At 66.6% G+C, this 55,881-nt stretch carries 52 protein-coding genes and 2 tRNA genes (2 of these 54 only partly in view); 22 read left to right on the top strand and 32 right to left on the bottom strand.

All coding sequences use genetic code 11. The features are described 5' to 3' along the window. The 7 genes from QX124_RS18965 to QX124_RS18935 form a co-directional block, all read left to right on the top strand. Positions 1 to 445, top strand: the 3' portion of a protein-coding gene (locus QX124_RS18965; RefSeq protein ID WP_315740445.1) for a succinate dehydrogenase iron-sulfur subunit. The gene continues 338 nt to the left of window position 1, outside the view; only the last 445 of its 783 coding nucleotides appear in the window; its start codon lies beyond the left edge, outside the window; the stop codon is at positions 443 to 445. Positions 446 to 566: 121 nt separating this feature from the next. Further along, positions 567 to 2,717 carry an ATP-binding protein gene (locus QX124_RS18960; RefSeq protein ID WP_315797951.1) on the top strand — a complete coding sequence of 717 codons (2,151 nt, stop codon included), beginning with the start codon at positions 567 to 569 and terminating at the stop codon, positions 2,715 to 2,717. 64 nt (positions 2,718 to 2,781) lie between these two features. Beyond that, positions 2,782 to 4,737, top strand: coding sequence for an ABC transporter ATP-binding protein/permease (locus QX124_RS18955; RefSeq protein ID WP_315797950.1), 1,956 nt, complete (start codon positions 2,782 to 2,784; stop codon positions 4,735 to 4,737). A gap of 117 nt (positions 4,738 to 4,854) precedes the next feature. Continuing rightward, positions 4,855 to 5,682 carry an FkbM family methyltransferase gene (locus tag QX124_RS18950; RefSeq protein WP_315797949.1) on the top strand — a complete coding sequence of 276 codons (828 nt, stop codon included), beginning with the start codon at positions 4,855 to 4,857 and terminating at the stop codon, positions 5,680 to 5,682. A gap of 86 nt (positions 5,683 to 5,768) precedes the next feature. After that, positions 5,769 to 6,254 (top strand): pyridoxamine 5'-phosphate oxidase family protein, encoded by a 486-nt coding sequence (locus QX124_RS18945; protein ID WP_315778180.1) that lies wholly within the window; start codon positions 5,769 to 5,771, stop codon positions 6,252 to 6,254. Next, a complete protein-coding gene (locus QX124_RS18940; protein ID WP_315758646.1) occupies positions 6,254 to 6,472 on the top strand; it encodes a hypothetical protein in 219 nt (72 codons plus the stop codon). Before QX124_RS18945 ends, QX124_RS18940 begins: the two co-directional genes overlap by 1 nt. A 244-nt stretch (positions 6,473 to 6,716) precedes the next feature. Then, complete coding sequence (locus QX124_RS18935) at positions 6,717 to 8,819, top strand: OmpA family protein (RefSeq protein WP_315797948.1); 2,103 nt, start codon at positions 6,717 to 6,719, stop codon at positions 8,817 to 8,819. Between the two features lie 244 nt (positions 8,820 to 9,063). Here the strand turns inward: QX124_RS18935 and argG are convergent, their stop codons facing one another. From argG to QX124_RS18910, 5 genes are all read right to left on the bottom strand, one after another. Beyond that, positions 9,064 to 10,401, bottom strand: coding sequence for an argininosuccinate synthase (argG, locus tag QX124_RS18930; RefSeq protein WP_315740452.1), 1,338 nt, complete (start codon positions 10,399 to 10,401; stop codon positions 9,064 to 9,066). Positions 10,402 to 10,513: 112 nt separating this feature from the next. Continuing rightward, positions 10,514 to 11,293: a phosphatase PAP2 family protein gene (locus QX124_RS18925; protein WP_315740453.1), complete on the bottom strand. Its 780-nt coding sequence runs from the start codon at positions 11,291 to 11,293 to the stop codon at positions 10,514 to 10,516. A 46-nt stretch (positions 11,294 to 11,339) separates the two neighbouring features. Beyond that, positions 11,340 to 11,825: a hypothetical protein gene (locus QX124_RS18920; RefSeq protein ID WP_315740454.1), complete on the bottom strand. Its 486-nt coding sequence runs from the start codon at positions 11,823 to 11,825 to the stop codon at positions 11,340 to 11,342. Between the two features lie 157 nt (positions 11,826 to 11,982). Continuing rightward, a complete protein-coding gene (gene rlmN, locus QX124_RS18915) occupies positions 11,983 to 13,194 on the bottom strand; it encodes a 23S rRNA (adenine(2503)-C(2))-methyltransferase RlmN (RefSeq protein ID WP_315740455.1) in 1,212 nt (403 codons plus the stop codon). A 115-nt stretch (positions 13,195 to 13,309) separates the two neighbouring features. After that, the gene (locus tag QX124_RS18910) at positions 13,310 to 13,921 is read right to left on the bottom strand and encodes an invasion associated locus B family protein (protein ID WP_315797947.1); all 612 of its coding nucleotides are present in this window, start codon (positions 13,919 to 13,921) and stop codon (positions 13,310 to 13,312) included. Positions 13,922 to 14,184: 263 nt separating this feature from the next. On the opposite strand from QX124_RS18910, the gene QX124_RS18905 reads away from it, so the two are divergent. From QX124_RS18905 to QX124_RS18895, 3 genes are all read left to right on the top strand, one after another. After that, positions 14,185 to 15,159 (top strand): NADPH:quinone oxidoreductase family protein, encoded by a 975-nt coding sequence (locus tag QX124_RS18905; protein WP_315797946.1) that lies wholly within the window; start codon positions 14,185 to 14,187, stop codon positions 15,157 to 15,159. 515 nt (positions 15,160 to 15,674) lie between these two features. After that, positions 15,675 to 16,682 carry a hypothetical protein gene (locus QX124_RS18900; RefSeq protein ID WP_315740458.1) on the top strand — a complete coding sequence of 336 codons (1,008 nt, stop codon included), beginning with the start codon at positions 15,675 to 15,677 and terminating at the stop codon, positions 16,680 to 16,682. A gap of 149 nt (positions 16,683 to 16,831) precedes the next feature. Beyond that, positions 16,832 to 18,010, top strand: a complete 1,179-nt coding sequence (locus QX124_RS18895; RefSeq protein ID WP_315740459.1) for a TAXI family TRAP transporter solute-binding subunit — start codon at positions 16,832 to 16,834, stop codon at positions 18,008 to 18,010. Positions 18,011 to 18,139: 129 nt separating this feature from the next. Here the strand turns inward: QX124_RS18895 and QX124_RS18890 are convergent, their stop codons facing one another. Together QX124_RS18890 and QX124_RS18885 are read right to left on the bottom strand one after the other, a co-directional pair. Then, the gene (locus tag QX124_RS18890) at positions 18,140 to 18,553 is read right to left on the bottom strand and encodes a YkvA family protein (protein ID WP_315740460.1); all 414 of its coding nucleotides are present in this window, start codon (positions 18,551 to 18,553) and stop codon (positions 18,140 to 18,142) included. Positions 18,554 to 18,658: 105 nt separating this feature from the next. Further along, positions 18,659 to 19,078 carry a 4a-hydroxytetrahydrobiopterin dehydratase gene (locus QX124_RS18885; RefSeq protein ID WP_315740461.1) on the bottom strand — a complete coding sequence of 140 codons (420 nt, stop codon included), beginning with the start codon at positions 19,076 to 19,078 and terminating at the stop codon, positions 18,659 to 18,661. Positions 19,079 to 19,338: 260 nt separating this feature from the next. Here QX124_RS18885 and QX124_RS18880 point away from each other — a divergent pair, with 260 nt between their 5' ends. Both QX124_RS18880 and QX124_RS18875 read left to right on the top strand, forming a co-directional pair. After that, complete coding sequence (locus tag QX124_RS18880) at positions 19,339 to 20,685, top strand: TAXI family TRAP transporter solute-binding subunit (protein ID WP_315785772.1); 1,347 nt, start codon at positions 19,339 to 19,341, stop codon at positions 20,683 to 20,685. Positions 20,686 to 20,824: 139 nt separating this feature from the next. Next, positions 20,825 to 22,396 carry an alkaline phosphatase D family protein gene (locus QX124_RS18875; RefSeq protein WP_315797945.1) on the top strand — a complete coding sequence of 524 codons (1,572 nt, stop codon included), beginning with the start codon at positions 20,825 to 20,827 and terminating at the stop codon, positions 22,394 to 22,396. A 45-nt stretch (positions 22,397 to 22,441) separates the two neighbouring features. On the opposite strand, the gene QX124_RS18870 is transcribed toward QX124_RS18875, so the two are convergent. Beyond that, entirely contained in the window at positions 22,442 to 22,816 is a 375-nt protein-coding gene (locus QX124_RS18870) for a response regulator (protein WP_315797944.1), read from the bottom strand. A gap of 168 nt (positions 22,817 to 22,984) precedes the next feature. On the opposite strand from QX124_RS18870, the gene QX124_RS18865 reads away from it, so the two are divergent. The 3 genes from QX124_RS18865 (at position 22,985) to QX124_RS18855 (ending at position 27,340) form a co-directional block, all read left to right on the top strand. Then, positions 22,985 to 23,746 carry a Crp/Fnr family transcriptional regulator gene (locus QX124_RS18865; protein ID WP_315740465.1) on the top strand — a complete coding sequence of 254 codons (762 nt, stop codon included), beginning with the start codon at positions 22,985 to 22,987 and terminating at the stop codon, positions 23,744 to 23,746. 396 nt (positions 23,747 to 24,142) lie between these two features. After that, a complete protein-coding gene (typA, locus tag QX124_RS18860) occupies positions 24,143 to 25,969 on the top strand; it encodes a translational GTPase TypA (RefSeq protein ID WP_315740466.1) in 1,827 nt (608 codons plus the stop codon). Between the two features lie 126 nt (positions 25,970 to 26,095). Further along, positions 26,096 to 27,340, top strand: a complete 1,245-nt coding sequence (locus QX124_RS18855) for an NAD(P)/FAD-dependent oxidoreductase (protein ID WP_315797943.1) — start codon at positions 26,096 to 26,098, stop codon at positions 27,338 to 27,340. A gap of 99 nt (positions 27,341 to 27,439) precedes the next feature. Here QX124_RS18855 and QX124_RS18850 read toward each other — a convergent pair whose 3' ends face one another. The 6 genes from QX124_RS18850 to QX124_RS18825 all read right to left on the bottom strand — a co-directional run bounded on the left by QX124_RS18850 (position 27,440) and on the right by QX124_RS18825 (position 32,667). Continuing rightward, entirely contained in the window at positions 27,440 to 28,324 is an 885-nt protein-coding gene (locus tag QX124_RS18850; protein WP_315797942.1) for a LysR family transcriptional regulator, read from the bottom strand. A gap of 7 nt (positions 28,325 to 28,331) precedes the next feature. After that, entirely contained in the window at positions 28,332 to 29,402 is a 1,071-nt protein-coding gene (locus QX124_RS18845) for a YeiH family protein (RefSeq protein ID WP_409997712.1), read from the bottom strand. A 136-nt stretch (positions 29,403 to 29,538) separates the two neighbouring features. Beyond that, positions 29,539 to 29,949 (bottom strand): thiol-disulfide oxidoreductase DCC family protein, encoded by a 411-nt coding sequence (locus tag QX124_RS18840; protein ID WP_315778191.1) that lies wholly within the window; start codon positions 29,947 to 29,949, stop codon positions 29,539 to 29,541. Next, the gene (locus QX124_RS18835; RefSeq protein WP_315797941.1) at positions 29,949 to 31,277 is read right to left on the bottom strand and encodes an SDR family oxidoreductase; all 1,329 of its coding nucleotides are present in this window, start codon (positions 31,275 to 31,277) and stop codon (positions 29,949 to 29,951) included. The genes QX124_RS18840 and QX124_RS18835 overlap by 1 nt, the downstream gene beginning before the upstream one ends. Positions 31,278 to 31,287: 10 nt before the next feature. Further along, a complete protein-coding gene (locus QX124_RS18830; protein WP_315797940.1) occupies positions 31,288 to 31,755 on the bottom strand; it encodes a DUF2269 domain-containing protein in 468 nt (155 codons plus the stop codon). Between the two features lie 9 nt (positions 31,756 to 31,764). After that, positions 31,765 to 32,667, bottom strand: a complete 903-nt coding sequence (locus QX124_RS18825) for an alpha/beta hydrolase family protein (protein ID WP_315797939.1) — start codon at positions 32,665 to 32,667, stop codon at positions 31,765 to 31,767. Between the two features lie 240 nt (positions 32,668 to 32,907). Here QX124_RS18825 and QX124_RS18820 point away from each other — a divergent pair, with 240 nt between their 5' ends. Together QX124_RS18820 and ppa are read left to right on the top strand one after the other, a co-directional pair. Then, a complete protein-coding gene (locus QX124_RS18820; protein ID WP_006611902.1) occupies positions 32,908 to 33,417 on the top strand; it encodes a GNAT family N-acetyltransferase in 510 nt (169 codons plus the stop codon). 187 nt (positions 33,418 to 33,604) lie between these two features. Beyond that, positions 33,605 to 34,141 (top strand): inorganic diphosphatase, encoded by a 537-nt coding sequence (gene ppa / locus QX124_RS18815; RefSeq protein ID WP_011923519.1) that lies wholly within the window; start codon positions 33,605 to 33,607, stop codon positions 34,139 to 34,141. Positions 34,142 to 34,202: 61 nt separating this feature from the next. Here ppa and folD read toward each other — a convergent pair whose 3' ends face one another. From folD to QX124_RS18800, 3 genes are all read right to left on the bottom strand, one after another. Beyond that, positions 34,203 to 35,087, bottom strand: a complete 885-nt coding sequence (gene folD / locus QX124_RS18810; protein WP_315797938.1) for a bifunctional methylenetetrahydrofolate dehydrogenase/methenyltetrahydrofolate cyclohydrolase FolD — start codon at positions 35,085 to 35,087, stop codon at positions 34,203 to 34,205. 258 nt (positions 35,088 to 35,345) lie between these two features. After that, on the bottom strand, positions 35,346 to 35,684 hold the full coding sequence (locus QX124_RS18805) for a DUF167 domain-containing protein (protein ID WP_315797937.1): 339 nt from the start codon (positions 35,682 to 35,684) through the stop codon (positions 35,346 to 35,348). 93 nt (positions 35,685 to 35,777) lie between these two features. Further along, positions 35,778 to 36,068, bottom strand: coding sequence for a YggT family protein (locus tag QX124_RS18800; protein WP_315740475.1), 291 nt, complete (start codon positions 36,066 to 36,068; stop codon positions 35,778 to 35,780). A gap of 181 nt (positions 36,069 to 36,249) precedes the next feature. Here QX124_RS18800 and QX124_RS18795 point away from each other — a divergent pair. Further along, positions 36,250 to 36,325: transfer RNA gene (locus tag QX124_RS18795), tRNA-Ala, on the top strand. A 138-nt stretch (positions 36,326 to 36,463) separates the two neighbouring features. On the opposite strand, the gene QX124_RS18790 is transcribed toward QX124_RS18795, so the two are convergent. From QX124_RS18790 to QX124_RS18765, 6 genes are all read right to left on the bottom strand, one after another. Continuing rightward, on the bottom strand, positions 36,464 to 37,270 hold the full coding sequence (locus QX124_RS18790; protein WP_315778196.1) for a glutamine amidotransferase: 807 nt from the start codon (positions 37,268 to 37,270) through the stop codon (positions 36,464 to 36,466). 80 nt (positions 37,271 to 37,350) lie between these two features. Further along, a complete protein-coding gene (locus QX124_RS18785; RefSeq protein ID WP_315797936.1) occupies positions 37,351 to 38,130 on the bottom strand; it encodes an SDR family oxidoreductase in 780 nt (259 codons plus the stop codon). 217 nt (positions 38,131 to 38,347) lie between these two features. Further along, complete coding sequence (locus QX124_RS18780; protein ID WP_315797935.1) at positions 38,348 to 38,815, bottom strand: TerB family tellurite resistance protein; 468 nt, start codon at positions 38,813 to 38,815, stop codon at positions 38,348 to 38,350. 125 nt (positions 38,816 to 38,940) lie between these two features. Beyond that, positions 38,941 to 40,350, bottom strand: coding sequence for an adenylate/guanylate cyclase domain-containing protein (locus QX124_RS18775; RefSeq protein ID WP_315740479.1), 1,410 nt, complete (start codon positions 40,348 to 40,350; stop codon positions 38,941 to 38,943). Between the two features lie 69 nt (positions 40,351 to 40,419). Further along, positions 40,420 to 41,811, bottom strand: a complete 1,392-nt coding sequence (locus tag QX124_RS18770) for a cytochrome P450 (protein ID WP_315797934.1) — start codon at positions 41,809 to 41,811, stop codon at positions 40,420 to 40,422. Between the two features lie 199 nt (positions 41,812 to 42,010). Next, positions 42,011 to 43,384, bottom strand: a complete 1,374-nt coding sequence (locus QX124_RS18765) for a hydrolase (RefSeq protein WP_315797933.1) — start codon at positions 43,382 to 43,384, stop codon at positions 42,011 to 42,013. A gap of 166 nt (positions 43,385 to 43,550) precedes the next feature. Between QX124_RS18765 and QX124_RS18760 the strand changes: the two genes are divergently transcribed. Next, positions 43,551 to 45,233: an MFS transporter gene (locus QX124_RS18760; protein WP_315797932.1), complete on the top strand. Its 1,683-nt coding sequence runs from the start codon at positions 43,551 to 43,553 to the stop codon at positions 45,231 to 45,233. A 75-nt stretch (positions 45,234 to 45,308) separates the two neighbouring features. Here the strand turns inward: QX124_RS18760 and QX124_RS18755 are convergent, their stop codons facing one another. Both QX124_RS18755 and QX124_RS18750 read right to left on the bottom strand, forming a co-directional pair. Then, positions 45,309 to 46,310, bottom strand: coding sequence for an NADP-dependent oxidoreductase (locus QX124_RS18755; RefSeq protein ID WP_315797931.1), 1,002 nt, complete (start codon positions 46,308 to 46,310; stop codon positions 45,309 to 45,311). A 136-nt stretch (positions 46,311 to 46,446) separates the two neighbouring features. Beyond that, on the bottom strand, positions 46,447 to 47,037 hold the full coding sequence (locus tag QX124_RS18750; RefSeq protein ID WP_315740483.1) for a TetR/AcrR family transcriptional regulator: 591 nt from the start codon (positions 47,035 to 47,037) through the stop codon (positions 46,447 to 46,449). 105 nt (positions 47,038 to 47,142) lie between these two features. Here QX124_RS18750 and QX124_RS18745 point away from each other — a divergent pair, with 105 nt between their 5' ends. Then, entirely contained in the window at positions 47,143 to 47,949 is an 807-nt protein-coding gene (locus tag QX124_RS18745; RefSeq protein WP_315778204.1) for an oxidoreductase, read from the top strand. A 74-nt stretch (positions 47,950 to 48,023) separates the two neighbouring features. Here the strand turns inward: QX124_RS18745 and QX124_RS18740 are convergent, their stop codons facing one another. Further along, entirely contained in the window at positions 48,024 to 48,239 is a 216-nt protein-coding gene (locus QX124_RS18740) for a hypothetical protein (protein ID WP_315797930.1), read from the bottom strand. Between the two features lie 115 nt (positions 48,240 to 48,354). Next, a complete protein-coding gene (locus QX124_RS18735) occupies positions 48,355 to 48,642 on the bottom strand; it encodes a hypothetical protein (protein WP_315740486.1) in 288 nt (95 codons plus the stop codon). A gap of 321 nt (positions 48,643 to 48,963) precedes the next feature. Between QX124_RS18735 and QX124_RS18730 the strand changes: the two genes are divergently transcribed. Then, positions 48,964 to 50,010 (top strand): polysaccharide deacetylase family protein, encoded by a 1,047-nt coding sequence (locus QX124_RS18730; protein WP_315740487.1) that lies wholly within the window; start codon positions 48,964 to 48,966, stop codon positions 50,008 to 50,010. Positions 50,011 to 50,089: 79 nt separating this feature from the next. On the opposite strand, the gene QX124_RS18725 is transcribed toward QX124_RS18730, so the two are convergent. Beyond that, positions 50,090 to 50,506: a hypothetical protein gene (locus QX124_RS18725; RefSeq protein WP_315797929.1), complete on the bottom strand. Its 417-nt coding sequence runs from the start codon at positions 50,504 to 50,506 to the stop codon at positions 50,090 to 50,092. A gap of 431 nt (positions 50,507 to 50,937) precedes the next feature. On the opposite strand from QX124_RS18725, the gene QX124_RS18720 reads away from it, so the two are divergent. Beyond that, positions 50,938 to 51,516 carry a hypothetical protein gene (locus QX124_RS18720; RefSeq protein WP_315797928.1) on the top strand — a complete coding sequence of 193 codons (579 nt, stop codon included), beginning with the start codon at positions 50,938 to 50,940 and terminating at the stop codon, positions 51,514 to 51,516. A 17-nt stretch (positions 51,517 to 51,533) separates the two neighbouring features. Here the strand turns inward: QX124_RS18720 and QX124_RS18715 are convergent, their stop codons facing one another. From QX124_RS18715 to QX124_RS18700, 4 genes are all read right to left on the bottom strand, one after another. Beyond that, complete coding sequence (locus tag QX124_RS18715; protein ID WP_315797927.1) at positions 51,534 to 52,937, bottom strand: GSCFA domain-containing protein; 1,404 nt, start codon at positions 52,935 to 52,937, stop codon at positions 51,534 to 51,536. A gap of 380 nt (positions 52,938 to 53,317) precedes the next feature. Then, positions 53,318 to 53,393: transfer RNA gene (locus QX124_RS18710), tRNA-Thr, on the bottom strand. A gap of 147 nt (positions 53,394 to 53,540) precedes the next feature. After that, positions 53,541 to 55,436 carry a heme biosynthesis protein HemY gene (locus QX124_RS18705; protein ID WP_315797926.1) on the bottom strand — a complete coding sequence of 632 codons (1,896 nt, stop codon included), beginning with the start codon at positions 55,434 to 55,436 and terminating at the stop codon, positions 53,541 to 53,543. A 7-nt stretch (positions 55,437 to 55,443) separates the two neighbouring features. Then, positions 55,444 to 55,881: the 3' portion of a hypothetical protein gene (locus tag QX124_RS18700; RefSeq protein WP_315797925.1), read on the bottom strand. 864 nt of this gene lie beyond the right edge of the window; only the last 438 of its 1,302 coding nucleotides appear in the window; the start codon falls outside the window, past its right edge — the gene reads right to left on this strand; its stop codon occupies positions 55,444 to 55,446.

The raw sequence follows: 55,881 nt of genomic DNA, 5'->3' as shown, positions 1-55,881 counted from the left end.
GATCAACCCGCTGCCGCACCAGCCTGTCGTGAAGGACCTGGTGCCGGACCTCACCAATTTCTACGCGCAATATGCCTCGATCGAGCCCTGGCTGAAGACGACCTCGCCGACGCCGCAGAAGGAATGGCGGCAGAGCCACGAGGATCGCGAGAAGCTCGACGGCCTCTACGAGTGCATCCTGTGCGCCTGTTGCTCGACCTCGTGCCCGAGCTACTGGTGGAACAGCGAGCGCTATCTCGGTCCGGCGGCGCTGCTGCAGGCCAACCGCTGGGTCAAGGACAGCCGCGACGAGGCGACCGGCGAGCGGCTCGACAACCTCGAGGATCCGTTCCGGCTGTATCGCTGCCACACCATCATGAACTGCGCCAAGGCCTGCCCGAAGGGGCTCAACCCGGCCGAGGCGATCGCGGAGCTGAAGCTCAAGCTGGTCGAGCGGCAGATCTAGCCGGGCCGACCACTTTCGATCTGACCTTCCGCGCCCGAAACTGGTGCAAGTTCCGGGCGCGGCTAGTTTGTAGCTGCCGTCGATTGCGTTAAGCTCGTGGCCCTTTGAAGCCGGAGCGACCGTGCAGACCGCACAACGCAAATCGCTGACGATGCTGCGCTGGATGATGGTCGCGTCCCTCGCGCTTCCCGTCGCGCTGTTCGTGATCGCGGCCTACGTATCCCACGGCACGACATATGAGGAGGCCGATCGCGAGATCCGCCGCTCGCTCGAAATCGTCCACGAGCACGCGCTGAAGGTGTTCGAGACCATCGAACGCAGCCTCTCGGAGATCGACGAGGTCGTCCGCGACCTGTCGGATGCCGATATCAAGGCGCGCGAGCAGGTGCTGCATGCCCGGTTGCGGCAATTATCGGATGCGCTGCCGCAGTTGAAGTCCGCCTGGGTGTTCGATGCCAATGGCCGGCCGCTGGTCAACAGCATGATCTATCCGGCGCCGGACATGACGTTCCTCGACCGCGACTACTTCAGTGCCCACGTCAAGGACAGCATCGGCACCTTCATCGGCGCGCAGTTGACGCCGCGGCCGCCCTATCAGGGCGCGCCGTTCTTCAGCATCAGCCGCCGCCGCCAGAGCGACGACGGCAGCTTCACCGGCATCATCCAGGCTTCCGTGCTTCCGGATTATTTCGAGCACTTCTATGCCCGGATCGGCCGGGCGCCCGGCAGCTACTTCGCGCTGCGCCGCTTCGATGGCCTCATTCTGGCGCGCTTCCCGGCCGGCGGGAGAAGCGCGGCCGCGGGCCCCAGCGACGTCCCCGCCGGGGCCGCAGATACGGAGCAGCTCGTCACCGAGATCTCGCCGGTCGATGGCGTTGAGCGTCTCGTCGGCTATCAGCGGCTCGGTGGCTATCCCGTCTACGTCTCGGCAGGGCTGGCGACGTCGACCATCCGCAACCGCTGGCTCGGTACGATCGGCCGGCACCTCATCTTCGGCATCCCGGCAACCGCGCTGCTCATCGTCTTCCTGGCCCTTGCCCGGCGGCGGACCGAGCGCCTGCATGTCGAGGCCGCCCGCCGCCTCGAAGCCGAGGATGCGCTCAAGCACGGTCAGCGCATGGAGGCGCTGGGACAACTGACCGGCGGCGTCGCGCATGACTTCAACAATCTGCTGACCGTGATCCGGGCCTCGGCCGATCTGTTGCGCCGGCCGAATCTGGCTGATGAGCGGCGGCAGCGCTATATCGATGCGATCTCGGATACGGTGGCGCGCGCATCGAAGCTCACGTCGCAGCTCCTCGCGTTCGCCCGGCGCCAGACGCTGAAGCCGGAGGTCTTCGACATCGGCCGCAGCGTCGTCGCCCTGCGCGACATGACCAAGACCCTGGTCGGGTCGCGCGTCGAGGTCGTGGTCTCCGTTCCCGACGAGCCGTGCTACGTTAATTCCGACGCCGGCCAGTTCGAGACGGCACTGATCAACCTGGCCGTCAATGCCCGCGATGCGATGGCCGGCCAGGGACGTCTCAGCATCACCGTCGCCCCAGCAGCGGCGCTGCCGACGCCGTCGGCGCCGCACGACCGTCCGCCGCTGGGCTATGTCGCCATCACTGTCCAGGACACCGGCGTCGGCATCCCGTCGGAGCATTTCGGACGCATCTTCGAGCCATTCTTTACGACCAAGACCATCGGCCAGGGCACCGGCCTCGGTCTCTCGCAAGTGTTTGGCTTCGCCAAGCAGTCCGGCGGCGAAATCGGGGTCACAAGCGAAAAGGGTCGCGGCGCGACGTTCACGCTCTATCTGCCGCGCGTCGCTCCAGCCCAAGTGCAGCGTGGCGAGGACGGCAGCCATGCGGAGCCGATCGGCGGTCGAGGCATGTCGGTGCTGGTGGTCGAGGACAACATCGACGTCGGCAGATCGGCGACCGAAGCGCTGGCCGAGCTCGGCTATCGCACCACGCTGGTCGACAACGCCAGAGACGCGCTGGAGGAGCTTATCGGCGGCACCAGCCGGTTCGACGTCGTCTTCACCGATGTCGTGATGCCCGGCATGACCGGGCTGGAGCTTGCCGAGGAAATCAGGCGGCTCGAGCTCAACGTGCCGGTCGTGCTGGCGAGCGGTTACAGCCATGTGCTGGTGCAGCAGGGCACGCACGGCTTCGAGCTGCTGCGCAAGCCCTATTCGATCGAGGAACTGTCGCGTGTGCTGCACAAGGTCGTTCCCGTGCCGCTGTATCGCGCCCCACCGATGGCGCCGAACACGCAGGTGCCCTGAAAGCGGCGCGAATTGCGCGGGAACCCGGGTGGGAACCTTCTGGTTGCGTTGCTGTTATCGCGGAATGGGACAGGTTCAGGACATCGCGCGGCCGGGGGGACAGGCGCCCGAGAAGGCGCCGATCATCGAGATCGCCGCTGAGAATGGCACCCAGGTCGAGCCGCCGCCGCCCGAATTGGTGGAGCCCGATCCGGAGCTGTCGCCCGAAGAGGCCGAGCAACTGCGCAAGCGCTATCTGCTGACCCGGTTCTGGATCAGCGCCCGCGGCTATTGGGGCAAGAGCGGCGACGGTCTGGCGTGGGCGTTCACGCTCGGCCTACTGTTCCTGATCGTTGCGACTGTCGGATTTCAGTACGGCATCAACGTCTGGAATCGGTCGATCTTCGATGCGATCGAGAAACGCGATTCGGCGACCGTCTTTCATCTCACCGCGATCTTCTTCCCGCTTGCGATCGGCAGCGTCATTCTCGGCGTCGCCCAGGTCTATGCGCGCATGGCGATCCAGCGGCGCTGGCGCGCGTGGCTGACCAACAGCGTCATCACCCGCTGGCTGGCCAGCGGGCGCTACTATCAGCTCAATCTCGTCAGCGGCGACCACAAGAATCCGGAATACCGGATCGCCGAGGACCTGCGCATCGCGACCGATTCGCCGGTCGACTTCATCGCCGGCGTGACCTCGGCGCTGCTGTCGGCTGCGACCTTCATCGTCGTGCTCTGGACCATCGGCGGCGCGCTGACGCTGCATCTCGGCGCCACCGAGCTCACCATTCCCGGCTTTCTGGTCATCGCCGCGATCGCCTACGCCGCCATCGCCTCGGGCTCGATCATGACGATCGGCCGCCGCTTCGTGCAGGTCTCCGAGGACAAGAACCAGGCCGAGGCCGATTTCCGCTACACCCTGACCCGCGTCCGCGAAAACGGCGAGAGCATCGCCCTGCTCGGCGGCGAGACCGAAGAGCGCGCCGGCATCGACCGGACGTTCGGCAACGTGCTGCAGCAATGGGCGCGGCTCGCCGGCCAGCACGTGCGCACCACCCTGGTGTCGCAGGGCTCCAGCCTCATCGCTCCTGTCGTGCCGCTGCTGCTGTGCGCGCCGAAATTTCTCGACGGCAGCATGACGCTCGGGCAGGTGATGCAGGCGGCGAGCGCGTTCACGATCGTGCAGACCGCGTTCGGCTGGCTGGTCGACAACTATCCGCGGCTCGCGGATTGGAATGCCTGTGCCCGCCGCATCGCCTCGCTGATGATGTCGCTCGATGCGCTGGAGCGTGCGGAGAGAGGCGACGGCATCGGCCGCATCAAGCGCGGCGAGACCTCCGGCGACGCGATGCTCAGCCTGAATGATCTGCAGGTGACCCTCGACGACGGCACCGCCGTGGTCGGCGAGACCGAGGTCGTGGTCGATCCCGGCGAGCGCCTGCTCGTCGCGGGCGAATCCGGCACCGGCAAGAGCACGCTCGTGCGCGCCATCGCCGGGCTGTGGCCGTGGGGCGGCGGCAGCATCAACTTCCACCCCGACCGCAAGCTGTTCATGCTGCCGCAGCGGCCCTACGTGCCATCGGGCACCCTGCGCCGGGCCGTCGCCTATCCCGGGGCTGCCGAGGATTGGAGCGTGGCGCAGGTCGGCGAAGCCCTGCACAAGGTCGGTCTCGACCATCTCAAGGACAAGATCGAGGAGGACGCGCCCTGGGATCAGACGCTCTCCGGCGGCGAGAAGCAGCGTCTCGCCTTCGCGCGCCTGCTGCTGCACAGCCCCGACATCGTCGTGCTCGATGAAGCCACCTCCGCGCTCGATGAGAAGAGCCAGGACCGGATGATGGAGATCGTGACGAGCGAGCTGCCGAAGGCCACCATCGTCAGCGTGGCGCATCGTGCCGAGCTGGAGGCCTTCCACAGCCGCAAGATCGTGCTCGAGCGGCGCAAGGGCGGCGCCAAGCTCGTCAGCGACATTGATCTCATTCCGCGCAAGGGACGGCGTCGCCTGATCGGCCGCTTCCTGCGTCAGCGCAAGGCGGCCTGAGCGGCTCGGTGTTGCCTCAGCGCGGTCCTGGTGACGACACAATGCGGCCACGCCGCCTGCATTGGAGATTGCGGCGAAACCGGCTATCACACGTCGCCCTCAGCCCAGGACGCGACCTTGACGCCCGACAACGATCCTTCTCCGCCCTCCTTTGGTGCCTTCGCTCCGAATGCCGCTCAGGCGCTGGTGATCCGCATGGCGCACGGCTCCGGGCTGAAGCGCGGCGCGTTCCGGCCGATGTTGACGCGTGTCGTCAACATGCTCGGAGCAGGCCCTGTCGACGTCGGCTATCAGGGCGCCAATTTCCGCTTCTACCATCAGGTCAGTGCGACCGAGCGCGGTGCACTGTTCAATCCCGACTACAATCGCGAGGAGCTGGATTTCCTGCGCAGCCACGTTCTGCCGGGCGGCGTGGTGGTGGATGTCGGCGCCAATGTCGGAACGTTCGCCTTGCCGCTTGCCCGTCACGTCGGGTCGGGCGGTCTCGTGATCGCAGTGGAGCCGCATCCGGTCACGCATGCGCGGCTGAGCTTCAATCGCGATGCGTCCGCGCTGTCCCAGGTCAGGCTCGTCGCGGCGGCGGCAGGCGAGAGCGACGGCGAGGTGATGATCGAGACCGATGGCGACAATCTCGGCGCCAGCCACATCGTGACCGGAGAGGCGGGTGCTGAAGCATTCAAGGTCCCGTCGTTGCGGCTGCAGACCATCCTCGAACAGGCCGGAGCGACCAGGGTCGATGCGCTGAAGATCGACGTGGAAGGCTTCGAGGACCGTGTGCTGACCTGCTTCTTCCGTGACGCGCCTGCCGCGTTGTGGCCGCGTGCCGTCGTCATCGAACACCTGTCGCGCGAGGAATGGCAGAACGATTGTCTCGCCGACATGCTCGGTCGCGGCTACCGCGAATGCGGCCGCACGCGCAGCAACACGCTGTTGCTGCGCGGCTGAATCGGCATTCTGTCGCCGTCCCCAATACGTCCGGAACATCGGCGCCCCACGCGGCGTTGTCGTCCCTGACATTGAGGGAGCCGGCCATGAGCAACGACGACGCGCGCGACCAGGGTCGCGTTTGGGACCTGATGAAGAAGATCGGCTTCGCGATGCTGGTCACCCGCGACGGTGACAGGCTGCGGGCACGGCCGATGAGCGCCTATCTCGCGCGCGACGAGAACATGATCTACTTTCTCACTGACGCGCGGCATCACAAGGACGAGGAGATCGCGCGCTCGCCCGAGGTCAACCTGTCGTTCGCAGACGTCGGCAGCCAGAAATACGTGTCGCTGACGGGCACCGCGGCCATTTCCAACGATCGCGGCAAGATCCGAGAGCTGTTCTCGACGCCGGCCAAGGCCTGGTGGGACAGCGCCGAGGATCCGAACATCCGCCTCTTGAAGATCACGCCTGACGACGCCGAGTTCTGGGACTCGCCCGGCACCATCGTGCGCTACGTCAAGATGGCGGCGGCCGCCGTCAGCGGCACGCGTCCCGACCTCGGCGACCATCGAAAGGTTGCGATGTGATGCCGATCGAACCGCCAGAGATTCCGCCGGCGACGCCGGGCCGCCCGGTCGAACCGCCGCCGGAGGATCCGGTCGGCAATCCGCAGCCCGACATTCCGCCGCCGGTGTACGAACCCGATGCGCCGGCGCCCCCGCGCGAGCTGCCCGGGCAGACGCCAGACGAGATCCCCGGCCGAGGGCCACTCGGCCCGACCACGCCCAATCCGGCCACGGATTGACCGCGATTGAGTGGTCATGATGATCGCCTGCGAAGGGGCTGGCCGTGCGCCGGTCCCGCATTTCGGCGATTGGGCCAAGCCCTTGAAAATCAAGACTGAATGAAACCTGAATGGCGGCCCTGCGGGGGTGGTTTCGCGTCGAAATAAATCCGCCTGCGGATTTGAACTGCGCCACAATCCGGCCTAACGCATACTCGTTGATCTCTCCGTGCTTGAAAAAGATCGTTCCGGGAAAACAAGACACATGAGCAAACTTCGCGTCCTGCTGCTGGCGACGACTGCGCTGTCGGCGATGCAACTAATGAGCTCCGGCTCCCGCGCGCAGAGCGCGCCGATGATCATGGCGCAGGGTCCAGGCGGCCCCGGCGGCGAGGTCGGCCCGGACGGTCGGCCCAAGCAACCGCCGCATGGTCAACCGCCAGGCCCGCCGCAGCGGCCGGGTGGCCCGCCGCCGGCCGCTGCACCGCCCCACCAGGCACCGCCTGCAGCTCCGCCGCCACCCGCGGCGGCTCCGCCTCGCCCTGCTCCCCCGCCGCCTCCCCCGGCAGCGGCGCCGCGGCCCGCGCCTCCGCCACCTCCCCCGCCGCCACCGCGTGCGGAGCCACCGCGCCCCGCACCCCCGCCGCCGCGCGCAGAGCCGCCTGCGGCTCCTCCGCCGCGTCCGACACCGCCGCCGCCCCCGGCCGCTGCGCCTCCGGCGCATCCGCCGGCTCCGCCGCCCGTGGTGCGCGAGCCTCCGCGTCCGGCGCCTCCGCCTGCTCCGCCGCCGCCCGCTGCGGCACCATCACGGCCGACGCCGCCTTCGCCGCCCGTGGTTGCTCCGCCTCCGCCCCCAGCTCCGCCTCCAAGTGCCGCGCCGACTCAGCGGCCTGGAACGCCGCCGCCCCCGGCTGGCGCGACGCCGCCCCATTCGCCGCCGGCCGCAAGCCCGTCGCCGCAGCCCTCCGCCGCGCCGACTCCCGCTCCGGGTGGACCGGCGCCGGGAGGCCGGCCGGGCGCTGGTGGCCCGCCGCCTGGCTCCCCGCAAGGCGGGCCCCCGCCGCGGGGGGCTCCCACCGCGCCGGCCGGTACGGTCGCGCCTGCTCCGGGAACCCCGCCGGCGCCACCCGCGCCTGCGGCCACCCAGACGCCGTCGCAGCAAGGCACGCCGTCCGGCAGCCCGACGCCCGGCGGACGTCCGGGAACGCCTCCAGGCGCTCCGGGTGCGCCGCCTCCAGCGGCAGGTCCCGGTGCTGCTGGACCGGGGCCGGGACCCGCCGGCGCGCCGCAGGCCGGTCCGGGCGCCGTGCCGCCCGCCGGACCCCCGGCCATGTCCAATCGGCCGCCGCCGCAGGTCACGGCGCCCATCCCGGCGCCGCCACCGCCGACGGCACAGCAGCTCACGCCGATCGCGCCGGGCGCGCCGATGGCTGGGCCGCAGCGGCTGGACGATTTCCGCGGCCAGCGCCGCGAGGTCCAGGAGGGCGGTCGCACGCTGATCTACGAGCCGGGACGCGTCATCGTGCGCGATCCGAGCGGCCAGTCCTTCGTGCGTCACGACGAGCTCGAGCGCTTCCGCTACGGCGCGCGTGACATCCGCGTGCAGCGGGAGGATCGCGGCGAGATGCGCACGGTGGTGATCCGCCCCGACGGCAGCCAGATCATCACGGTCACGGCCGCCGACGGCCGGCTGCTGCGCCGCATCCGCCGCGATATCGGCGGCCGCGAGATCATCATCATCGACAACGCCTATCGCGATCCCGCCGCGGTCGGCGGCTTCTATGTCGACCTGCCGCCGCCGGAGATCCGCATCCCCTACAACCGCTACATCGTCGACGCCGAGGAGGCGCCGCCGGATGTCATCTACGACACGCTGATCGCGCCACCGGTGGAGCGCGTCCAGCGCCGCTACTCGCTGGACGAGGTCCGCTACTCCCCGTCGGTGCGCCAGCTGATGCCGTCGATCGATCTCAACACGATCACCTTCGAAACCGGATCGTGGGAGATCGGTCCCGACCAGGTGGCGAAGCTGCAGGTCATCGCCGACGGCCTCAACCAGGCGATCCAGCGCAACCCGCGCGAGGTCTTCCTGATCGAAGGCCACACCGACGCGGTCGGCAACGAGACCGACAATTTGTCGCTCTCCGATCGCCGAGCCGAATCGGTCGCCACGCTGATGACGCAGCAGTTTGGCGTCCCCGCGGAGAATCTGACCTCGCAGGGCTATGGCGAGCAGTATCTGAAGGAGCAGACGCAGGGGCCGAGCCGCATCAACCGGCGCGTCACGGTCCGCCGCATCACGCCGCTGCTCAATGGCGGCCAGGCCGCGCTGCCGCCGCCGCCTCCGGGCGTGGCACCGCCGCGCTGAGGTTGCGTCCGATCTGAAAATGAAAATGGCCGGGAGCGATCCCGGCCATTTTTGTAAGTGGCAATCCGTTTCGTCCTGTTCGGTGTCGTCCCCGCGAACGCGGGGACCCATACTCACAGGATCCAGTTTTGCGACGGCTGGAGCCGCAGCCGGCTCTCACCATGTCAGTCGGTGGATACGGGTCCCTGCGTTCGCAGGGACGACAGCGGTGGAGACGGCGCGGATTGCGCTCGACAGCTCCAACTCAGCTCTTGTCGTGGCCGAGCTGGAAGATCTCCGCGCCTTCCGATCCCGACAGCAGGCCCGTATCCGAATAGAGCTTCAGCTTGGTGCGGGTGTCGGTGATGTCGAGATTGCGCATCGTCAGCTGGCCGATGCGGTCGGCAGGCGTGAAGGCGGCGTCCTCGACCTTCTCCATGCTCAGCCGCTCCGGCTGGTAGGTCAGGTTTGGGCTCTCGGTGTTGAGGATCGAGTAGTCGTTGCCGCGGCGCAGCTCCAGGGTCACCTCACCGGTGACGGCGCGCGCTACCCAGCGCTGCGCGGTCTCGCGCAGCATCAGGGCCTGCGAATCGAACCAGCGGCCCTGATAGAGCAGGCGACCGAGGCGCATGCCGCTGATGCGGTACTGCTCGATCGTATCCTCGTTGTGGATGCCGGTGACGAGCCGCTCATAGGCGATGTGCAGCAGCGCCATGCCCGGCGCCTCGTAGATGCCGCGGCTCTTGGCCTCGATGATGCGGTTCTCGATCTGGTCGCTCATGCCGAGACCATGACGGCCGCCGATCGCGTTGGCCTCCAGGAACAGCGCCACGGGATCGCTGAAGGTCTGACCGTTCAGCGCGACCGGCTGACCCTCCTCGAAGCGGACCACGACCGTCTCCGGCTTCACGGCGCAATCCTCGCGCCAGAACGGCACGCCCATGATCGGATTGACGATGCGGATGCCGCTGCTGAGGCTCTCGAGATCCTTGGCCTCGTGGGTGGCGCCGAGGAGATTGCTGTCCGTCGAATACGCCTTCTCGGCGCTCATCTTGTAATTGAAGCCGTTGGCGGTCAGGAACGCCGACATCTCGGCGCGGCCCCCGAGCTCGTCGATAAACTGCTGGTCGAGCCAGGGCTTGTAGATCTTGAGATTGGGATTGGTGAGCAGGCCGTAGCGGTAGAACCGCTCGATATCGTTGCCCTTGTAAGTCGAGCCGTCGCCCCAGATGTTGACGCCGTCCTCCTTCATCGCGGCGACCAGCATGGTGCCGGTGACGGCGCGGCCGAGCGGCGTGGTGTTGAAATAGGTGATGCCGCCGGTCGAGATGTGGAAGGCGCCCGACTGAATCGCGGCGATGCCCTCATGCACCAGCTGAGTGCGGCAATCCACGAGGCGCGCCTTCTCGGCCCCGAAGCCCACCGCCTTGCGCGGGATCTCGTCGTAGTCGGACTCATCGGGCTGCCCGAGATTGGCCGTGTAGGCAAAGCAGCGCGCGCCCTTCTGCTTCATCCAGAGCAGCGCGGCGCTGGTGTCGAGGCCGCCGGAAAAGGCGATGCCGACTTTCTCGCCCTTGGGCAGGCTTTTCAGGATTGTGGTCATGGGAGAGTCCAACCGTGTTTGTGGCTGCGCCGTTCAGAAATTCGGGCGCGAATAACAGATTTTGCGTTGCTGGGCACGCCTTTAATGGCGACTGAGCGTGACCGGCCCGCGCTCAGGCCGCGGGGCTGGTATCCGCCGTACGGCGGCCGAACAGCCGGCGCATCAGGCGGAAGCCCGGCCAGGCGAAGCGGGTCAGGGCGGCGTCGATGCCGGCGTCGGTGAGGCGGGTGGACGGCCAGCGGTAGATGTAGCCGTGCAGCAGCCAGATCACGATGAAGGTGACGAGGCCGGCGGCGGCGATGTCGGTGAGGAAGTGGCCGCCGAAGGCCATCCGCAACACCGAGGTGGCGAGGCCGAACAGGACAGCGGCGCCGTAGGCGACGGGCCGGATCGCCGGCGGCGTCAGCGCGGCCGGCGCCAGGGTCCAGAATGCGGTGGCACCCTCACCGGAGAAGAACGAGCAGTTGCGGCCGCAGCCGCCGCGCGGATCCCACCACGGCACGAACTGCATGTCGCCGCCGAACTCGGCCACGACAACCGGGCGCGGCCGGCCCCAATAGGATTTGAAGGTGAAATTGGTGAGCACGCCGGCCGAGAGCGACAAGGTCAGCAGCAGGAACGCCATGGTGCGGCCCTTCACCAGCAGGGGCCGGTCGGGACGGATGAGCTTCACCACCAGCGCAACGATGGACGGCAGCGCGATGCCCCAGGCGAGCCACATCGCGGCATCGCGCGCGAACGCGGCATAGCCGTCGAGCTTCAAGGGGAAGCTGCGCGTGCGCGGATCGTAGAACAGCGCGGCCAGCTTGAGATCGAGCTCGGGATAGACGCCGAACAGCACGCCGATGACGAGCGCGAGCGACAATGCGATGAAGAGGCCGGTCCGGTTCATGACGCGCGGTTTAGCGAAAGCAGGTGGCGATGGAAAGGCCGGCGGCTCAACGTGGCGATCCCGACGGCAATGGTGGCGGTGGCGGCAGACGCGGCGGCGGCTCGCGCCAGCGGCCGGCGTTGCGCCCGGCAATCAGCCAATAGACCAGTCCGCCGACGATGCCGGCGCCGGTCAGGATCTCGAGATGGCGGCGCACGATGCCTTCGAAGCGGAAGGTCTCGGGATCGAACGGGACGAGACCGAGATAGCAGGCTGCGCCGACCACCCCGCCGCCGATCGCATAAGCAACCACGCTGCGGATCGAGAACGCCTCGGTGATCAGTGAGATCAGCAGCGCCGGGATCAGCGCGAAGCCCGACACGAAGATGAAGCCGAAGCCGATGATGACCTCGAACGCGCCCTGATCGATCGGGCCGTTGCCAAGATCGGCGAACTCCGGAAACAGGATCGCGGTCACGACGATCAGCCCCGCGAGGAAGCACGCGCCGAGAAAGGCGAAAGCGATCACGAAGAGACGGCCAATCAGCGCCATGGCTTTAGACCCGTGTTACCCAAGCGAGGCCCCGCTTTCTTCGCCCGTCATGGCCCGGCTTGAGCCGGCCATCCATCATTCAGTCGATGAATTGATGGGTGGCCGGGTCAAGCCCGGGCATGACGATCTTGTTCGGAGATGCAGCCGCGATCAATCATCAATCCGTCATCGCCATCGCGCGCAGTGCCTGACGCTCCCGCGCGGACAACTTCTCCGTCTCCGACTTCAATTGGCCGCAGGCGGCGAGGATGTCGCGGCCGCGCGGCGTGCGCACCGGCGAGGAGTAGCCGGCGTTGAAGACGTATTCGGAGAACTTCTCGATCTGCTCCCAGTCCGAGCACTCATAGGCCGAGCCGGGCCAGGGATTGAACGGGATCAAATTGATCTTGGCCGGGATGCCCTTGAGCAGCTTGACCAGCAGCCTGGCGTCATCGAGCGAATCGTTGACGCCCTTGAGCATCACATATTCGAAGGTGATGCGCCGCGCGTTGGAGGCGCCCGGGTAGTCGCGGCAGGCCTGCAGCAGCTCTTGGATCGGATATTTGCGATTCAGCGGCACCAGTTCGTTGCGCAGCTCGTCGCGCACGGCGTGCAGCGAGATCGCCAGCATCACGCCGATCTCCTCGCCGGCGCGCTTGATGTTCGGCACCACGCCCGAGGTCGACAGCGTGATCCGGCGGCGGGAGATGCCGATGCCCTCGTTGTCCGAGACGATCAGCAGCGCGTCGCGCACCGCATCGAAATTGTACAGCGGCTCGCCCATCCCCATCATGACGATGTTGGTGATCAGCCGGTTGCCGAGCGGGGTCTCGCGGTCGGCCCAGTCGTTCAACCGGTCGCGCGCCACCATGACCTGGCCCACGATCTCGCCCGCCGTGAGGTTGCGGACCAGCCGCTGCGTACCGGTATGGCAGAACGCGCAGTTCAGCGTGCAGCCGACCTGCGACGAGACGCACAAGGTGCCGCGATCGGTCTCGGGGATGTAGACGCACTCGACCTCGTGGGCCTTCTGCAGATCGTCGCCGCTCGGCAGCCGCAGCAACCATTTGCGGGTGCCGTCGTTGGAAATCTGTTCGGCCACGACCTCGGGACGGTCGACCGTGAAACGTTCGGAAAGCGCGGTGCGCGTGTCCTTCGACACGGATGTCATCTCGTCGAACGACCTGGCGCCGCGGAAATAGATCCAGTGCCATAGTTGCTGCACCCGCATCTTCTGCTGGCGCTCGGGCACGCCGATGTCGCCGAGCCTGGCCGCCAGCTCTGCACGCGACAGGCCGATCAGCGAAGGCTTCGCCGGCGGGACGTAGGTTTCGAGCGGCGTCTTTTCGAGGGGCGCGGACGAATCGCGCAGCCCGGCAGTCGTTGCCATGTCGATGGGCCCAAAGTGCTGCCCGGCCGCGGCGGCCGAAGGCTTTCAGCGGGCATATATAACGATCCGGCCGGCAAATGCGACCCGCCCGGCGAGCGGTATCGGCGGCTGCCGTCTACCGGCGGCAATCCTGCGCGATGCGGTCGAGCGCCTGGGCCAGGCCCTTCAGTGAGAACACGTCGGTGGTTTCCGTGCCCTTGACCGAGACGCCCTTGACCACCGCCTCGGGCGCCTTGCGCATGGCATCGACCATCCGCTCTTCCTCGGCGGCGTTCTTGATCCAGAGCCCGTCGCCCTGGGTATACATGGCATAGGAGGCGCCGCCGACCTCCACCGCGGCGTCGGATCCGGGCTTCAGCGCATAGCCGATCATGATCGAGACCTCGTTGAAGACCTTCTCGGAGGGCCGAGTCGACACGAAGGCATAGGCAGGATCGCGCGGACGGTTGGGCGGATTGGTCTTGGAAGATGTCGGCTTGGCCAGCGCGAAGCAAACCTTCTTGCCGCCGGGCATCGCGGTATAGGCGCCCCAGCCGCCGAACTGTCCGATCAGCGTCGGTTCCGCCCCGCCGATATTCGGGACGGCTGGCTTCGGTTCCGATTTCGGTGCCGCCTTCGATTGCGGAGCGGCGGCCCTCGGCGCAGCGCTCTGTGCCGCAGCGAGGCTCGGTGGTCCGAACAGCAGCACGCTGCCGACCAGCGTTGTCAACAATCGCCCGAACAACATGATACGTTGAGTTCCCCCGCGACTTCGTTCCACCAATATTGTGACTGGAAAATGGCCCGGAATCGCTGATCCTTGGTCGAGATGGATAGCGGCTAAACGCTTCGCTTGCAAAGGCCGCAGACCTGGATTGTCCGGCGCTCCGCGTCCTTGGGCCGGCGCCGCGCACATGCCGCGGCCTCATGATGATTGTGGCGCGGCGGCAAATCCGGCATGACGTTCCCAAAGCCGGACCTCGATCCGGCACCAACGACCAAGGAGCGCCAATGAAAGCCATTCTCTGCTCGCAATTCTGCCAGCCCGACGATCTCGTCCTCACCGAGGTGCCCGATCCGGTGGCCGGTCCCGGCGAGGCTGTGATTGCGATCAAGGCGGCGGCGCTGAACTTCTTCGACATCCTGATGATCCAGGGCAAGTACCAGATCAAGCCGCCGTTCCCGTTCTCGCCGGGTGCGGAGGTCGCGGGTATCATCGAAAGCGTTGGCGATGGCGTCACCGACCTGAAGGTCGGCGACCGCGTCGTCGCCTCCTGCGGCCATAACGGCGCGCGCGAGAAGATCGCGCTGCCAGCAGCGTCGATCGTCAAGATCCCGGACAATCTCGATTTCGACCGCGCCGCCGGCATCATCATCATCTACGGCACTGCGCTGCATGCGCTGGAGGATCGCGCCAGTCCGAAGCCGGGCGAGACCTTGGCCGTGCTCGGCGCGGCCGGCGGCACCGGCCTTGCGGCGTGCGAGCTGGGCAAGCTGATGGGGTTGAAGGTCATCGCCTGTGCCTCTTCGGACGAGAAGCTCGAATTCGCCAGGCAGCACGGCGCGGCGCTGACGCTGAACTACGCCAAGGAGGATCTCAAGGAGGGGCTGCGGCGGCTCACCGACGGCAAGGGCGCCGACATCATCTTCGATCCCGTCGGTGGTGCCTACGCCGAGGCGGCGCTGCGTTCCATCGCCTGGGAGGGCCGCTTCCTGGTGATCGGCTTCGCCGCCGGCGACATCCCGAAAATGCCGCTGAACCTCGCGCTGCTGAAGGGCTGTGATATCCGCGGCGTGTTCTGGGGCGCCTGGACCCGACTCAACCCCGCCAAGAACCGCGCCAACCTTGAAAAGCTCGTGCGGTGGACCGCAGAGGGCAAGCTGTCGTCGCATGTCGACCGCACCTTCCCGCTGGCGCAGACCGCCGATGCCTTGAAGGTGCTCGCCGGCCGCCAGGCGATGGGCAAGGTGATCCTGCACCCCTGAGGACGTGCGATGAAGGCGCCCGGGGTGCGTATCCCCGGGGGAGCCTCGCCCTGATCCGCGCAACCAAACCGAGCAGAGCCCTGCCTGCTCTGCGGACGGATTGCTCGAGCCGGCCCGAGGTCGCTGTGACATCCTCGCGCTGCGAGGCGCCCCAAATTTGTTCTGCGGGCTGCCGCGCCGGCGTCACGGATTCGCAACCGGAAGCAGAAAATCCGAAAACGAGCGTTTCTTGGTTAACGCAACCGAATCACATTGTGGCATGGTAAATTGTAGGGCTTGGCTGTTGTTATTTCGACGTTTCTGGATTTGGTGCGGTGCGATGTCGCACTCGCGTTGCCACAATCAGATCAAAATATTTCCAGAATCATGCCGGCTCTCGTCCACTTTTAGTCGGATTCAATTAGTCAATTAGTTGTCGGCAGTGGGGTGCCTCTGGCAATCGTGACGTGTCTCGAGCTTCTGACGGGCTTGGGACCAAAAGTATGTTGCGTGAAGTTGAGATGGGGATGAAGGCCATGGCTGAGCGGACGACGCGCGGGCGTTTCAACAACAGAACTCCTTCGGAGCCTGACTTCAGGCCTTTCCCCGATGAACTCCCTCAGGAGCGCCCACCGAACTATCGTTTCGGCCGGTCGACCCAGGACAACTATCCAAACGACGAATCGATGCCGATGTTCCTCTCTGAGTATGAGAGCGGCAATCAGATCGACAGCACGCATTTCGAGGACCAGTGGCCGGTGCGGACCCGCCGCGTGTCGGTCTCGTCCCGGATTCTTCTCGCCGTGGTGGCTGCGGCCGGCGTCGCGGTGCTCTTCGCGCTTGTCACCTCGGATGCGACGCGCGACCTGATCGCCAGTGCCAAGGCTTCCATCATCGGCGCCACGCCGGATCCGACGGCCCCGCCGCAGGCCACCAACACGCAGCTCACCGCGCGCGACATGCAGCTGAACGAGCCGGCGCGACTGCCGCCCGAGCCGCCGGCTGCGGCGGCGCCGGTGCAGACGGCAGCCGTGGCACCGACGCGTGACGACATCGCCAACGCCTACCAGACAGCGCTGCAGAATCGTAGCGTGACGCAGCCCGCGCCGGTTGCAGCACCACCGAGCTTCGCCACGGCACCATCCGCGCCGGCCCCGAGCGCGATGGAGCCATCCTCGATCAATTCGCCGGGCGCCGGATCGGCAATCGTCGCGCCCGGCCTCGGCGCCGTGACCGCCGCTCCGCCGCCCGCGCAGGTCCGCCGGCTCGATCCCGATGAGCTCGCGGGCATCATGAAACGCGCCAAGAGCCTGCTGGCCGCGGGCGACATCCCGCCGGCGCGACTGCTGCTGGAGCGCGCCGCCGAGGCGCAAGAACCGGCCGCGGCGCTGATGCTTGCGCAGACCTACGATCCGCACGTGCTGGGAACGAAGGACATCCGCAACATCAATGCCGATCCGGCTGCGGCGCGCAACTGGTACCGCCGCGCCGCCCAGCTCGGCTCGACCGAAGCGCAGCGCAGGCTCGATCAGTTGCAGAACTGAACGCTCGTGACGGCAGCGATGCCGCCCCGTTTCATTTTTTTGTTTCACGCGTGATTTTCGAGTCCGTTCATGGGCGACGCCAGGTGAGACTTGGTGCTGCCCGCGTTCCGGCTCGTAAACATGTGCCAACCTTACATCGAGGGGGACAGATGCGACGTGTTGTTGGAGCGGCCGTAGCCGCAATGATGATGATTGCGTGCGGCTTTGCTGCCCACGCCGAGGAAGGCGAGTTCGACCCCGCCAAGGTGAGCGACAGCCTCAAGGCGATCTTCCAGTTCGGCTCGGTGCAGACCAAGCAGGCGCTGAACGCCAACACGGTGACGCTCATCACCGGCACCATCGGCGGCACCTATGTGCAGTTCGGCGCTGATCTGGCCTCGCTGCTCGATGACGGCAACAATCTGCGCGTCTTGCCGATCGTCGGCCGCGGCTCGGTGCAGAGCGTGGCCGACATCCTGTTCCTGCAGGGTGTCGATCTCGGCATCGTCCGAGCCGACACGCTCGACTATCTCGAGCGCAAGGGCTTCGCCAAGGACATCAAGCGGCAGTTCACCTACGTCACCAAGCTCTACAACGAGGAGATGCAGGTCATCGCGCCACGCGCGGTGCGCACGCTGCGTGACCTCGAAGGCCGCCGGGTCAGCGTCGACCTGCCGAATGGCGGTACCTTCGTCACGGCGCTGACGGTGTTCGAGCGGTTGGGCCTGCGCGCCAACTTCGCCTATATCGAGCAGCGCATCGCGATGGAGAAGCTGAAGCGCGGCGAGCTCGATGCCGTCATCGTGGTCGGCGGCAAGCCCTACAAGTCGGTCAGCACCTTCGTCAACGACGGCCGCTTCCATCTCGTCAACGTCGATTACGATCGACCGCTGCAGACCGACTACCTGCCGGCGACCCTGACCGCGAAGGACTATCCGAACCTGATCGCCGAGGGCGAGAAGGTCGACACGATCGCGGTGCCGGCCGTGCTCGCCGCCTATAATTGGGCGCCGAACACCGACCGCTATCGCAAGCTCGCGACCTTCGTCGATGCCTTCTTCACCAAATTCCCGGCATTCCAGAATCCGCCGTTCCATCCGAAGTGGAAGGAGGTCTCGCTGTCGGCGCCGCTGGCCGGCTGGCAGCGGCTGCCGTCCGCGAGCAAATGGCTGGAGAGCCATGCCATGGAAGGCGCACAGCGCGACCGCTTCGATGACTTCCTGAAGCAGAGCAGCGCCGGCAGGGCGATGCCGAGCGAGGCCGACCGCGAGGCGCTGTTCAAGCAGTACCAGGCCTGGGAGGCCGAGAAGACCGGCAGCGCCCGCGCCCAGGCGCGCGGCCAGCGCTGAGATCGTAGCGTTCAACGAGGTCCCATCAGGAGAAAAGCCCCGCGGACGCGGGGCTTTTTGCTGTTGCTTGCCTTTGTGCCGTTCCGAGGCGCTGACTGCGGGAACCCGGCTTGCCGGCCCGAGCCGCCGTCAGCCGATATTCTCGCCGTCCTTCGCGACGTCAGCGTTCTTGTCTGCCGCCAGCCGCGCGAGTACGGCGCGGGCCGCGGCATGATGGTCGGGCGTGATGTTCGAGGCGACCATGCGGATGGCGGTGGCGAGCACCGCCGCGTCGTCGGTGAAGCCGAGGATGGGCAACACGTCAGGCATGAAGTCGAACGGCACGACGAAGTAGGCGATGGCGCCGAGCAGGGCGACCTGGACGTGCCGCGGTGTCTCCTTGTCGAAGGCGCAGTAATACGCCGCAAGCAGCTCCTCGGCGAACGGCAACCGCGCGACAACCGTCTTGAACTTGATCCAGAAGCGGCGGCGAAGGGTCTCGCGATCCCGGGCCAGCCGCTCCGCGGGCTCGAAGCCAACGTTGTAGTCGGTCGCATCCGACATGATGTCCGATCTCCGGTTCCAGACGGCGCTGGAGGCGCGGTCCTCGCCCTCGGATGTGGTGATGGCGACGCCGGCCGCAAGGCGCGTGCCGTCGTCGCCAAGGCCTCAGCCGCGCATCGTCGCGGCGATCGCATTCATCGCCTTGGCGAGCTCGATGTCGCGCATGGTCACGCCGCCTGCGTCATGGGTCGTGAGGACCACCTCGACGGTGCGGTAGACGTTGCGCCACTCGGGATGATGGTCGTGCTTCTCGGCGACCAGCGCGACCCGGGTCATGAAGCCGAACGCTTCGTTGAAGTTCTTGAACGTGAAGGTGCGGGCGATGGCCTCACGGCCCTCCAGCTCGGACCAGTCGGGAAGCTCCCGCAGGGCGGTGGCGCGTGCCTCCGCCGACAATCGTTGCGGCATCTCGATCTCCTCTTGTGGTGCAATCGACCGGACACGTGGCAGCGTCCGGGCGATTGCGGGGCTACCTCCGGCTGGATCGCGCCGGTGTCCGGTTGCCAAGACTAGCCGAAAACGCATCCCGATCAGAGCCTTGTCACAGGCGCCATGCCGGGAGGGGCTCGGAACTGTCCCGATCCTGCGGTAACTGGTGCGATGGTAACCATGACGCAGATGTCACCCCGGGCGGACAAGAAATTTGCTACAGTTCAGCTCTATCGAAGGACGACGTGGCCAGACGAAGCCGCCTGTGGCATCGCCCGGGCCTGGGACCACCGGAGGACGGGAATCTGGTAGATACTCAGACCACGCCAGCGCAGCGCTCACGGATGCGCCCTGCCGTGTTCATCGTCATCGCCGGGATCCTCGCGGTCGTCGGCGCTTTGACGGGTGCCTACTATTTTGCGATGCGTCCCGTGGTGCTCAAGATCGCGGTCGGTCCGCCCAACAGCGACGACCTGAAGGTCGTCCAGGCCTTGACCCAGGCCTTTTCCCAGTCGCACGCCTCCGTCAGGCTGCGGCCGGTTCCGACCGAGGGCGCCGCCGAGAGCGCGCAGGCGCTGGCCGCCGCCAAGGTGGATCTTGCGATCGTGCGGGGCGACCTGGAGGTCCCAAAGAACGCACAGGCGGTAGCGACGCTGCGCAAGAACGTCGTCGTCCTCTGGGTGCCCTCGTCCGGCAAGGGCAAGAGCCGCAAGGGTGGCGCCAAGATCACGAAGATCTCGCAGCTCGCGGGCCACAAAGTCGGCATCATCGGCCGGACGCCGGCGAACGCGAACCTGCTGAAGGTCATCCTGCGCCAATATGGCGTCGACCCCGGCAAGGTCGAGATCGTCCAATTCCCGATCACCGAGGCCGCCGAAGCGGTCCGAAGCCAGAGGGCCGATGTCTATCTGGCGGCCGGTCCCATCAACAGCAAGATCACGGCGGATGCGATCGCCGCCGCCACCAAGGAGGGCGGCCCCCCCACCTTCCTGGCCATCGATTCCGCCGGAGCCATCGCACAGAACCATCCCGAATACGAGGCCACCGAGATTCCGGCCGGCGCGTTCGGCGGGGCGCCCGATCGCCCTGAAGATGAAGTGAAGACGATCAGCTTCAATCACCACATCGTGGCACGCAAGGGCCTCGCCGAATCGGCGGTCTCGACGTTCACGCATCAGCTGTTCTCGGTGCGCCAGCAGCTGATGTCGGAATTTCCGCTTGCCGCCAAGATCGAGACGCCGGACACCGACAAGGACGCCGCGATCCCCGTCCATCCCGGCGCGGCGGCCTTCGTCGACGGCGAGGAGAAGACCTTCCTCGACCGCTACAGCGACTACATCTGGTGGAGCCTGATGGCGCTTTCGGCGATGGGCTCGGCCGGCGCGTGGTTCGCCGGCTATCTCAAGCGCGACGAACGCACCATCAACACCTCGCTGCGCGATCGTCTGCTGGAGATGATCACGATCGCGCGCAAGTGCGATTCGACCGAGGAGCTCGATCAGCTCCAGGCCGAGGCCGACGAGATCTTGCGCAACACGCTGACCTGCTTCGAGGACGGCGCGATCGAGCACGCGGCGTTGACCGCGTTCAACATCGCGCTCGAGCAGTTCCACAACGCGGTCGCCGATCGCAAGCTCATCCTGATGAGCATGCCCGCCAATCTGCAGCGAACCGGCGCGCAGTTGCGTGCCGCCGGCACCTGAGGTCTGCCACGCTCCCCTTGCGGCGGTGTCGCGCACTGCCCAAGACGCCGCGTGTAATTCCAGCGTCATCAATCTTTTCTAGGTCTGCCGGGCCGTGGCTCGCGCCTGCTCCCGCGCGCGATCCGACCAGGAGATCCGCATGACGCTTCGCATTCCTCGACCGCGCCCAGCCCTGTCCCGCCGCCGCTTCCTGTCGACAGCCGCCGCAGCCGGCGTCACGACGCTGGCGATGCCCTATCTGAGCCGCGCCGCCGACCGGCCGCAGATCACGCATGGCGTGCAGTCCGGCGACGTTGGCATGGATGGCGGCGTGGTCTGGGCGCGTGCCGACCGGCCGTCGCAGATGCTGGTCGAGGTGGCGACCACCGAGTCGTTCAAGGACGCGCGTACGCTGCCTCCGGTCGCCGCACTTCCGGAAAGCGACTTCACGGCCAAGATGCTGATCGACGGTCTGCCCAGCGGCCAGGACATCTTCTACCGCGTCAAGTTTCGCGACCTTTCACATGTCGCGGTCGAAAGCGAGGCCGCGCTTGGCCGCTTCCGCACCGCGCCCGGCAACAAGCGCGACGTCTCGTTCGTCTGGGGCGGCGACGTGGCGGGGCAGGGCTGGGGCATCAACCCCGACGATGGCGGCATGTTCACCTTCTCGACGATGAAGAAGCACCGCCCGGACTTCTTCCTGCATTCCGGCGACACCATCTATGCCGATGGCCCGATCAAGTCCGAGGTGAAGCTGCCGGACAACAAGGTGTGGAAGAACCTCACCGTGGAAGAGAAGGCGAAGGTCGCCGAAACGCTCGACGAGTTCCGTGCCGCTCACAAATACAATTTCCTCGACGAGAACGTCCGCGCCTTCAATGCCGAAGTGCCGATCTTCGTGCAGTGGGACGATCATGAGGTCACCAACAACTGGTCGGCCTCCAAGGAGCTGCCGGCCAGCTACAAGGAGCGCAACATCCAGCTGCTCGCGGCCCGCGCGGCGCGCGCCTTCCACGAGATGTATCCCATGCGCGAGAGCATCATCGAGCCGGGGCGCGTCTATCGCACCATCAATTACGGCCCGCTTCTCGACGTGTTCGTGCTCGACGAGCGCAGCTACCGCGGCGCCAACGGTCCCAATCTCGAGGACAAATATGGTCCGGCGTCCTACTTCATCGGGCCGGAGCAGATGCGCTGGCTGAAGCAGGCGCTGCTCAATTCGCGCGCGACCTGGAAGGTGATCGCCTCCGACATGCCGCTCAGCATCATCGTCTATGACGACGCAGCCAACAAGAAGGGCTCGGAAGCCATCGCCCAGGGTGACGGCCCGGCGCGCGGCCGCGAGCTCGAGATTGCCGAGATCCTGCGCTTCATCAAGACGGCGCCGATCCAGAACACGGTGTGGCTGACGGCGGACGTGCACTACGCGGCCGCGCATTATTACGATCCGAACAAGGCGCAGTTTCAGGACTTCGAGCCATTCTGGGAGTTCGTCTCCGGTCCGCTGCATGCCGGCACGTTCGGTCCGAACGAGCTCGACAACACCTTCGGCCCCGAGGTGCGGTTCATCAAGGCGCCCGGCCTCGACAAGCAGAATCTGCCGCCGTCGGCCGGCATGCAGTTCTTCGGCCACGTCAAGATCGAAGGCGCCACGGGCCAGATGACCGTGACCCTGCGGGATCGCGCCGACGTCGCGCTGTGGTCGACCACGCTCGATCCGAAGCTGGGCTGAGGTCTCGTTGTCCGGCGGCAAGACGATCGCGTGCTGCGACGGCAACTAATCGCGTCGCCGCAGCACCGCCTCCAGCGCGTCGGTCGGGCAAGGCTTCGGCAGCCGTGGCCGGTCGGCGAAAGCGGCCGGCACGCGGTCGGCGCCATAGCCGGTGGAGAAGGCGAAGGGAATGCCGAGCGCCGTCAGCCGCTCGGCAATCGCAAAGCTCTTTTCGCGGACCAGGCCGACATCGAGCAATGCGAATTGCGGGGTGCGCTCCGCGATCATGGCGAGCGCGGTCGCGACGTCGGCTGCGATCCTGATGTCGGGAACGCCGAGGTCGGTAATCGTGTCTTCCAATCCGAGCGCAATGATGGGGTCGTCTTCGACGACCAGCACATGTTGATAAAGCTCGGGCACGCCTGATTGCGAGCTGGTCATGGGATCTGCGGGTTCCAGGATGAGGGATGGGCGCCGCAGCCGGCGTCTCCTCTTGAGTGCGCTGGCGGGTTCCTGGAACCAAGGCAGCATATCAGAGTTCCTGTGTCGGTGCACTTGTGAACACAAGGAGCACGAATCACGCACATGCGTTGCGCGCAGGGGATGACGATGCTGAGCCAGGGTGTAACCACGCTGAACCGGGAGCGGCCCCACAACAACCTGCTGCTGCGGCTGAGTCCGGCCGACTACGCGCTGATCTCGCCATATCTGGTGGAGGACGAGGCAACGCCGAACGATCTGCTCTACAATCCCGGGGACGACGTGCAGATCGTGCATTTTCCCTGTGGGCCGGCGCTCACGTCCTATCTCGTCCCCAATGAGGACGGCCGCGACGTCGAGACCATCCTGGTCGGCCGCGAGGGCGCCGTCGGCGGCATCGTCAGCGAGGGCTTCCTGCCGGCCTATACGCGGATCGTCGTCAAGTTCGGCGGCCCGTTTGCACGGCTGCCACTGTCCCGCCTGGCGGCCGCCAAGCTGCAATCCAAGACGCTCCGCAACGTGTTCGCGCGCTACGCCGATTGCATGCTGGCGCAGATGTTCCAGTCGACCGCCTGCAACGCGATTCATTCGATCGAGCAGCGGACGGCGAAGTGGATCGTGGCCGCGATGGACCGCACCGACGGCGAGCCGATCGTGCCGCTGACGCATGAGCAGCTGGCGACGCTGCTCGGCGTCGGCCGCAGCTATGTCAGCCGGGTCGTCCAGACCTTCCGAGCCGAGGGCATTCTCGAAACCCGCCGCGGCGCCTTCATGGTGCGCGACTTCGACGCGCTGAAGCGCCGCTCCTGCCTGTGCAACGAAGCCGTGAAGACCCATTTCGAGGAGGTCCTGCGCGGCGTCTATCCGACCGAGCAGGCTGCGACGGGCTGAGCCCGCAGGCGTTTTTTACTTTCCGCGCATAGGCGCAGCCGACGGCTGTCAGTGCTGGTCCTCGTGGGATTGCCGGTCGGAGTGGTTGGTCTCGTCTTCTACCGCGCCGCCCGGAAGCGTGCGGTCGCGGAGGCGTTAGCCAGCCGCTCGGAAACCGCTCCTCGTTCCTGAAAGCAGTCATTGTTTTTTGGCATTTTCTGCCTATATTGCGCCGCAACGCGTGAGGTCTGCCCGGTCGATTGGCCGGGCTTCCTATTTGGGGCTGCCGGCCCCTGCCGCCGAACGAGTTTCGCGAGCGCGCGTCGTAAAGCTAACAGCTTGATTCGACTATAACAAAGCGCGCGCCCCGCCGGGGACAGAGCACGGGCTCTTGAGAAAGCTTAGAAGACACCGACCATGAATCTTCGCAACATCGCCATCATCGCCCACGTCGACCACGGCAAGACCACCCTGGTTGACCGTCTCCTGCAGCAGTCGGGTACCTTCCGCGAGAACCAGAAGGTTGCCGAGCGCGCCATGGACTCGAACGACCTGGAGCGCGAGCGCGGCATCACCATCCTGGCCAAGGCCGCCTCGGTGCAGTGGAAGGACACCCGCATCAACATCGTCGACACCCCCGGCCACGCCGATTTCGGCGGCGAGGTCGAGCGCATCCTGAACATGGTGGACGGCGCCCTGGTGCTGGTCGACGCCGCCGAGGGCCCGCTGCCGCAGACCAAGTTCGTGGTCTCCAAGGCGCTCAAGGTCGGCCTCAAGCCGATCGTCGTCATCAACAAGGTCGACCGTCCCGACGCCCGTCCGACCGAGGTCATCAACGAGGTGTTCGACCTGTTCGCCGCACTCGACGCGTCCGAGGAGCAGCTCGACTTCCCGATCCTGTACGGGTCGGCCAAGCAGGGTTGGATGGCCGAGAGCCCGGAAGGTCCGAAGGACGCCGGGATGCAGCCGCTGTTCGACCTGGTGCTGCGCCATGTGCCGGCGCCGTCGGTCGAAGAGGGGCCGTTCCGCATGATCGGCACCATCTTGGAGGCCAACAACTTCCTGGGGCGCATCATCACCGGCCGCATCACCTCGGGCAGCATCAAGCCCAACCAGGCCGTGAAGGTGCTGAACGCCGAGGGCAAGGTCGTCGAGCAGGGCCGTATTTCCAAAATTCTCGCGTTCCGCGGCATCGAGCGCGTGCCGCTCGACGAGGCCGAGGCCGGTGACATCGTCGCCATCGCAGGCCTGACCAAGGGCACCGTCGCCGACACGTTCTGCGATCCCTCGGTCGAGACGCCGCTCCCGGCGCAGCCGATCGACCCGCCAACCGTGTCGATGTCCTTCATCGTCAACAACTCGCCGCTGGCGGGCACCGAAGGCGACAAGGTCACGAGCCGCATGATCCGCGACCGCCTGCTGCGCGAGGCTGAGGGCAATGTCGCGCTGCGCGTCGTCGAATCCGCCGACAAGGACGCCATGGAAGTGTCGGGCCGCGGCGAATTGCAGCTCGCGATCCTGATCGAGACCATGCGCCGCGAAGGCTTCGAGCTGTCGGTGTCGCGTCCGCGCGTGGTGCTGCAGAAGGACGAGGCCACCGGCGCGTGGCTGGAGCCGATCGAGGAGGTCGTGATCGACGTCGACGAGGAGCATTCCGGCGTCGTTGTGCAGAAGATGAGCGAGCGCAAGTCCGAGATGATCGAGATGCGCCCGTCCGGCGGCAATCGCCTGCGGCTGGTGTTCTACGCGCCGACCCGCGGCCTGATCGGCTATCAGGGCGAGCTGCTGACGGACACCCGCGGTACCGCGATCATGAACCGCCTGTTCCACGGTTATGCCCCGTTCAAGGGCGAGATCGCCGGCCGCCGCAACGGCGTCCTGATCTCCAACGACCAGGGCGAGGCGGTGGCCTACGCGATGTTCAAGCTGGAGGACCGCGGCCCGATGATGATCGAGCCGGGCTGGAAGGTCTATCGCGGCATGATCGTCGGCGAGCACACCCGCGACAACGATCTCGAGATCAACGTGCTGAAGGGCAAGCAGCTCACCAACATCCGCACCACGTCGAAGGACGAGGCGGTCCGTTTGACGCCGCCGATCCGGATGACGCTGGAGAAGGCGCTGGCCTATATCGAGGACGACGAGCTGGTTGAGGTTACGCCGAAGTCGATCCGCCTGCGCAAGAAGCATCTCGATCCGAACGAGCGCAAGCGCGCCGAGAAACAGAAGGAAGCGGTGGCGTAATTTCCGCCCTCCATTCTCAAACGCGTCATGGCCGGGCTTGTCCCGGCCATCCACGTTTTGGGGCTTGCGAGGACGACGTGGATGCCCGGCACAAGGCCGGGCATGACGACGGAGTTGGATGAGCCAATGTCTTTCCCATCCTCCATCGACATCGCCATCATCGGCGCGGGTGCCGCGGGCCTCGGCGCCGCACATGCGCTGCAGGACAAGGGCGTCTCGTTCATCGTCCTGGAGGCCCGCGACCGCATCGGCGGCCGTGCTCACACCATCATGGCTTCGCCTGATGTCACCTTCGATCTCGGCTGCGGCTGGCTGCATTCGGCTGATCGCAACTCCTTCGTCGGCATCGCCGAGCAGCTTGCTTTCACTATCGACACCAGCCGGCCGCCCTGGCGCGACCAGGCCTATGACGCGGCATTTCCGCGCCACGAGCGCGAGGAGTTCTTGCGGGCGCTGGAGGCGTTCTTTACGCGCACCGCAGAGGCCGCCAAGAGTGGCCGCGATGCCCCGGCGAGCATCTGCCTGGAGCCCGGCAATCGCTGGAACGGCATGATCGATGCGATCTGCACCTATCTCAACGGCTGCGAGCTCGACCAGATGTCGCTGCTCGACTTCGAAGCCTATGAGGACACCGAGCTGAACTGGCGCGTTCGCCACGGCTATGGCGCGCTGGTCGCCGCCTATGGCGGGGACCTGCCGATCGCCTTGAACTGCAACGTGACCCTGATCGATCACGGCGACACGCGCATTCGCTTGACGACCTCGCGGGGCACGGTGACGGCCGACAAGGTCATCGTGACCGTGCCGACCAGTCTCATCGTCGACGAAGCGCTCCGCTTTTCGCCGGCCCTGCCGAGCAAGGTCGAAGCCGCCGCTGGCCTGCCGCTCGGTCTCGACAACAAGGTGACGCTGGCGCTCGACGGCTGGGAGCACCTGCCGAGGGATTCGGGCATGCGCGGCCGAAGCCACACCGCGCGGGTCGGCAGCTTCCAGCTGCGCCCGTTCGGCCAGCCCTGCATCGAAGGTTTTTATGGCGGCAGCTTCGCTCGCGAGATCGAGGTGGCGGGCGAGGGGGCCTTGGCGGCGCAGGCGATCGACGACATCGTGGCCCTGCTCGGCAACGACATCCGCAAGAGCCTCCGTCCGCTCGCCGAGTCCCGCTGGGGCGCCGACCCGTTCGCGCGCGGCGCCTATTCGCATGCACTGCCCGGACATGCCGACAAGCGCGCCGTGCTGGCCGCGCCGGTTGATGATCGACTGTTCTTCGCCGGCGAGGCGACGCCCGTGGATTTCTTCTCGACCGCCCATGGCGCGCGCGACAGCGGCGAGCGCGCGGCGCGGGAAGCTCTGGCGTCGTTAACCAGGCGCTAGCACATCCACCGTCGTTGCGAGCACAGCGAGGCACTCCAGACTGTCACCGCGGTGGGATTTCTGGATCGCTTTCGCTGCGCTCGCGATGACGTGCCCCAATCAACGCGTCTCCCCCACCATCCGCAGAAACTCCCGTGCGGCCTGCGTCTGGTGATGCTCTTTGTGGCGCAGGCTGTAGAAGTGCCGCTTGGGCAGCTCGATGTTGGCGACGGCGAGCAACCCCGCCTTGACGGCGCGCATTGCCACCAAGCGCGACAGCACCGTGACGCCGGCGCCGGCTTCGACGGCGCCGCGCACGGCCTCGTTGGACGGCAGGTCGAACACCACATCGAGCTCGGCCGGGGTGATTCCGAAGCGGCCCAGCGCTGTTTCGAGCGCGGCGCGCGTGCCGGAGCCCTGCTCGCGCAACACCCAGCGCGCCGTCCTCAGGTCGCTGGTTGTCACTGACCTGCCGCGGCACAACGGATGATCGATCGGGCCGACCAGCACCATGTCGTCCTCCGCGACCGGCTGGGCCGTGAGCACGGGATCGTCGACATCGCCCTCGACGAAGCCGAGATCGGCAGAGCCCTCGCGGACCTGGGTCGCAACCTGCTCGGTATTGCCGATCGACAGCTGCAGCTTGATCGCTGGATGCGCGGCATTGAAGCGGTGAATGAAGGCCGGCAGCCAATAGCCCGCGATGGTCTGGCTGGCCGCCAGCGCCAGCTGCCCCCGCTTCAGGCCGGCGAGATCGTTCAGCACGGTCTCGGCGGCGGCCGCGCGCGCCAGCACCGCCTTTGCTTCGACGAGAAACGCCTTCCCGGTCGCCGTGAGCACGATGCGGCGTCCGACGCGATCGAACAGCTTGGTCTCGTAGCGGGCTTCGAGCGCGGCCACAGCCGCCGATGTCGCCGACTGGGTCAAATTGAGGTCGCGGGCCGCCTGGGTGACGTGCTCGCGGGTCGCGACCGCAACGAAGATCCTGAGCTGTTCGAGCGTCACATGCGTCCTATGTGGTCAGCTTCACCAGGGCCAGGCTGAAGCCTGCGATGAACAGGAAGGCGAGCAGGCCCAGCGCCAGCGGCCGCAGGCCCTTGGCCTTGAGCTTGGCGAAATCCGTTTCCAGTCCCATCGCGGCCAGCGCCATCGACAGCAGGAACGTGGTCGCCGTCACGATCACGGTCTTCATCTCGGCGGGTATGCTGATCACGCTGTTGAGGCCGACCAGCGCAATGAAGCCGAATACGAACCAGGGTAGTGGCGGCTGCGCATTGCTCCGGGTCTCGCCGCCATGGCGCGCGCGCCGCGTTGCCAGCAGGCCGAGGGTGAGCACGACCGGTGCCAGCAGCATCACGCGGGCCAGCTTGGCGATGGTGCCGAACTCGCCGGCCTGCTGGCCCTGCTGAAACGCGGCCGCGACCACCTGGGCGATCTCGTGAATGGAGGCGCCGCTCCACAGGCCGAAGGCGTGCGCGTCGAGATGCAGCAGCGCCGGAAGCAGCGGATAGATGAACATTGCGATCGAGCCGAACACCGTGACGCAGGCCACCGCATAGGCGACGTCCTCGTCATGGGCGCGCGTGACCGTGTTGGTCGCGATCACGGCCGATGCGCCGCAGATCGAGGTGCCCGCGGCGATCAGCTCCGCCAGCTTACGATCGACGCCGAGCAGCCGTCCCATCCACACCGTAAACAGGAAGGTGCCGGTGAGGCTCAGCGCGATCACCACGAGTCCGCGGGCGCCGACCTCGACGATCTGGGCGGCCGTCAGTTGCAGGCCGAGCAGGATGATCGCCAGCCGCAGCACGCGGCTCATCGAGAAGGCGACGCCGGGCTTGGCTCGCGCCGGCGTGCCGATGACGTTATGCAGTGCCATCCCTGCCACGATCGCGAGGATCATCGGGCTGAACAGGCCGAGGCCCGGCACCAGGCGCAGCCCGAAGGCGCAGGCCGCGAGCGCCGCGGACAGCGCGAGCCCGGGCAGCAGCGTCGGTGCCGCCGGCGTCGCAGGCGCGTGGGCAGGTCGATGATGAATGGCAACGGGCGCATCGGCGATCAGATCATGCGACGGGGCAGCCATGGAAAACTCTCCCAAACAGGGTCTGGGGAGGAGAATTTCATGCTGCAATCAATCGATCCAACAGATTATATTGTATATATCATTCGTTTCAATCGATTAATTTCTGGCTCGCTCCCTCATCTCACCGCGGATCGGATCAGGACTCCAGCACCCGCCTTCGCAGCTCGGCATCGGGCACGAAGCAGGATTCGTATTTGCCGAAGATGCGGTAGCGGTTGCGCGCGACCAGGCTGTAGACCGCATCGCGCAGCGGCTTCGGGATGGCGCGCAGCGCGCGCGTCCAGCCCCAGCCCGGCAGGCTCGACAATACGGTCAGCGCAGCATCGGATTTCAGATGCGCCTTGCCGCCGTGCACCACCGCATTGGTGTCGGGCTCCTGGGGATCGATGCCGAAGGCCTGCGCCAGCCGGGTGCCGTAGGGCGACTGGATCGGCGTGAAGCGGAAGCGCCTGGCGGTGTCGCGCGCGATCACGAACTGCACCCAGCGGGAGCAGAACACGCAGACGCCATCGTAGAGGATCACATCATCGTCGGGCCAGTTGGTCATCATCGATTGTCCATCATGAGCAGCGCGACCAGCATCAGCACGATCGCTGGTCCCGTCTTCACCAGCGCGCCCAGCGGCTCGAGCCAGAGGTCGGGCGTGAGGATCGCGCAGCCGAGCATGTAGCCGAGCGAGACGAGGATGCCGGCGGTGAGCCCGAATGCTGCGGTTCTGCGGAACGCGATCAATACGCCGACCGAGATGTCCATCATGCTGGTGATCGCCGCAAACGGGGCGGCGAACCAGTCGGGCCAGCCGCGCGTGGTCAGGATCGCCGTGGTCGCGGGGAACGAGACCAACAGTGCGATGCTGCCGGACGCGACCCAGAATACAACAAGGCTCGCGATGATCAGCGGCTTGATCAGGAACAGGCGTGCGAACCATTTGTCCTGAATGGTGGCGCCATGCGTGCCCACGGCGTCGTCCAGCGTCGTCGGGGTGATGCCGGTTGCCGCGATCCACGGGTCCGGATCGCCACGTACGCCCCTGCGCAATTCGGCGATCGCGGTCGTGCGCATCGGCGGCATCCAGCCGAGCCGGCTGCAGAGGTCACCGGCGAAAGCGCCGAGATTGATCAGCGGCGCGGGCACGGCAACGCGTGGCCAATCCATTGTGCCGAAACTGCGCCGAAACGCATCGACGACGTCGCCAAGCGTCATCGCCTCGGGCTGCATCAGGTCCCAGCTCACCGCGCGCGTCGTCTCGTCATCGATCGGCCGCATCGCGAGCCAGGCGATCGTCGCGGCGATGTCCGCGACCGCCACCGGCTGGAACGGTGTCGCCGCATCCTTCGCCGGCAGGTCGACCGGAAGCGCCGCGAGCGCGCGGACCATCGCGCTGCCACCATAGGCCGACGGTGCGATCACGAAGCCCGGGCGCAGGACGGCGTGGGCGACGCCTGAGGATGCAATCAGCCGCTCCGCGTCGCGCTTGGTGGTGGCGAAGGCGGTGTGATCCTCATCGGCCGTGCCGGGGATCGAGATGTGAATGAAGCGCACGCGACGGCCGCAGGCCGTGATCGCTGCGAGCACGCGCGCGACGAACTCACGATGCACGGCCGTAGTGTCGCTGCCCGGGCCATCCTGCAGCACGCCGAGGCAGTTGACGACGACATCGATCTCGTGGGCGCGGATCAGACTCGCCAGAGCCGGCGCATCGAGCGCCATGATCGGCAACTCGATGTCGAACGGCGACACGCGTTGTGATGGCGAGAACGCGCGCGCCACACCGACCGTCGCACAGCCACGCTGGCGCAGATCGTCGGTGATGAAGCGCCCGATCAGGCCGGAAGCGCCAAGCACGAGGATGCGGGGGTTGGTCGACGTGATCATGCGCGTCTCGTCAGAACGGCTTTGCGATCATCAGCCAGAGAATGGCCATGACCGCGCTGAAACCGGGGATGCCGCACAGGAACCAGCGGCGGAAGACGATGAAGTAGCGCGGCGGCAGCTCCTCGGCGCCGACGTCCGCGAGGCGCGCCAGGTCGCGCAGCTCGATCTGCATGAAGATCACCGGCACCCAGAACAGCCCGGCGACCGCGTAGAGCGCGAGCGAGGTGAGCAGCCAGCCGTCAGTCACAGCGGTCGACGACAGCCACATCAGCGTGCCGCCCGTGACCGGCTGCAGCAACACCGCGGACAATGTGAAGAGCATGTCGGCGATCACGACCACGCCGGCGGTGCGCGCGATGAACGCGGCCTCGCCACTCAGATGCGCCATCAGCATGAAGAATGCGATCCCCGTGCCGGTGCCGAGAATGACGATGGCGCCGAGCACGTGCAGATATTTGACCAGGAAATACAGCGTCATCGTGTCCTGCTAGTTCGGCGGCATCGGATGCGTCGACCGACGTGTCGTTGTCAGCGCCTGCGGCAGCAAATCCGCCGCGAGTGCCACGCCGTCGTCGTGCTCGATCATCCAATGCCCCTCCTCGCCGAACGCTGGCAACAGCTTGAAGCCCGCCTGGCCTCCGGCCGAGTTGAAGGCCTCCGCAAGCCGACGCGAAAGCGGTGGTGGAAAGTAGCTGTCATTGGCCGCAACCAGCCACGTGACCGGCACGCGCGCGCCGCGTCCGAACGCGCGGGCCGTATCAAGCAGGCGCGCCTCTGCACAGACACGCCCGGGCACGTCGTCGGCATGGCCGCCACGGCCGGGCGCGAACACGACGATTGCTGAGACGATCTGCGGCGGCTGATCGGCGAGCGCCAGCGCGCCCCAGCCGCCGGCCGAATGGCCGATGATGACGGCGCCGCCCTTCGCGGCGAACGGCTGCTCGCGCATGTCCGCGAGCGCGCGCAAAATCTGCGCCGCGGTCGCGCGTCCTGCTTTCTCATAGTCCGCGTCGGCGCAGCCGCCCTGGTCTTCGACGTAGGGACCGCCCGTGCGGCCGTGCCCGAGCCGCTCCGGGACCAGCACGGCATAGCCCCGCCCCACCAGGAGACGCGCCAGCGCCGTGTAGGTGGGCTGCGGCAGCTGTGCCCGCCACAGCGGATTCTGCGTCGAGGCATGCGCGATCACGGCCAGCGGAAACGGCCCGTGGCCGGCAGGCCGATAGAGGATCGCATGCGCGGGAATTTCGGTCTTGATGGACGGTATCAGCCATTGCTGCCGGCGCGCCGGCTCGGCTTCGGGCGACGCGGGACCGAACGGCTGTGCCGTTGCGCCGGCTGCCGACAGGACGAGCAGTGCGAGCAACCATGAGACGCAGCGAAGCAGCACCATTCAGCCGAACGGGAAGATGTTGAGCTTGCGCCACACTAGCCCACGCCGCGGCCGGTCAGATGCAGTTTTTCCTGCGACGTATGAATCGGCGGTGACAGGACACCACCGATGCCCGACAATGTTGCGAAATTGTCCCTTTTCGGCACAGCTTTCCGCCACGGTGATGCCGAAAGTCCACAGGTTAACCGATCTTTAACGTGGCACCTTGAAGGCGGACCGCCGACTTGCTTTGATCTCGTCATGAGCACAACCCTGATCGAAGTCCGTCCGGCCAAGGCTGCAGATGCGGCTGCGGTGGCGTCAGCCCATGATGAAGCCTGGCGTTCCGCCTACCAGGGGATCATCCCTGGCGCAGAGCTGGAGAAGCTGATCAACCGGCGCGGCCCCCAATGGTGGGACAGCGCGATCCGCAAAGGCAGCCGCGTCAGCGTGCTGGTGTTCAACGACAAGGTCGCAGGCTATGCGAATTACGGCCGCAATCGCGCCCGCAGCCTGCATTTTGACGGAGAAGTCTACGAGCTTTATCTGCGACCGGAATTTCAGGGGCTGGGGTTCGGTCGCCGGCTCTTTCAGTCCGCCAAGCGCGACCTCGCGCAGAGCGGCCTGAAGAGCATGGTGGTGTGGGCGTTGTCCGACAACGATCCCGCCACCGAGTTCTACCGCGCATTGGGCGGCCGCATGGTCGCGCGGTCGTCGGAGCGCTTCGGGCCGAAGTCGCTCGACAAGGTCGCCTTTGCCTGGACCAACTGAGCCTGGACCGGCTGTGCTTTGGGCGCGTTAAGCGTTAACGCGCCGGCGAATTGAACTGAAAGTGTTGGCCTGAGGTAGCTGTTGCGCAGCCGCGATTTTTTTGCGACTGCGAATGCCAGCGCTCGCCTGTCGAGCGTCCGACCCTCAACGTTCAAGTTCCCAAACGTTCAAGTTCTACGGAGCATCCATGCGCATCGACGCCATCCCGATCGGGAAAGATCCGCCGCGCGAGGTCAACGTCGTCATCGAAGTGCCGGTCGGCGGCGAGCCGATCAAGTACGAGCTCGACAAGGAAGCCGGCACGCTGTTCGTCGACCGATTCCTCTATACGGCGATGCGCTACCCCGGCAATTACGGCTTCATCCCGCACACGCTGTCCAACGACGGCGATCCCTGCGACGTGCTGGTGGCCAACACGCGCGCGATCGTGCCCGGCGCGGTCATGAGCGTGCGCCCGGTCGGCGTGCTGCTGATGGAGGACGAGGCTGGCGGCGATGAGAAGATCATCGCGGTGCCGTCCTCGAAGCTGACCCAGCGCTACGACAAGGTCCGCACCTATTCCGACCTGCCGGACATTACGCTGCAGCAGATCCAGCACTTCTACGAGCACTACAAGGATCTCGAGCCCGGCAAGTGGGTGAAGGTGCTACGTTGGGGCAATGCCGACGACGCCCACCAGCTGATCGCCGAGGGCATCGCGCGCGCCAAAGCCGCGAAGAAGTGAAAACGATTGACGTCATTCCGGGGCAGCCGCGCAGCGGCTGAACCCGGAATGACGCAGGTGGTTACACCGCCGGCTTCGGCAGCCCGGCAATGGCGCAGGCGGCGCGCAGCGTGTTGACCAAGAGGCACGCGACCGTCATCTGGCCGACGCCGCCGGGCACCGGCGTGATCGCGCCGGCGACCTCCGCCACTTCCGCATAGGCGACATCGCCGACCAGCTTCGTCTTGCCGTCAGCCGTTGGGATACGGTTGATGCCGACGTCGATCACGGTCGCGCCCGGCTTGATCCAGTCGCGCTTCACCATCTCCGGGCGGCCCACGGCGGCGTAGACCAGATCGGCGCGCGCGGTCAGCGCTGGCAGGTCGCGCGAGCGCGAATGCGCGATCGTCACCGTGGCGTTCTCGTTCAGCAGCAACTGCACCAGCGGACGGCCGACCAGGTTGGAGCGGCCGATCACGATCGCGTTCATGCCCTCCAGCGAGCCGTGCACGGTCTTGCTGAGGATGATGCAGCCGAGCGGCGTGCACGGCGCCAGCGCCGGCTGGCCGCCGGCGAGACGGCCGGCATTGTGCGGATGCAGACCGTCGACGTCCTTGGCCGGATCGATGGCGTTGATGACGGCCTCGGTCTCCAGCCCCTTCGGCAGCGGCAGTTGCACCAGGATGCCGTGCACGGCGGGATCGCGGTTGAGCTTGCCGATCAAGGCCAGCAGCGCGTCCTGCGAGACGTCGGCGGGCAGCTTGTGCTCGAACGAGGCCATGCCGGCGGCCTGGGTCTGGGTGTGCTTGCTGCGGACATAGACCTCGGACGCCGGATCGTTGCCGACCAGCACCACGGCGAGGCCTGGTGTCAGGCCATGGTCGCGCTTGACCCGCTCGACCTCACGGGCGACCTGCGCGCGCAGGTCGGCTGCAATGATCTTTCCGTCGATGATGCGCGCGGTCATTTTGCTCTATCCTCGGTTCAAAGGCTGTTCATCGAGCAAGATGCTGGCCGCGTGCTCCCACCCTCCCCTGGAGGGGGAGGGTCGATCGCACGCGAAGCGGGCGACCGGGGTGGGGTGAAAGCCACGGATGCCGGTGGAGAGATCACCCCACCCCGCCTCACGCTCGCTTCGCTCACCGTGAGGCGACCCTCCCCCTCCAGGGGAGGGTGAAGATCGCCGCTTGCGAAGCCGAAAGGCCTCGGCTCGCGCTTCTTGCGTCTATTCTCGTTGTTTCCGGGTCGGCATATGGGCTGCAATGAGGTCGCGCAAGGCCTGATCGAGCGCCGACGGATCGCCGTCGATGGCGACCTGCTTCAGCCGTGACGTCGCGCCCGAGGTGATTCGCACGGCCTTCTTGGTGACGCCGATCGCCTTGGCCAGCAGCTCGGTCACGGCGCGATTCGCCTCGCCGCCATCGGCGATCGCGCGCACCCGGACCTTCAGCACATCGCGGCCGTCGGACAGCGTCTCGACGCCATCGATGGCGTCCCGGCCGCCGCGTGGGGTCACCCGCAATGCGAGGGTGACGCCGCCCTTCGAACATCGCCAAGGGACCATCGATAGGGACCCTCGATCCGAATCAGCATCAGACCTGAGTTGACGCAAGCAGCACCCTTGAATCCCGCGCGTCTACGTCAGTGCGTGCAGGCGCTAGACAAACAGACCCTGAAGCGCCGGGATGATCACGAACCGGATGAACTGGATGAGGATGAAGAGAACGAGAAACGAAAGGTCCAACGCTCCGGCAGGAGGCACGAAGCGCCGAATCTGTCGGAGCGCGGGCTCTGTCAGAGCATCAAGCGTGTAAAGCACCTGTCGGACCAAGTCGTTCCGGACGTTGATGACGCTGAACGCGACCAGCCAGGACATGATTGCCGCAACGACCAGGATGAACACGTACAGGCCGAGAAGCCAGTCAACGAAGTCTAAGAGGCGTATCATCCGGGGTTCCTGGAACGAGATATCACCCGGTTAGATATCTGTTCCCTCCCGCGCAAACAAGGGAAGGTGCCCGTCAAGGCTAACAGGCGATGTGACCGTTCTTGACTTGACCAGGGCACCGACTGTAAATGGCGCCCGATCTGCCGGCCGCCTGTTCCCAACATCAAAGCGGTCGTGTTACGGGGCCATAGCTCAGCTGGGAGAGCGCGTCGTTCGCAATGACGAGGTCGGCGGTTCGATCCCGCCTGGCTCCACCACGCTTCGCCTTTCAGGCTACGCGTGGCGCAGCCACGCAATGCCTGAAAAGGCGAAGCGTGGTGCCCGGCGTAGCCTCTTGGCGAAGCCGGGCTGAAGTCTGAACATTCCAAGCCAATGGACTGACCAGGACGCCGATCCTACTCCGCCGCCTCGGCCATCGCCGCCACCGGCTCGCGCGCCAGCCAGCCATCCAGAAAATGTGCCAGCCAGGCCCGCTCGGCGGCATCATGCACGGCGCGACCCTCGAAATGATGGTGGCGCAGACGGGCGCCGGGGGTGTCCAACCGGGCATGACCGCGGGTGGTCCAGCGGCACATCATCGCGTAGGTCACGTCGGGGTGGAACTGCAGCCCGGTGGCGTTCTGGTATTGATAGGCCTGCACCGGAAAGTCGCCGCCCTCGGCGAGCAGCTCGGCGCCATCGGGCAGGTCGAAGCCCTCGCGGTGCCAATGATAGACGTGATCAGGCCAATGCGGGCAAAGCCTGCGCCCGGCCCGGGTCGGGCGGATTGGATAATAGCCGATCTCGGCGCGTCCCTCTGGATGCGGCGCAACGGGGGCGCCGAGCTGGATCGCCAGCATCTGCGCGCCCAGGCAGATCCCGAGAAACGGACGCTGCTCCCGCAGCGGCACCTCGATCCAGTCGATCTCGCGGCGGACGAAGTCGTCCGGATCGTTCGCGCTCATCGGACCGCCGAAAATAACGGCACCCGCATGCCCATCGAGCGTCTCCGGTAGCGGATCACCGAACCGCGGCCGGCGGATGTCGAGCGGATAGCCGCGGGCGCGCAGGGCGTTGCCCACGCGGCCAGGGCTCGATGTTTCCTGATGCAGGATGATGAGGACGGGCCGCTGCGGCGCAGCCGCCGGGGCCAGCTTCGAGTAGAGATGCCGAACGTCCGCCTGGGTCCCGTTCGGATGGAGCGAAGGGTCTTGCCTGAGCATCACCTGGCGATCATAGCTAAGCAAAGGTTAACGGCGCGTGAGCGAGCGCACATTGCAAAGCAAGCGCCGGGCCAGCGCGATCAGGTCCGCTTCAGCTGCAGCCGGCCGACCGCGGCGAGGATGAAGCCGCGCGGGAACCAGCGCAGCATGAACGGCACGATCTTGATGCCGAGCCCGGGCAGCACCACGCGCTTGTCGGCCATCAGGCCGCGATAGCCGGCTTCCGCCACGGCCTTGGGCGAGACGTTGAGGATCACCGAATCCACGCCCGGCTTGAAGCCGGCGCGGTCTTGGAATTCCGACGGCACCGGACCGGGACACAGCACCGTGACCCGGACGCCATGCGGCGCCAGCTCCTTGCGCAGCGCCTCGGTGAACGAGATCACATAGGCCTTCGAGGCGTAATAGACCGCCATGCCAGGCCCCGGCAGGAACCCGGCCACCGATCCCAGATTGAGGATGCCGCCCTTGTTGCGGATCAACTGGTCGGAAAAACGCAGCGACAGCTCGGTCAGGGCGCGGACGTTCACCGAGATCATGTCGAGCTGCTCGGCGCGGTCGAGCTGCACCGCCTTGCCGAACAGGCCGAAGCCGGCGTTGTTGACGAGATATTGCAGCTCCAGGCCGGCAGCCGACAGCGCAGCCTCGATGGTCGCGCCGGCGTCGGGGGAGGTGAGGTCACAGGGGATCACCAGCGGCGCCGGGCCGCCCTTGGCGACGATCTCCTGCGCCAGCGCCTCGAGCCGGTCTTCGCGCCGGGCCGTCAATACGAGCCGGTGCCCGTTCGCGGCAAACACGCGCGCCAATTCGCTGCCGATTCCGGCAGAGGCACCCGTTACGAGCGTGACACGTTCACCCACGATCCCTGCTCTTCGATCACAATTTGCACATCATCCAATTGCGGCGGACGAGAGCATAGTGGGACGGGAACATGCAAGACACCGCGATGCATGGCCTCGCGCTGGATTGCGGCAATAGCCTCAGATTCACATGGATTTACATGAACGGGGGTGTCCGGAACAAAATTAAAGTTTGTTCATCTCCGCATGAAGTCGGTTCCACCCGGAGCGACGCGGTTCAAGCCGGGGCGCCGGACTTGCGCGCCGCCACCCGGTGCTTGAGGTCGAGGCGGTCATGCGTGGAGACGCCGAGCAGCTCCGAGGCGCGCCAGACCACATTATCCTCGAATTCGGTCACCTTGCCGTCGGCGTAGACCAGCTCCCACATCATCTCGACGATGCGCAGGCGGCCGGCTTCGTCGACCTCGCGCATGATGACGCTGGTGAAGCGATAGAGATCGACCGCGTCGCCCTCCACCAGCATGCCTTGCGCGATCAGCCGGTCGGCGCTGCCGGGATCGAGCCCGAAGCGCCGCTCGATCAGGCCGTGCAGCTTGCGACGCTCGATCTGGCTCGGCTCGCCGTCCAGCGAGATGACGTGGATCAGCAGGGCCGTCGCCGCGAGCTGATAGCCATTGTCGTCGAACGCCGGGGTCTGCTGCGGCGAAACGACGTCAGCGATGAATTGGCGCAGTCCTTCGAGCATGGAATCCTTCGCTGTAAGATACGTAGCGGATCGCAAACCGGCCGGCGAATGCTCACTATATGCAAATGCCACGCTGCGCCGGCAATCCGCTGCGACCTTTGGACTGCATGACATTTCGGTAAGCCTCAGGGTATTTCGTACACCATCATGCGGTCGGCGATGCCGCGCAGCGCGGCGTGCTTCTGGATGGGCGCGATCTTCGCGCTCCGCAGGATGTCAGCAACGCCCGGGCTCTCGATCACGGGCGCGGTGAGATGGATCTCCTGCGCGGTCGACAGGCTCTGCACGCGCGACGCGATGTTGACGGTCTGGCCGAAATAGTCCTGGCGGTCGTTCAACATCACCGCGAGGCACGGCCCCTCGTGGATGCCGATCTTGACCACGAGATCCTCGGTTCCGCGCTCGGCATTGAGCCGCTGCATCGCCGCGCGCATGCGCAGGCCCGCGGACAGCGCATGCTCGGGCTGGATGAAGGTCGCCATCACGGCATCGCCGATGGTCTTCACCACCGCGCCCTTCTCGGCATTGATGATCTCCAGCAGCGCGCGGAAATGCGCGCGCACCAGGTCGAAGGCCGCGAGATCGCCGACGCGCTCATACAGCGCCGTCGAGCTTTTGAGGTCGGTGAACAGGAAGGTGAGCGAGGTGATCTTCAGCCGCTGGTCGATGTTGAGATTGTCCGCCTTGAACACGTCGCGAAAGGTCTGGTTGGACAATATGCGCTTGGCGGTCAGGAAAGGCCGGCGCTTGCCGAGGAGACGGTGGAGCGCATCGCCGGCAACGAAGACGGTCGGCAGCGTCCGTACGCCGGCCTGATTGTCGAGCGCCAGTCGCAGCGGGCCTGGACGCAACGTGATCGATCCGGTCGGAGGATGCGCCCTGTTGAATAGCAGTCCGAGCTGCTGGCGCTCCCTGGTGGGCTCGCCCTGAACGTCGATGAAATGCGCAGAATGCGTCACCGGTTCGAAGATGATGATGAAATCGGATGGGAGCTGCAGTGAGAGCACGGCCTTCTCACCGGCTGGCAGCTCGAGCGCATCAAGCGTCACTTCTTCGCTGAGCGAGGCAAAAGACTCCCGGTCGAGGTCGATCCCGGAACTCCAGAAGACCTGCTTGTAATACTCCCAGAGCGGCAGCGTGTTCGGATCGTGAGCGGCGATGCTCCTGACCTTGGAGCTCACGGTGAAAGCAACTTCGACCTGCTCGTCGATGGAAGGCTCGTAGCCGCAAGCGCATAGTCCGCAATGGTAATCGTCATGGCGGAGAGATTTCAGCGTGGCGTGCGCATCCAGCACGCCGCTGCAGCCAGGACAGAGCACGTTCCAGGTCAGATCGAACAAGCCGATCCGTGCAGCATGCAGGAACCCGGAAATAACCCGTTCTTCATCGAGACCGGCGCGCGCCGAGAACTCCAGGGCATTGATACGGTTGAGTTCGTGATCTTCACCCGCCTCAATCAACCGTGTGATCGCGTCCGCAACGGCCGGATCGGCGGTCTGCTTCAGAACCGAAAGCTGGGCCTGGATGTCGCTCATGGCGTGTTAAGATGGTGCCTAGCAAACCCACAAGCAAGAGACGAAGCGATAGCCCGGCCGCCGCCGGGATCAGACGCCCGCCCTGGGCGTGAGCTTGAACAGCGGCGAGCGATCCGGCTGGGTCGTGACCACGCCGACCGGCATCACGGGTGCGGCGTCGAGCATTTCGATGTCGAAGGCCGCCACCAGCCGTGCCAGCGCCAGCACCGCCTCGGTCAGGGCGAAATGAGCCCCGATGCAGACCCGCGCGCCCGCTCCGAACGGCAGATAGGCGAAGCGCTCCGGCGGCGGCGCGCCCGGCATGAAGCGATCCGGTATGAAGGCGTTGGGCGTTTGCCATAGCCTCTCGTGCCGGTGCAGCAGCCAGGGCGAGATCAGCACGACGTCGCCGCGCTTCACCTGGAACTCGGCGATACGGTCCGGCCCGCTTGCGGCGCGCGCAATCAGGAAGGCGGGCGGATAAAGCCGCAGCGTTTCGTCGATCACCGCGCGTGTGAACGGCAACTGATCCGGATTGCTCAGATCCGTCGCGGCGCGCGCCTCCTGCGCCAGCCTGTCCTGATTGGCCGGGTCGAGCGCGATGAGATACAGCGCCCAGAACAGCGCCGTCGCGGTCGTCTCGTGCCCGGCGAGGATCATGGTCGCGACCTCGTCGGCGAGCTGCGCATCGGTGAACGCAGCGCCCGTTTCCGGATCGCGTGCCGCGCCCATCAGGTCGAACAGGTCGCGCGGCGGCGCATCCTCCAGCTTGCCGGCCGCGCGCCGCTCGGCCATCAGCATGGCGACGAAGGCGGTCCAGCGCTTGCGGAAGCGTCGGCGCGCGAAGTCGCGCGGCGTCGGCCAGGACAGCGGCAACACGATGTCGAGCAGATGCGGGCTGGCCAGCCGCGCGCCATACTCGTAGACGAAATCGCGCAGGGTGGCGCCGTGCCGGCCCATCTCGAACGAGAACATCGTGCGGCCGGCGATGTCGAGCGTCATGCGCTGCATGATCTCGCGCAGGTCGAGCGGCTGACCGCATTGCTCTCTCAGCCGGACAACGGTCTCATCGGTCACCGCGACCATGTGCGGAACGAGGCCGGAAACGGCGCGCGGCGTGAAAGCCGGCGCCAAGGTGCGGCGCTGGTGCTTCCACGCCTTGCCTTCGGCGATCAGCAGCCCCTCGCCGAGCACTGGACGCAGCACGCGGATGGCGCCGACGGTGCGGACGTAGTTCTCCCAATTGTCGACCAGCACATGCTTGATGGTATCAGGCGTATTGAGAATGTAGCTGGAGCTGCCGAAGAAGCGGCCGCGGATGATGTCGTCCTCATAGGCGCGCTGGCTCCAGGTCGCGATCGCGTTGTCGCCCATCATCAGCACGCGGCGCAGGGCGCCCATGCTGTCCGGCGCCCGCGGCGGCGTTGGAGGAACCAGTGGCACGCGTGCCTGCGGCAGGTAGTGGACTTCGGCGGTACTCATTCACTGCCTCTCGACGCTGTCGTGAGCGGGGAACGGCGGACCGGCGGCATGCCGAGCGCCGGCTGCTGTAGGACGAACCGGCCGGCCGCGGAACGGCGGTTTCCTGCCAGAGGTAATTCGGTCACCTCGCTTGCAACATGCGTGGGAGAGCGCGATTCAGCGCTCTCCGAGGCTGTGATGTACCATCATACTCCAGCAACTAATTAGTCAGCTCGATCATCGCAATCCTGCTCTCCGATGCTGGCCAAAGACGGGCGGCGATGCGTTCCTCGTTGAACAGTCCGATGACGCTGCGCCCGACGTCGCCCGCTGGCAGCCGCAATGTTGTCGCTGCATCGGTCGGTATTCCCTTCTGCACGTCCCCGGGTTCCTTGCCGTCGAGCAGCACGATGTCGCGGGGCAGGCCGAAATAGCCGCGCGGCCTGATCATGATGAGAATCGCTCCGGCGCCGGCATCGGCCTGGCCGAGCGGCCGCGCCGCGCGCAGATGCACGACGTCGGACGAACGCGGGAACGGCGAACGGTAGAAGTGCGTGATCGGCGCGCCCGGCGAGGTCAGCACGATCTCGAGATAGGATGTCGGATCGACCTCCGCGGGACCCCAGCGTCCGTCGGCGCCGGTCTGGCCGCGATAGACAGGCTCGCCGTTGCGTGCGCCTGTCTCGCTCGAGACGCGATAGACCTCCACGCTTGCGTCCGCGACTGGGCGATTGGTCGGCGCGCCGCCCGGCGTGCCCGTCACCAGGCCGCTGATCCGCACCTGCTGCTCGGGCTGGATCGCGATCTGCGCCGGCTCACGGCCGGCGATGAATTTGTAGATCTCGCGGAACGCGCGCGGGTGGAACGCGACCTCGCGATGGTCCAGCGCGCCGAGCACGAGATTGGTCGCGCCCTTCAACGCCGGCCCTTCCGCAGTGATCCCGGTGGGCACGCCGGGCTTGCCGACCAGCCGGCCATCGGCCTGCGCATATTTGTCGAGGCCGTCGCTGCGCAGCGTGAGGAAGGCGGTGCCCTCGGCCACCTCGCTGTCACCGACATTCAGTCCGCGCAGGAACGGGCCGCGGCCGTTGAACTCGCTGCCGGGGCTGTCCTCCCAGTCGAACACGCCATGATTGGGCGTGCCGCACAGCACCGCATGGCTGACATCGGCGCCGCCGCCGTTCTTCACCACGTTGCGGATCGCATTGCCGCCGCGCGAGCTGCCGACCAGCGCGATCCGCGCTGCACCGGTGCGCTCCTTGAGCGCCTTGATCGCTTCGGCAAGTTCGCGCCGCTGGTCGTCGGTCGACGAGCGACCCGGCTGCGCCACGGCGTCGTCATTGCGCGCCAGCGGGTCGGTGAAGTTGAGCGCGGCAAGGCGCGTTCGCGGCACGCCGTTGGATTCCATCCGCCACAGCGTCGTCAGCCAGAGCGCCGCGTGGTCGCCATTGCCATGCACGAACAGGATCGGGGGAATCTCGCCTGCCGATGTGGTCGCCGCCGCCGTTTGCGCACGTGCAGGTAAGGTCAGACCGCTGGTGAGCAGGGGCAGGGTTCCCATGGTCTGCAGAATGGTGCGGCGCGTCAGCTTCATCGGCGGTCTCCCTTTCGTCTCATTCATTTTGTGTTCGTTGGCCGCGGTCCATGATGCGAGCCTGGATAGCGAGCACTGGACAGCGGCGGACATTCGCAGGCATCACATACGTCCGGGCGGAATCAAGCGATAGTTCAATGCGGACGGACGACGTGGACGGAACGGCATGAATGCGCCGCAGAAACGTGAGCTGTTTGCGGCCGAGAGCATCGCCGCGCCGCTGCGGCACGCGGTGTTCCGCCGCATCTGGCTGGCGAGCCTGCTGTCGAATCTGGGCCTGCTGATCCAGGCCGTCGGCGCCGCCTGGGCGATGACGCAGATGGCGTCGTCGGCCGACAAGGTGGCGCTGGTGCAGACCGCCTTGATGCTGCCGGTCATGTTCATCTCGATGCCGGCCGGTGCCATCGCCGACATGTATGACCGGCGCATCGTCGCGCTGGCTGCGCTTGCGGTGGCCCTGGGCGGCGCCACCACCCTGACCGTGCTGGCCTGGCTCGGCCTCGTGACCCCAGAGCGGCTGCTGGCGCTGTGCTTCGTGATCGGCAGCGGCATGGCGCTGATGGGGCCGGCGTGGCAATCCTCGGTCAGCGAGCAGGTGCCGCCAGAGACGCTGCCGGCGGCAGTCGCGCTGAACGGCATCAGCTACAACATCGCCCGCAGCTTCGGCCCGGCCATCGGCGGCGTCGTGGTCGCCGCTGCCGGCGCGGTCGCAGCCTTTGCGGCGAATGCGCTGCTGTATCTGCCGCTGCTGGCCGCGCTGTTCCTGTGGCGGCGCGTCGTCGAGCCGAGCCGCCTGCCGCGCGAGCCGCTCAACCGCGCCATCGTCTCCGGCGTCCGCTACATCGTCCACTCGCCGTCGATCCGCATCGTGCTGATCCGCACGCTGGTCACCGGCATCATCGGCGGCTCGATCTCGGCGCTGATGCCGCTGGTGGCGCGCGACCTGCTGCATGGCGGCGCGCAGACCTACGGCATCATGCTCGGCGCCTTCGGCATGGGCGCGGTGGTCGGCGCGCTCAACATCGGCGAGATCAGGAAGCGGCTGTCCGGTGAGGCCGCGATCCGCACCTGCGCGCTGACCTTGGGCGCGGCCACCGCGGCCGTTGCACTCAGCACCGCGCCGGTGCTGACGGCGGCGGCGCTCGTCATCGCCGGCGCGGTGTGGATGCTGGCGGTGGCGCTGTTCAACATCGGCGTGCAGCTTTCGGCGCCCCGTTGGGTCGCGGGCCGCGCGCTGGCGGCATTTCAGGCGGCGATCTCCGGCGGCATCGCGATCGGCAGTTGGGGCTGGGGCCGCCTCACCGACGCCGCTGGCGTTGAGGTCGCGCTGCTGGTGTCGGGAGCGCTGATGATGGTGTCGCCGCTGCTCGGCCTGTGGCTGCGGATGCCGCCGATCGGGGCCCGCAACGAGGACGGCGAGACCTTGGCCGATCCGGAGGTGCAACTCGAGCTGACGCCGCGCTCGGGGCCGCTGGTGGTCGAGATCGAGTACCGCGTCGCTGAAGACAATGCCCGCGCGTTTCACGACCTGATGCAGGACGTGCAGCTCAGCCGCCAGCGCAACGGCGCCTATGGCTGGTCGATCGCCCGCGACATCGCCGATCCCGAATTATGGACAGAGCGCTATCACTGCCCGACCTGGATCGACTATCTGCGTCAGCGCAACCGCTCGACCCGCGCCGAGCGCGAGCTGCACAAGCGCGCGATCGACTTCCACATCGGCACCGACCCGGTGCGCATCCGCCGCATGCTGGAACGCCCGTTCGGCTCGGTCCGGGCCAAGGAGGATATCGACCGCACCGCCGAGCAGGCACCGGCCGTTGCGTCAGCGGCCCGCAGCGGGCCCTAGAACGGCGGGGGCAAGCGTAGCCTTCGCGAGCTATGTCCGCTTCAGGATCGCTGTCAGCTGCAATCAAGAAACCCGCTACTGCACCTTGATCACGACCTTGCCCTTTGCACGGCCGGTCTCGACATAGGCGAGCGCCTCGGGCGTCTGGGTGAAGGGGAATATCTTGTCGACGACGGGGCGAATCGCGCCGCCATCGATCAACCCGGCGATCTGCTCGAGTTGCCGGCCATCGGCGTGCATGAACAGGAATGAATAGTCAACGCCGAGGCTCTTTGCCCTCTTGCGCACGCTGCGGCTCAACAGCCGGATAACAAGCTTCAGAACGGCGTTCAGCCCGAGAGCCGTGGCAAAGGCCGGGTCGGGCGGCCCCGAAATCGAGACGAGGCGGCCGCCCGGCTTCAGCACGTTCAGGGATTTCGCAAGCGTCTTCGGATCCTGGCTGTGCAGCACGACGTCGTAGCCCGAGAGAACTTTTTCGAAGTCCTGGGTCGTGTAGTCGATCACCACATCGGCGCCGAGGCTGTTGACGAGGGCGGCGTTCTTCGCACTCGTCGTCGTCGCGACCGTCGCCCCCAGATGCTTGGCAAGCTGGATCGCGATCGTACCGACTCCGCCGGAGCCAGCCTGAATGAAGACCTTCTCGCCCGGCTTCACCTTCGCGACATCGACCAGAGCCTGCCACGCCGTCAGCGCGACCAGCGGCACGGACGACGCCTCTTCCATCGTCAGTGTGCGGGGCTTGAGTGCGACATCGTCTTGGTGGATGGCGATGAATTCCGCGAAGGTGCCAATGCGGTGATCTCTTGGCCGGGCATAGATCTCGTCGCCGCCCCTGAAGCGGCTGACCCCATCGCCGACCTTGACGACGGTCCCGGCGACGTCGTGACCGAGCACAAAGGGCAGACGGTAGGGCAGGAAGATCTTGAACTCGCCGTCCCTGACCTTCGAGTCGATCAGGTTCACGGCCGAGGCATGAACGCGAATGAGGACGTCAGCGCTCTGGACCTGCGGATTGGGCCGTTCGACGAGGCGTAGCGGGCCCTTCTTCTTGTACTTCTCGACGACGTAGGCTTTCACTGGGCTCTCCGGTCTGTGTTCCTTGCCTGGCAAGGTTTTGCTTGCGCCGTGCGATCTGCATAAATTCAGGTGTGGTCGAGGCTGATGGCGCCGCGCGTGATGTCATCGGAACGCGCACGAAGCGCGCATCGGGGGTTCATTCAGGCTTAGGAAGCTGATGCGCGCGAAGGCCAGCCAAGGTGCGGATCGCGAGTTTTCCGCTCCGCAGGATGCCACTCGACGCCTCTTCGTCGACTGCGCGGGCCAGTTGGAGCGTCCCGATCAGGGTCGCAAAGATCGCGCATGCCACATCTTCCCTCGCTTCGACATGGGCCGGAAGTGCTTCCGCGAGAAGCAGCACAAGGGCGCGAGACTGTTGGGCATACATGCCGCGCGTCTCTTCCGGCTGCCGCGCAAGCTCCGGTAACAGTGCCGCAGAGGCGCAGCCCTGCCCCGGATGGTCCCGGTGTTCGGGGGAAAGATAGATGTCGATCAAGCGATCGAGTCCCCCTTCGTCCAGCACCTCGCGCAGCCATACGGCCTGCCTGCCGAGGGAGTCGGAGATCGTCTCGCGGACGAGATCGGCCTTCGAAGGGAAGTGGGGATAGAAGGCGCCGTTCGTCAGGCCGGCATCCTTCATGATCGTCGCCAGACCTGAGCCCGCAATTCCATCCGTGCGGAAGCGCTCGACAGCGACGTCCATGATCCTGCGGCGCGACGTGTCCTTTCGGCCCTTTTCGTATCGCATGACGCCTTCGTCCGCATCTCTATTGCATTATGATCATAATATCACTAAACGATCATAATGCAACCCGTCTCTGACGCGAAGTCCGAGATTACGTGAGGAAAACACATGGCCGCCGTAAGAACTGCAATCGTGACCGGGGCATCCTCCGGCATCGGCTACGCTGCCGCCGAAGGTCTAGCCCGCGCGGGTTTCACGGTGTTCGGAACAAGCCGGAAGATCGCCAATGACGGCCCCCAGGGCGTCACGATGCTGGCCTGCGACGTCACCGACGAGGCGTCGGTTTCTGCGCTGATCGCAGACGTCGTCTTGAGGGAGGGGAAGATCGACCTCCTCGTCAACAACGCCGGCATCGGCATGTTCGGCGGCGCAGAGGAATCCTCGATCCCGCAATCGCAGGCGCTCTTCGACGTCAATGTCTTCGGCGTGATGCGGATGACGAATGCGGTACTGCCGGTGATGAAACGCCAGGGCGGCGGCCGCATTCTCAACATCGGCTCCATCCTCGGGGTCATCCCGGCGCCGTACTCGGCGCATTACTCGGCCGCCAAGCATGCGATCGAGGGCTATTCGGAATCGCTCGACCACGAGGTCCGGGCCTTCAATGTCCGCGTTTCCGTCATCGAACCGGCCTATGTCCGCACCGTTTTCGATCAGAACGGCATGGAGCCCGACCAGCAGAAAGCCGAATACGATCAGGCGCGTATGGCTGTCGCGGCGCTGCTGCGGGATGTCATGCCCAAGGCCGACCTGCCGGATGTCGTCGTGAAGGTGATCATCAAGGCAGCGAGCGATCAGGTCCCGCGCCGGCGCTACACCGCAGGCAATGCGGCGCGCATGGTCAGTCTGCTGCGCCGATTCGCAACCGCCGGACTATTCGACAAGACCCTGCGCAAGCAGTTCCGCCTCGCGTAGTCAGACGCTTCCGACCGCCTTCGGGCGGGCCGCACCAGTTCGCGAAAATTGCTGTCCGTGCTGCGGGACGGACCTTACTGCCCGTGCTCGGTCAGCACCTTTTCGCAAGCCTTCGACAGCTTGGCCCGATGCTCCTTGAGACAGGCCAGCACCGCCTGATCGCCGTTGTTCATCACCGCGCGGCAATGCCGCGAGACGTCGCGCGCGCAGGCATCCTGGCCGGGCTGCTGCTGGGCTGAGGCCGCCGACGCCATCAGGACCAGAGGAATGATCGCTAGGATTTTGTTCATGACTGGCGCCTCGCTCCCGGCATTGAAAGGTTGGCGGCGCTTTTAGTGGTCACAACCGGCCGTCGCAAGCGCCGCGGTCGCAGCCGGGGCGCGCAGGGGAGCCAAGAGCGGTTCCTCAATTGGCGTCGTTGACCTCGGCGACCTTGCCGCTGCGCCGGGAGACCTCCTTGTCGAGCACGGCGCGGCAGCCGGAGCTGAGCGACGAGCGGTTCTTGATCATGCAGGCGGTGATCGCCGGGATGTTCGGGATCTCGCTGCTGCACAGGCGGAAGGCGTCGCCGGTGCACATCTGCTGCGCTTCGGCGCTGAAGGCGAAGCTCGCAGTCGAGGTGAAGGCCGAGACGGCGGCGACGCTGATGGCGGTCAGAACGGCCTTTCGCAGAACATTGGTGGACGTCGTCATGGCTGGCTCCCATTGGCGCCGCATGTTTGCGGAGCCGCGTGTTTCAATGCGCCCATCATGGCCTGATCGCTCTCTAGCAACCGTGATGCGGGTCACGCCAGATCCAAACCTGGTCGGCAGTTCCGGCAGGCCGATGGCCGCGGCGACACGTCGCTCCGGTGAACTGCCGCTTCGGCGCCGGCATCATTCTGGAAATCTTGCCCGATCCTGGTCGTGTTGGCACCGCGTTAAGGAATCGTTGGCACTAATGGAAGCTAATTGAAGGAGCCGGACAGCGTTGCGTCCGCCATCGAGTGTCTCGCGCTTTCGGGAAGAGTAACCATGCGTAATGCGTTAGGCTTGCTGCTGGCCACCGTCGTCGCGGCGTTGGCGATCACCGGTGTCTGGTACTACGTATCGAAGCCCAGCGCCGCCAAGGCCGCCGCGCAGAGCGCAGCGGCGAGGCCGTCCGAGCCGTCGCCGCCGCCTCCGGCGCGAGTCGCCGCCAAGGCCGGCGCCAAGGACGATGTCGAGATGACCGGCACGATTTCCACGCGCATGGCGGCAAGCGCGCCGGCGCCCGTGCAGCCCAAATCGACCTGCGCCAATCCGGACGCGCTCGGCATCTCCCGCACCGTCATGGTCGACACCACCGGCGGCCCCGGTTTCGGCCTCGACCATTTCAAGCAGTTCGACTTCCTCGCCGACCACGAGGTGGTGCTGACCTTCGACGACGGCCCGTGGCCGGTCAACACGCCGGCGGTGCTGAAGGCGCTGGCCGACGAATGCACCACCGGCATCTTCTTCACGATCGGCAAGCATGCGACCTATCATCCGGAGATCCTGCGCCAGGTGCTGGCCGCTGGGCATGTCGTCGGCGTTCATACCTGGTCGCACGCCAATCTGAACGGCAAGAAGATGACCGACGAGACGGCGAAGGAGGAGCTCGAGAAGGGCTTCAGCGCGGTCAAGTTCGCGCTCGGCACCAACCCGGCGCCGTTCTTCCGCTTCCCGCAACTGCAGCACCGGCCCTCTGCCGTGGCCTATCTCGGAAGCCGCAATGTCGCGATGTTCTCCTGCGACGTCGACAGCTTCGACTTCCGCTCCAAGGATGCCGACCAGGTCGTCAACACCGTGATGACCGGGCTCGACAAGAAGGGCAAGGGCATCATCCTGATGCACGACTTCCAGAAGAACACTGCGCTGGCGCTGCCGACCCTGCTGCGGCGGCTCAAGGCCGGCGGCTACAAGGTGGTTGCGATGAAGCCGAAGGGCACGCTCGACACGCTCCCGGAATATGACGCGATGATCGGCCAGGATCCGAAGCTGCCGACGACAATGACCAATGCGCGGCCGATCTCGAGCGTGATCCAGACCATCTCGCAGTGATGCTCCGCTGCAGGGTCTCCTCGCGCGAAAGGCCGGGCATTCGCCCGGCCTTCTTCGTTTGTCGCCTGTCGCCGGCCGCTCACCAATAGATGCCGTGGCGATGCAGCTCGCGGACGATCCGGGCTTCAGTCCAGCTCTTGCGGCGCGTCCGGTCGGAGCGCGCCGATTTCGACCGCCGCGATGATTTCTGCACCGAGCGGGTCGGCTCGGGCGCCGGCGTCGCAGCGGCGACGGCGGGCTGTGGTGGCGTCGTTGCGGCGACCGGAGCCGCGGGAGCCGCAGGCGCAACCGGTTGCGCAATCGGCTGGACCTGGACCGCGGCTGCTGGCACCGGCGCCGGCGTGACGGTGACCTCGCCGGCCTGCTGGACATAGCTCGGACGCGGTGCCGGAGCGGCGGCATCGCTCGACGTCATCGACAGGTTGCGTGTTCCCTCGGCCTGTGCGGCCGCGGCGGACGCGAGCATCATGGCTCCGATCAGGATCATCTTGCGCATCGTGAAAGCTCCCCTCGTTGACTGAGAGGAGGTTTAGACGCCGGCGCGACCGTCCGATGTGACCGCGGTCACGCTCGGCCCTGCAAGCGCGAATGGAGCCGGGATCTCGGCACACGTCATTGCGGACCGGCGCACCATTTTTCTCGAACCCTTTTCGCCGCCGCGGCGACTTCCGTTCAGGACGCGGGAGCTCGGGACGAGCCCATCCGGACAAGCGACCGACTGCAGCATTTGCGCGGTGGCGCCCGCGGCAGTCCTGCTTACCTGACTTTTGCTACCAAATGACCGTCACGACGCGGTGCTTCATGGGGGCCAGGGCGATCTCAAGATTGAGGTATGATTGTATGTATACGTCCTGTTCGTTGGTGCTGGTTCAGAAGATTCGCCGAATCCGATAGTCAGGGCGATCGATTCGGAGGGAGGATGCGCGCATGGGCCGGGTGATCGTTGCGATGTTCATGGCGGCCGTGACGTTGCTGGCCGCCAGCGGGCAGGGCCGGGCGCAGTCCGGCGACAACAGCGTCGAGGAGATCTATATCGCGCGGAGCGTGCGCCAGGGCCGCGTCGTGCCGTCGGATTTCTGCGCGCCGACCAAGACCGGCTTCGCGCCGGCGCTGGAGGATCAGCTCTCGATCCGCGCCGTCGGGGTCCGGCCGGCTGACGGCCGCATGACCGACACCGGCGACAAGAGCATCGGCGAGATGCGGGTCTGCATCGGCCAGGCGATGGATCCGACCCTGCTCGGCACCTACACCGAGGGCCAGCTCAACGGCATCGCATTCACCGGCATCGGCGATTGCCGGCTGGTGCGCGGCAATCTGCCGGAGGACGGCCTGCTCACCCACCGCTGCTTCCTGGCGCTGTCGGGCCTGCCTGAGCCGTATGTCGGCGGCTTCCTGGTCTCGAGCTCGCTGTATTCGAAGACGCCGTTCGGCACCGAAAGTTCGCCGCCGGGCTACGCCCAGGCCGGCATCCTGGTCATCCGCCTCTGGAGGAAGCGGCTGCCCTGAGGCCGCCGTTCGCGCGCTCAGGCCGGCGAGAAGGTCTGCACGAAGGCGCGCACCGCCGCGGACACCTTGTCCTCCGAGACGTGCCAGGCGGCGCCGTCGTCGGCGGCGAAGAAGCTGGAGGCGTTGGAGCCGGCCCAGCGGAACACCTCGAACGACGGCCAGTACCAGATGTCCTCGAGGTTCGAATTGTTGACGACCTCGTGCGCGACCAGCCGCATCGTGCTCTTCGACAGGCAGTCGGCCTGCACCACCGATTCATATTCGAACGAGGTCAGCAGCGGCACCGGCGACACGGTGACGATCACCTTGATGCCTGGCCGGATGCTGCGGATGAACTCGATCAGATAGAGCACGTTGTCGACGTTCTCCTGCACGCTGGCGGTGCGGAACTTGTACTTCTCCGCCAGCGCCCGCGAGTTCAGCGCGGTCGGCCGCGGCAGCACGAAGGCGCCGGTCTCGCGGTCGAAGAACGCCGCGGCGACGCCGAGCGTCAGGATGAAGACATCGGCCTGCTTGATGACGGCCAGCGTGTTCTCCTTGCTCGATCCCGGCGGCAGCAGCTCGACGATGCGCTCGCGGATCTCCGGATCGATCTTGGCGTCGCGCAGCCAGTCGACGAACACGCGGTTGGCGAAGGTCGTGTTGATGTACTCCGAGATCTCCATGTGGTGGCTGGCATAGCCACTGTCGGTGAGGCTCTTGGAGAGATTGCGCGCGAAGCACGAGCCCATGGTGAAGAAGCGCGTGCTCTTGTCGAGGAATTTCGGCGCGGCGGCGAGGTTCACCGCGATGTGGTTGGTGATCAGCGTCTGCAGGTCGCCAAGGAAGTCCTTGGTCTCCGGATAGCGTCCGACCTTGGCGCGGCCCTTGGCTTCCTTGGCCTTGCCCTTCTTGGCGTTCGACCGCGCGAGCTCCAGCGTCTCGCGGTTGATCGGGTTGTCATAGGCCGGGTTGAGCTTGATCGCCTTTTCCAGCGCCGCGACCGCTTCCTCGAATTCGTTGCCCTGGGTCAGGATCTCGCTGAGCGAGAAATAATCGGCCGCCTGGTTGGAGGCGTGGGCGAGCTTGCGGAACAGCTCCATCGAGCGCGTGAACGGCCCGACATGGCTGCAGCGCACGGCCGCACTGCGGATCAGGTGCAGGTTGCCCTCGCTCGGCTCGTCGAAGATCTCCGGATGCTCGTCGAGGATCGCCAGCATCATGTCGCGCGCCTCGGCACGCTTCTTGTGCGAGCCGTCGTCGATCAGCTGCGCATAGATGAAGCGCGCGTTGATGTCCTTGGGGTCGAGCTCGAGCAGCTTCTGGAACGCGAGCTGGGCGCTGACGAAGTCCTTGTCCTCGATGTATTTGTAGGCGAGCGTCCGGATCTGGCCGACGATGGATTGAAACTGGGTGTGGTTGTCGAGGGCAGTCGTGCTCATGTCGCGGGTTCGCCTTTGTCTCGCGTTGCGTCTTCGGCCGTTGGTCCGGCGCCGCTGCCAGCAGCCGGTGCATCGCCAGTGCCGGTCGTATCGTCACGCGCACAGGTGCCATGCCCTCGCGAGAGACGTCCCACCATGACCTCTGGATACTGATCGCCACCGGCTTGGCCGCTGGCGTACGCCCGAGCGCAACCGGCACCTGCGGGATTCGAACGCCTCGGACGCGCTCGTCCGGATCGCCGCCAGCCGCCAGTGCGGGCATTCATCCCGCCGCTCGCGCCGAACGATGGCGCGATTTGGGTTAAGCAATTCTTAACCGGCAAATGCAGCGCGGCGAGCGGGCGGGTCAGGAAAGGAGAGATGGGGACGGAAGGAGAGGCTGGTGCCGCAAGAGGGACTCGAACCCCCGACCCCGTCATTACGAATGACGTGCTCTACCAGCTGAGCTATTGCGGCGAACCATAGCGGCGAGCGCCCGGCACGGGGACGGACGACGCGATCGCGCTCCTGATATCGGGCGAACGGCCCGTTGGCAAGGACAACGCGCGCCGCCGCGGCGCGGAAACGAACCGGTGTGACCCGGAACGGCGGGGCTGGTTGCCCTCAGCCGCCGAACCGTGACCAGAACCCGCGCCAGCCGCCGGCCTGGGCCTTGGGTGCGATCTGCTCGGCGAACTCGTCGCGGGGCTGGTCGTCGTCGTCGACGCCGGGATCGTCCGGCGGTCGCATGATCGGGACGATCGCCTGGATCGGCGTCTCCGCCGGCCTGGCGAGATCGTTGCGGGTGCGGAACAGCGGCGTCGGCGCGGTGGCCGCGGTCTCGGCCGGCTTGGCGGCCACGGCATCCGGCTCGGCCTCGGTCTCCGGCTCCGATTCGGCCTCGGCGGGGCCCGCGGCCTGCAGCGGCGGCGCCGGCTCGGAGGCGATGGCCGTGGCCTCGATCAGCCGGCTATCCTCAGCCGTGTCCACAGGGATATCCACGGGCTTGTCGACAGGCTTGTCCACGGCCTCGACCGGCTTTTCGGCCTGCTCGGGCTCGGCGGCCGCCGCCGGCCGCGGCGGCTCGTTGTCCTGCACGGCCGGCGTGATCACCACGGGCTCGGGTGTGGCCTCGCGCGGCGGCTCGACCGCGGCTTCGGTCACGGCGGGCCGGGCCGGCGGCGCCAGCACGGCTTCGGCGAAGGCCGAGCTTTCGATCACGCTGCTGCGCTCCGAGGGCAGGCTCGCCACCGGCGTCTGCCATTGGAAGGCGTCGAGCCGGCCGGTGACCGGCGAGATCGGCTGCCAGCGATCGCTGACATAACCGTCCGCGGTCCAGGCCGGGTCGTGGCGGGCGCGCACCGCGCGCAGCGCCCATTCCCGCGCCTTGCCGGCGTCGCCATGCTCGGTGCGCTCCAGCTCGGCCATCAGCATCGCCACGCGCTGGGTCGGGTCCTCCGTGAACGGCGCCAGCGCTTCGCGGGCGCGGCCGAATTCGGCGGCGTCGATCGCCGCGCGCGCCACCGCCAGCGCGCCTTCGACATGGCCGGGCGTGCGCGCGGCCAGGTTCTCCACCCGCGCCAGCCGCTGCGTGGCCGAATCGCCGAGCCGCACATGGGCGTAGGCGTCGGCGAGATCCGGATGCGGGCACGCCGCCCAGGCGGCCTCGATGATCTTCATCGCGCGCCGCACCTGGTGCGCCTCGCTCTCGAACTTCGCCGCGAGCACCGCGGCCGGCACCAGGGTCGGCGCCAGCTTCACCGCCTCCATCGCGCTCGAGCGCGACAGGTCGCGGTCGCCGGTCTCCAGCGCCAGCGCGCGCGCCGTCAGCAGCACGCCGCGCTGACGGCGGTAGGTCGGCTTGTCGATCATGCCGGCGGTGTAGTTGCCGTCGAGGATCGAAAGCGCACCGTCCCAGTCGGCCTCGGCGCAGCGGAAGCCGAGCACGGCATGCGAGGCCCAGGTGGCGTTGGGCGCCAGCCTGAGCGCCTCGTCGGCAATCATCACCGCGGCATAGGCGTCGTCGGCGCGCTGCGCCTCGATGAACAGGCCGCGCAGGCCGAGCAGGCGGGTGTCCTGGCGCTCGGCCATGGCGCGGAAGGCGCGCCGGGCGCCGTCGCGGTCGCCTTCGAGCTGCGCCGCCTGGGCGTGCAGGAGAAGCGTCAGCGGATCGTCGCCAGCCAGCCGCTTGGCGGTGTCGGCGTGCTGCCGCGCCGCGGTCGAATCGCCGTGGCCGATCGCGAGCAGGCCGTGGGTGATGGCGTGCCGTCCGCGCTGATGCCGGCGGGCGCGGTGCGCCTTGCGGATACGGCCGGGTGCCCGCAGCAGCGCGCTGATCAGGTTCCACAGCGCGACGCAGGCGGCGATGGTGAGGCCGAGCGCGAGCACGAACACCGGCAAGGTCATGGCGATCCGCCACGGGCCCCAATTCAAGACGACGTCGCCCGTCTGCTCGGCGACCCAGGCCGAGCCCGCAGCGGCGAGCCCGACCAGGATGAGGAAAATGACGATCCGGAACATGGGCGTCCTATTGCGCGGGTTTGGCGAGCGCGGTCATCGCGTCGTCGGCGAATTTGCGGGCGGCCGACAGCGCCGCGTCGCGGGCATCGGCGCGGGCGAGCCAGTCATTGGCGGGGGCGCGATCCCCAGGCGAGAGCCCCTTCAGCTCGCGGCGGGCCTCGGCGAAATCGTTGCGCAGCGCCGCCGCGGTGATCCGTGCCACGACCGCGCCGCGATCGGTGCCGGCGCCGTCGGTGCGCTCGACCTTGACCAGGCTCGAGGCGCCGGCCGAGAGCTTGCTGAGGATCGAGGTCCCCGTGGTGCTCTCGGGCGCCGGCGGCGAGAGCTTCGGCACGATGGTGAGCAGCTCGCGGCTCAGTGCCGCGGGGCTCGGCACGCCGGTCGTGGCGAACGCCTCCAGCGGCTTCAGCGCGGCCGCGTCGGGCGCCAGAGATTTGGCGGTGGT

It is taken from the genome of Bradyrhizobium sp. SZCCHNRI3043 (genome assembly GCF_032377735.1).
Lineage (GTDB): Bacteria > Pseudomonadota > Alphaproteobacteria > Rhizobiales > Xanthobacteraceae > Bradyrhizobium.
This window is presented reverse-complemented; position numbering and strand designations above follow the sequence as displayed.

What these genes read in the sequence shown, in the direction of transcription:
- QX124_RS18955 (WP_315797950.1), top strand. Translation starts at nt 2,782, where the DNA reads ATGGGACAGGTTCAGGACATCGCGCGGCCGGGGGGACAGGCGCCCGAG.
- QX124_RS18945 (WP_315778180.1), top strand. Translation starts at nt 5,769, where the DNA reads ATGAGCAACGACGACGCGCGCGACCAGGGTCGCGTTTGGGACCTGATG.
- QX124_RS18940 (WP_315758646.1), top strand. Translation starts at nt 6,254, where the DNA reads ATGCCGATCGAACCGCCAGAGATTCCGCCGGCGACGCCGGGCCGCCCG.
- QX124_RS18935 (WP_315797948.1), top strand. Translation starts at nt 6,717, where the DNA reads ATGAGCAAACTTCGCGTCCTGCTGCTGGCGACGACTGCGCTGTCGGCG.
- argG (WP_315740452.1), bottom strand. Translation starts at nt 10,401, where the DNA reads ATGACCACAATCCTGAAAAGCCTGCCCAAGGGCGAGAAAGTCGGCATC.
- QX124_RS18925 (WP_315740453.1), bottom strand. Translation starts at nt 11,293, where the DNA reads ATGAACCGGACCGGCCTCTTCATCGCATTGTCGCTCGCGCTCGTCATC.
- QX124_RS18920 (WP_315740454.1), bottom strand. Translation starts at nt 11,825, where the DNA reads ATGGCGCTGATTGGCCGTCTCTTCGTGATCGCTTTCGCCTTTCTCGGC.
- rlmN (WP_315740455.1), bottom strand. Translation starts at nt 13,194, where the DNA reads ATGGCAACGACTGCCGGGCTGCGCGATTCGTCCGCGCCCCTCGAAAAG.
- QX124_RS18910 (WP_315797947.1), bottom strand. Translation starts at nt 13,921, where the DNA reads ATGTTGTTCGGGCGATTGTTGACAACGCTGGTCGGCAGCGTGCTGCTG.
- QX124_RS18905 (WP_315797946.1), top strand. Translation starts at nt 14,185, where the DNA reads ATGAAAGCCATTCTCTGCTCGCAATTCTGCCAGCCCGACGATCTCGTC.
- QX124_RS18900 (WP_315740458.1), top strand. Translation starts at nt 15,675, where the DNA reads ATGGCTGAGCGGACGACGCGCGGGCGTTTCAACAACAGAACTCCTTCG.
- QX124_RS18895 (WP_315740459.1), top strand. Translation starts at nt 16,832, where the DNA reads ATGCGACGTGTTGTTGGAGCGGCCGTAGCCGCAATGATGATGATTGCG.
- QX124_RS18890 (WP_315740460.1), bottom strand. Translation starts at nt 18,553, where the DNA reads ATGTCGGATGCGACCGACTACAACGTTGGCTTCGAGCCCGCGGAGCGG.
- QX124_RS18885 (WP_315740461.1), bottom strand. Translation starts at nt 19,078, where the DNA reads ATGCGTTTTCGGCTAGTCTTGGCAACCGGACACCGGCGCGATCCAGCC.
- QX124_RS18875 (WP_315797945.1), top strand. Translation starts at nt 20,825, where the DNA reads ATGACGCTTCGCATTCCTCGACCGCGCCCAGCCCTGTCCCGCCGCCGC.
- QX124_RS18870 (WP_315797944.1), bottom strand. Translation starts at nt 22,816, where the DNA reads ATGACCAGCTCGCAATCAGGCGTGCCCGAGCTTTATCAACATGTGCTG.
- QX124_RS18865 (WP_315740465.1), top strand. Translation starts at nt 22,985, where the DNA reads ATGCTGAGCCAGGGTGTAACCACGCTGAACCGGGAGCGGCCCCACAAC.
- typA (WP_315740466.1), top strand. Translation starts at nt 24,143, where the DNA reads ATGAATCTTCGCAACATCGCCATCATCGCCCACGTCGACCACGGCAAG.
- QX124_RS18855 (WP_315797943.1), top strand. Translation starts at nt 26,096, where the DNA reads ATGTCTTTCCCATCCTCCATCGACATCGCCATCATCGGCGCGGGTGCC.
- QX124_RS18845 (WP_409997712.1), bottom strand. Translation starts at nt 29,402, where the DNA reads ATGGCTGCCCCGTCGCATGATCTGATCGCCGATGCGCCCGTTGCCATT.
- QX124_RS18840 (WP_315778191.1), bottom strand. Translation starts at nt 29,949, where the DNA reads ATGACCAACTGGCCCGACGATGATGTGATCCTCTACGATGGCGTCTGC.
- QX124_RS18835 (WP_315797941.1), bottom strand. Translation starts at nt 31,277, where the DNA reads ATGATCACGTCGACCAACCCCCGCATCCTCGTGCTTGGCGCTTCCGGC.
- QX124_RS18830 (WP_315797940.1), bottom strand. Translation starts at nt 31,755, where the DNA reads ATGACGCTGTATTTCCTGGTCAAATATCTGCACGTGCTCGGCGCCATC.
- QX124_RS18825 (WP_315797939.1), bottom strand. Translation starts at nt 32,667, where the DNA reads ATGGTGCTGCTTCGCTGCGTCTCATGGTTGCTCGCACTGCTCGTCCTG.
- QX124_RS18820 (WP_006611902.1), top strand. Translation starts at nt 32,908, where the DNA reads ATGAGCACAACCCTGATCGAAGTCCGTCCGGCCAAGGCTGCAGATGCG.
- ppa (WP_011923519.1), top strand. Translation starts at nt 33,605, where the DNA reads ATGCGCATCGACGCCATCCCGATCGGGAAAGATCCGCCGCGCGAGGTC.
- folD (WP_315797938.1), bottom strand. Translation starts at nt 35,087, where the DNA reads ATGACCGCGCGCATCATCGACGGAAAGATCATTGCAGCCGACCTGCGC.
- QX124_RS18805 (WP_315797937.1), bottom strand. Translation starts at nt 35,684, where the DNA reads ATGGTCCCTTGGCGATGTTCGAAGGGCGGCGTCACCCTCGCATTGCGG.
- QX124_RS18800 (WP_315740475.1), bottom strand. Translation starts at nt 36,068, where the DNA reads ATGATACGCCTCTTAGACTTCGTTGACTGGCTTCTCGGCCTGTACGTG.
- QX124_RS18790 (WP_315778196.1), bottom strand. Translation starts at nt 37,270, where the DNA reads ATGCTCAGGCAAGACCCTTCGCTCCATCCGAACGGGACCCAGGCGGAC.
- QX124_RS18780 (WP_315797935.1), bottom strand. Translation starts at nt 38,815, where the DNA reads ATGCTCGAAGGACTGCGCCAATTCATCGCTGACGTCGTTTCGCCGCAG.
- QX124_RS18775 (WP_315740479.1), bottom strand. Translation starts at nt 40,350, where the DNA reads ATGAGCGACATCCAGGCCCAGCTTTCGGTTCTGAAGCAGACCGCCGAT.
- QX124_RS18770 (WP_315797934.1), bottom strand. Translation starts at nt 41,811, where the DNA reads ATGAGTACCGCCGAAGTCCACTACCTGCCGCAGGCACGCGTGCCACTG.
- QX124_RS18765 (WP_315797933.1), bottom strand. Translation starts at nt 43,384, where the DNA reads ATGAAGCTGACGCGCCGCACCATTCTGCAGACCATGGGAACCCTGCCC.
- QX124_RS18760 (WP_315797932.1), top strand. Translation starts at nt 43,551, where the DNA reads ATGAATGCGCCGCAGAAACGTGAGCTGTTTGCGGCCGAGAGCATCGCC.
- QX124_RS18750 (WP_315740483.1), bottom strand. Translation starts at nt 47,037, where the DNA reads ATGCGATACGAAAAGGGCCGAAAGGACACGTCGCGCCGCAGGATCATG.
- QX124_RS18745 (WP_315778204.1), top strand. Translation starts at nt 47,143, where the DNA reads ATGGCCGCCGTAAGAACTGCAATCGTGACCGGGGCATCCTCCGGCATC.
- QX124_RS18740 (WP_315797930.1), bottom strand. Translation starts at nt 48,239, where the DNA reads ATGAACAAAATCCTAGCGATCATTCCTCTGGTCCTGATGGCGTCGGCG.
- QX124_RS18735 (WP_315740486.1), bottom strand. Translation starts at nt 48,642, where the DNA reads ATGACGACGTCCACCAATGTTCTGCGAAAGGCCGTTCTGACCGCCATC.
- QX124_RS18730 (WP_315740487.1), top strand. Translation starts at nt 48,964, where the DNA reads ATGCGTAATGCGTTAGGCTTGCTGCTGGCCACCGTCGTCGCGGCGTTG.
- QX124_RS18725 (WP_315797929.1), bottom strand. Translation starts at nt 50,506, where the DNA reads ATGCGCAAGATGATCCTGATCGGAGCCATGATGCTCGCGTCCGCCGCG.
- QX124_RS18720 (WP_315797928.1), top strand. Translation starts at nt 50,938, where the DNA reads ATGGGCCGGGTGATCGTTGCGATGTTCATGGCGGCCGTGACGTTGCTG.
- QX124_RS18715 (WP_315797927.1), bottom strand. Translation starts at nt 52,937, where the DNA reads ATGAGCACGACTGCCCTCGACAACCACACCCAGTTTCAATCCATCGTC.
- QX124_RS18705 (WP_315797926.1), bottom strand. Translation starts at nt 55,436, where the DNA reads ATGTTCCGGATCGTCATTTTCCTCATCCTGGTCGGGCTCGCCGCTGCG.